37 protein-coding genes and 1 pseudogene (1 of these 38 running past the window's edge) are annotated in these 44,842 nt (G+C 71.0%); 21 read left to right on the forward strand and 17 right to left on the reverse strand.

The annotated features are described in order from the left end of the window. Positions 1 to 1,125, reverse strand: partial view of a prolyl oligopeptidase family serine peptidase gene (locus ACFV7Q_RS07700; RefSeq protein WP_385424885.1) — the 5' portion only. Its footprint begins 984 nt before the window's first position; 1,125 of the gene's 2,109 nt are visible here — the first part of the coding sequence; it begins with the start codon at positions 1,123 to 1,125; its stop codon lies beyond the left edge, outside the window. A gap of 99 nt (positions 1,126 to 1,224) precedes the next feature. Here ACFV7Q_RS07700 and ACFV7Q_RS07705 point away from each other — a divergent pair, with 99 nt between their 5' ends. Further along, positions 1,225 to 2,772 carry an MFS transporter gene (locus ACFV7Q_RS07705; protein WP_385424888.1) on the forward strand — a complete coding sequence of 516 codons (1,548 nt, stop codon included), beginning with the start codon at positions 1,225 to 1,227 and terminating at the stop codon, positions 2,770 to 2,772. A 92-nt stretch (positions 2,773 to 2,864) separates the two neighbouring features. Continuing rightward, positions 2,865 to 4,097: a hypothetical protein gene (locus tag ACFV7Q_RS07710; RefSeq protein ID WP_385424891.1), complete on the forward strand. Its 1,233-nt coding sequence runs from the start codon at positions 2,865 to 2,867 to the stop codon at positions 4,095 to 4,097. Between the two features lie 15 nt (positions 4,098 to 4,112). On the opposite strand, the gene ACFV7Q_RS07715 is transcribed toward ACFV7Q_RS07710, so the two are convergent. The 5 genes from ACFV7Q_RS07715 to ACFV7Q_RS07735 form a co-directional block, all read right to left on the reverse strand. Continuing rightward, positions 4,113 to 4,661 (reverse strand): hypothetical protein, encoded by a 549-nt coding sequence (locus ACFV7Q_RS07715; RefSeq protein WP_385424893.1) that lies wholly within the window; start codon positions 4,659 to 4,661, stop codon positions 4,113 to 4,115. Between the two features lie 24 nt (positions 4,662 to 4,685). Further along, on the reverse strand, positions 4,686 to 6,089 hold the full coding sequence (locus tag ACFV7Q_RS07720) for a cytochrome P450 (RefSeq protein ID WP_385424895.1): 1,404 nt from the start codon (positions 6,087 to 6,089) through the stop codon (positions 4,686 to 4,688). 135 nt (positions 6,090 to 6,224) lie between these two features. Beyond that, complete coding sequence (locus ACFV7Q_RS07725; RefSeq protein ID WP_385424898.1) at positions 6,225 to 6,806, reverse strand: excalibur calcium-binding domain-containing protein; 582 nt, start codon at positions 6,804 to 6,806, stop codon at positions 6,225 to 6,227. A gap of 140 nt (positions 6,807 to 6,946) precedes the next feature. Continuing rightward, complete coding sequence (locus ACFV7Q_RS07730; RefSeq protein WP_385424900.1) at positions 6,947 to 7,450, reverse strand: NUDIX domain-containing protein; 504 nt, start codon at positions 7,448 to 7,450, stop codon at positions 6,947 to 6,949. Next, positions 7,447 to 7,647: a ferredoxin gene (locus ACFV7Q_RS07735; protein WP_385424903.1), complete on the reverse strand. Its 201-nt coding sequence runs from the start codon at positions 7,645 to 7,647 to the stop codon at positions 7,447 to 7,449. The genes ACFV7Q_RS07730 and ACFV7Q_RS07735 overlap by 4 nt, the downstream gene beginning before the upstream one ends. A gap of 242 nt (positions 7,648 to 7,889) precedes the next feature. Between ACFV7Q_RS07735 and ACFV7Q_RS07740 the strand changes: the two genes are divergently transcribed. Together ACFV7Q_RS07740 and ACFV7Q_RS07745 are read left to right on the forward strand one after the other, a co-directional pair. After that, positions 7,890 to 8,648 carry a hypothetical protein gene (locus tag ACFV7Q_RS07740; protein WP_385424906.1) on the forward strand — a complete coding sequence of 253 codons (759 nt, stop codon included), beginning with the start codon at positions 7,890 to 7,892 and terminating at the stop codon, positions 8,646 to 8,648. A gap of 32 nt (positions 8,649 to 8,680) precedes the next feature. After that, positions 8,681 to 9,217 carry a hypothetical protein gene (locus ACFV7Q_RS07745; protein ID WP_385424908.1) on the forward strand — a complete coding sequence of 179 codons (537 nt, stop codon included), beginning with the start codon at positions 8,681 to 8,683 and terminating at the stop codon, positions 9,215 to 9,217. A gap of 8 nt (positions 9,218 to 9,225) precedes the next feature. On the opposite strand, the pseudogene ACFV7Q_RS07750 reads toward ACFV7Q_RS07745, so the two are convergent. The 3 genes and pseudogenes from ACFV7Q_RS07750 to ACFV7Q_RS07760 form a co-directional block, all read right to left on the reverse strand. Then, positions 9,226 to 9,512: pseudogene (locus ACFV7Q_RS07750) on the reverse strand (aminotransferase class III-fold pyridoxal phosphate-dependent enzyme); the annotation flags it as partial. 43 nt (positions 9,513 to 9,555) lie between these two features. Next, positions 9,556 to 9,729, reverse strand: coding sequence for a hypothetical protein (locus ACFV7Q_RS07755; RefSeq protein ID WP_385424911.1), 174 nt, complete (start codon positions 9,727 to 9,729; stop codon positions 9,556 to 9,558). 73 nt (positions 9,730 to 9,802) lie between these two features. Next, positions 9,803 to 10,456, reverse strand: a complete 654-nt coding sequence (locus tag ACFV7Q_RS07760; protein WP_385424914.1) for a TetR/AcrR family transcriptional regulator — start codon at positions 10,454 to 10,456, stop codon at positions 9,803 to 9,805. 307 nt (positions 10,457 to 10,763) lie between these two features. On the opposite strand from ACFV7Q_RS07760, the gene ACFV7Q_RS07765 reads away from it, so the two are divergent. Next, the gene (locus ACFV7Q_RS07765; protein WP_385424917.1) at positions 10,764 to 11,438 is read left to right on the forward strand and encodes a GlxA family transcriptional regulator; all 675 of its coding nucleotides are present in this window, start codon (positions 10,764 to 10,766) and stop codon (positions 11,436 to 11,438) included. Between the two features lie 74 nt (positions 11,439 to 11,512). Here the strand turns inward: ACFV7Q_RS07765 and ACFV7Q_RS07770 are convergent, their stop codons facing one another. After that, on the reverse strand, positions 11,513 to 12,613 hold the full coding sequence (locus ACFV7Q_RS07770; RefSeq protein WP_385424920.1) for a M20 family metallopeptidase: 1,101 nt from the start codon (positions 12,611 to 12,613) through the stop codon (positions 11,513 to 11,515). Positions 12,614 to 13,103: 490 nt separating this feature from the next. Between ACFV7Q_RS07770 and ACFV7Q_RS07775 the strand changes: the two genes are divergently transcribed. The 5 genes from ACFV7Q_RS07775 to ACFV7Q_RS07795 all read left to right on the forward strand — a co-directional run bounded on the left by ACFV7Q_RS07775 (position 13,104) and on the right by ACFV7Q_RS07795 (position 19,676). After that, positions 13,104 to 15,284 carry a YcaO-like family protein gene (locus tag ACFV7Q_RS07775; RefSeq protein ID WP_385424922.1) on the forward strand — a complete coding sequence of 727 codons (2,181 nt, stop codon included), beginning with the start codon at positions 13,104 to 13,106 and terminating at the stop codon, positions 15,282 to 15,284. Positions 15,285 to 15,293: 9 nt separating this feature from the next. After that, the gene (locus ACFV7Q_RS07780) at positions 15,294 to 16,559 is read left to right on the forward strand and encodes an MDR family MFS transporter (protein ID WP_385424923.1); all 1,266 of its coding nucleotides are present in this window, start codon (positions 15,294 to 15,296) and stop codon (positions 16,557 to 16,559) included. Continuing rightward, positions 16,552 to 17,058 carry a GNAT family N-acetyltransferase gene (locus tag ACFV7Q_RS07785; protein WP_385424925.1) on the forward strand — a complete coding sequence of 169 codons (507 nt, stop codon included), beginning with the start codon at positions 16,552 to 16,554 and terminating at the stop codon, positions 17,056 to 17,058. Before ACFV7Q_RS07780 ends, ACFV7Q_RS07785 begins: the two co-directional genes overlap by 8 nt. Before the next feature lie 218 nt (positions 17,059 to 17,276). Continuing rightward, complete coding sequence (locus ACFV7Q_RS07790) at positions 17,277 to 17,870, forward strand: response regulator transcription factor (protein ID WP_385424928.1); 594 nt, start codon at positions 17,277 to 17,279, stop codon at positions 17,868 to 17,870. Between the two features lie 111 nt (positions 17,871 to 17,981). Next, the gene (locus tag ACFV7Q_RS07795; RefSeq protein WP_385424930.1) at positions 17,982 to 19,676 is read left to right on the forward strand and encodes a DUF885 domain-containing protein; all 1,695 of its coding nucleotides are present in this window, start codon (positions 17,982 to 17,984) and stop codon (positions 19,674 to 19,676) included. A 445-nt stretch (positions 19,677 to 20,121) separates the two neighbouring features. Here ACFV7Q_RS07795 and ACFV7Q_RS07800 read toward each other — a convergent pair whose 3' ends face one another. The 7 genes from ACFV7Q_RS07800 to ACFV7Q_RS07830 all read right to left on the reverse strand — a co-directional run bounded on the left by ACFV7Q_RS07800 (position 20,122) and on the right by ACFV7Q_RS07830 (position 28,247). Continuing rightward, positions 20,122 to 21,852 carry an ADP-ribosylglycohydrolase family protein gene (locus tag ACFV7Q_RS07800; protein WP_385424933.1) on the reverse strand — a complete coding sequence of 577 codons (1,731 nt, stop codon included), beginning with the start codon at positions 21,850 to 21,852 and terminating at the stop codon, positions 20,122 to 20,124. Then, positions 21,849 to 22,568: a DarT ssDNA thymidine ADP-ribosyltransferase family protein gene (locus ACFV7Q_RS07805; RefSeq protein ID WP_385424936.1), complete on the reverse strand. Its 720-nt coding sequence runs from the start codon at positions 22,566 to 22,568 to the stop codon at positions 21,849 to 21,851. Before ACFV7Q_RS07805 ends, ACFV7Q_RS07800 begins: the two co-directional genes overlap by 4 nt. Next, a complete protein-coding gene (locus ACFV7Q_RS07810) occupies positions 22,565 to 23,950 on the reverse strand; it encodes a 3'-5' exonuclease (RefSeq protein ID WP_385424939.1) in 1,386 nt (461 codons plus the stop codon). Before ACFV7Q_RS07810 ends, ACFV7Q_RS07805 begins: the two co-directional genes overlap by 4 nt. Before the next feature lie 127 nt (positions 23,951 to 24,077). Next, on the reverse strand, positions 24,078 to 25,607 hold the full coding sequence (locus tag ACFV7Q_RS07815) for a helix-turn-helix domain-containing protein (protein ID WP_385424942.1): 1,530 nt from the start codon (positions 25,605 to 25,607) through the stop codon (positions 24,078 to 24,080). 435 nt (positions 25,608 to 26,042) lie between these two features. Continuing rightward, positions 26,043 to 26,900 carry an alpha/beta fold hydrolase gene (locus ACFV7Q_RS07820; RefSeq protein WP_385424945.1) on the reverse strand — a complete coding sequence of 286 codons (858 nt, stop codon included), beginning with the start codon at positions 26,898 to 26,900 and terminating at the stop codon, positions 26,043 to 26,045. 108 nt (positions 26,901 to 27,008) lie between these two features. Continuing rightward, positions 27,009 to 27,494 (reverse strand): DUF6193 family natural product biosynthesis protein, encoded by a 486-nt coding sequence (locus ACFV7Q_RS07825; protein ID WP_385424948.1) that lies wholly within the window; start codon positions 27,492 to 27,494, stop codon positions 27,009 to 27,011. Positions 27,495 to 27,704: 210 nt separating this feature from the next. Further along, positions 27,705 to 28,247, reverse strand: coding sequence for an ArsR/SmtB family transcription factor (locus ACFV7Q_RS07830; RefSeq protein ID WP_385424951.1), 543 nt, complete (start codon positions 28,245 to 28,247; stop codon positions 27,705 to 27,707). A 56-nt stretch (positions 28,248 to 28,303) separates the two neighbouring features. Here ACFV7Q_RS07830 and ACFV7Q_RS07835 point away from each other — a divergent pair, with 56 nt between their 5' ends. From ACFV7Q_RS07835 to ACFV7Q_RS07885, 11 genes are all read left to right on the forward strand, one after another. After that, positions 28,304 to 29,209: a S41 family peptidase gene (locus ACFV7Q_RS07835; RefSeq protein ID WP_385424953.1), complete on the forward strand. Its 906-nt coding sequence runs from the start codon at positions 28,304 to 28,306 to the stop codon at positions 29,207 to 29,209. Between the two features lie 382 nt (positions 29,210 to 29,591). Continuing rightward, on the forward strand, positions 29,592 to 32,306 hold the full coding sequence (gene acnA, locus ACFV7Q_RS07840) for an aconitate hydratase AcnA (RefSeq protein ID WP_385424956.1): 2,715 nt from the start codon (positions 29,592 to 29,594) through the stop codon (positions 32,304 to 32,306). Positions 32,307 to 32,611: 305 nt separating this feature from the next. Next, complete coding sequence (ngcE, locus tag ACFV7Q_RS07845) at positions 32,612 to 34,036, forward strand: N-acetylglucosamine/diacetylchitobiose ABC transporter substrate-binding protein (RefSeq protein WP_385424958.1); 1,425 nt, start codon at positions 32,612 to 32,614, stop codon at positions 34,034 to 34,036. A gap of 29 nt (positions 34,037 to 34,065) precedes the next feature. Beyond that, positions 34,066 to 35,010: a carbohydrate ABC transporter permease gene (locus ACFV7Q_RS07850; protein WP_385424960.1), complete on the forward strand. Its 945-nt coding sequence runs from the start codon at positions 34,066 to 34,068 to the stop codon at positions 35,008 to 35,010. A 13-nt stretch (positions 35,011 to 35,023) separates the two neighbouring features. Next, a complete protein-coding gene (locus ACFV7Q_RS07855; RefSeq protein ID WP_385424962.1) occupies positions 35,024 to 35,947 on the forward strand; it encodes a carbohydrate ABC transporter permease in 924 nt (307 codons plus the stop codon). A 218-nt stretch (positions 35,948 to 36,165) separates the two neighbouring features. Further along, complete coding sequence (locus tag ACFV7Q_RS07860; protein ID WP_385424964.1) at positions 36,166 to 37,368, forward strand: ROK family protein; 1,203 nt, start codon at positions 36,166 to 36,168, stop codon at positions 37,366 to 37,368. 117 nt (positions 37,369 to 37,485) lie between these two features. Then, entirely contained in the window at positions 37,486 to 38,607 is a 1,122-nt protein-coding gene (locus ACFV7Q_RS07865) for a substrate-binding domain-containing protein (RefSeq protein ID WP_385424967.1), read from the forward strand. Positions 38,608 to 38,882: 275 nt separating this feature from the next. Beyond that, positions 38,883 to 39,671, forward strand: a complete 789-nt coding sequence (locus ACFV7Q_RS07870; protein WP_385424969.1) for an ATP-binding cassette domain-containing protein — start codon at positions 38,883 to 38,885, stop codon at positions 39,669 to 39,671. Then, the gene (locus tag ACFV7Q_RS07875; RefSeq protein WP_385424972.1) at positions 39,668 to 40,960 is read left to right on the forward strand and encodes a sugar ABC transporter permease; all 1,293 of its coding nucleotides are present in this window, start codon (positions 39,668 to 39,670) and stop codon (positions 40,958 to 40,960) included. Before ACFV7Q_RS07870 ends, ACFV7Q_RS07875 begins: the two co-directional genes overlap by 4 nt. A gap of 253 nt (positions 40,961 to 41,213) precedes the next feature. Continuing rightward, complete coding sequence (gene dxs, locus ACFV7Q_RS07880; protein WP_385424975.1) at positions 41,214 to 43,130, forward strand: 1-deoxy-D-xylulose-5-phosphate synthase; 1,917 nt, start codon at positions 41,214 to 41,216, stop codon at positions 43,128 to 43,130. A gap of 160 nt (positions 43,131 to 43,290) precedes the next feature. Continuing rightward, positions 43,291 to 44,790, forward strand: coding sequence for an amino acid permease (locus ACFV7Q_RS07885; protein WP_385424977.1), 1,500 nt, complete (start codon positions 43,291 to 43,293; stop codon positions 44,788 to 44,790). Positions 44,791 to 44,842 lie beyond the last annotated feature (52 nt).

Here is a 44,842-nt window from a genome sequence, read left to right on the forward strand (position 1 = left end):
CGCCTCGACCAGCAGCCGGCCCTGGTGGACGCCGGCGAAGCCGCGGACCTGGACGCCGTCGCCGGTGAGCGGGCGGCCGTCGACGGCCAGGGCCCGGGCGGCCCCGCCCGGCAGGTCGGCGGCCGTGAGCAGGCGCCCGCCGGGGAGCCGGGCCGGGGTGCCCGGCAGCGGGTCGACCCACAGGGGGTGGGTGGTGCGGGACAGCTCCCGGGTGCGACCGGTGGCGGGATCGGCGCCGAGCAGCAGCACGCACTGCTGGAGCCGGTCCTGGACGGTCAGCAGGATCTCCTCGGACGACTCCCACGCGGCGTCGGAGACGTACGGGAAGCGCTCGGTGTCCCAGTCGAGGCGGACCCGTCGGCCGCCCGGCCCCAGGACCCACAGCTGGACGTCCGCGTTGGGGCCGCCCGCCTCGGGGTACGCGAAGTCCTCGGGCGCCAGTTCGGGGTGCGCGGGGTCGGCGAAGTGGCGCCGCTGGAGGGCGGTCTCGTCGACGCGGGCGGCCAGCAGGGTGACGCCGTCGGGGGACCACCAGTGGCCCCGGGAGCGACCGAGCTCCTCGGCGGCGGCGAACTCGGCCACGCCCCAGCGGGCCCCGTCGTCGGGGCTGGTGCGCCCACCCGGAGCGGTGTGGAGGGCGTCGTCGGCGACGTAGGCGATGCGGGAGCCGTCGGCGTTGGGGCGGGGGTCGAAGGCGGGGCCGGCGGCGGGCACCTCGACGGGCACCTGCACCGATGCGGGGACGGGCCGGCCGTCGGCGGGCGGCTCGGCGCCGGGGTCGTACGTCACGGTGAACAGGCGTCCGTACAGGGCGAAGGCCGCGCTGCGCCCGTCACCGGAGAGCGCGTACGAGCCGATTCCGGCGGCGGTGAGCCGGGTCCGCTCGCGCAGCCGCCGCTCGGCGACGGGGAGCGGGCCGGGTGCGGGGGCGAGTTCCCGCGGGTCGGCGAGCTGTGACTCGGTGCCGGTGGCGGTGTCCAGGACCCAGAGGGCGTCGCGGTCGTCGGCGGGGCCGGAGGAGCGGAGGAACCAGAGCAGCCGACCGTCGTCGCCGAAGGAGAACGCGCGCGGGGCGCCGTACGTGAAGCGGGCCGTACGGGCGGAGAGCCTGAGGAAGTCGTCCATGGAGCGCAGTGTGCCATGTGAAATGGCACACTAGTACACGTCATGCAGCCTAGGCCATTCGAGTGGTGTGGCCCCTGGGGCAGGTCTAGCGTCGGGAGGGTGGACCCGAACGCATCGCCGGCCGACGAGGGAACCGGCGCCACGGCCCGCGGGAACGGCAACGGGCTCGCACTCTTCGTCATCGCCTCCTGCCAGCTCATGGTCGTCCTCGACATCACCATCGTGAACATCGCCCTGCCGCACATCCAGACGTCGCTCGGCTTCTCCACCGAGGGCCTGTCGTGGGTCGTGAGCGCCTACACCCTCGCCTTCGGCGGGCTCCTGCTCCTCGGTGGCCGCGCGGGCGACATCCTCGGCCGCAAACGGGTCTTCACCTCCGGCGTCCTCCTCTTCGGCCTGGCCTCCCTGCTCGGCGGACTCGCCCAGAGCGAAGGCCAGTTGCTGGGCGCCCGCGCACTCCAGGGCGTCGGCGGCGCCATCGCCTCCCCGACCGCCCTGGCCCTGATCACCACGACCTTCCACGAAGGCCCCGCCCGCAACCGGGCGTTCGGCGTCTTCTCCGGGGTCTCCGCGGCCGGCGGCGCGATCGGCGTCCTGCTCGGCGGCATCCTCGTCGAATGGCTCGACTGGCGCTGGGTGCTGTTCGTCAACGTACCGATCGCCGTGGTCGTCGCCACCCTCGCCACCAAGGTCCTGCACGAGTCAGCGCGCCACCCCGGGCACTTCGACCTCGCCGGCGCCCTGCTGTCCACCGCCGGCATGGTCAGCCTCGTCTACGGGTTCATCCGTGCGGCCCAGGACGGCTGGCGCGACCCGGTCACCCTGGCCTCCTTCGGCGTGGCCGTCGTCCTGCTGACCCTGTTCGTCATCAACGAGCGCCGCTCGGTCCGGCCGATCACCCCGCTGCACATGCTCGCCGACCGCAACCGGGCCGGCACCTACGGGATCATGCTCTTCCTCGCCTGCGCGATCTTCGGCATGTTCTTCTTCCTGACCCTGTTCGTACAGAACGTGCTGGGCTTCAGCCCGCTCCAGGCCGGGCTCGCCTTCCTACCGGTCAGCGTGGTCGTCGCCATCGCCGCGGGCGCCACCTCGCGCCTCCTGCCCACGTTCGGGCCCAAGCCCTTCATGGTGGCCGGCGCCCTGTCCTGCGCGGTCGGCCTGGGCTGGCTGACGCAGACCGACGTCCACTCCACCTACCTCGGCAGCATCCTCGGCCCGATGCTCTTCTTCGGCCTCGGCATGGGCCTGCAGTTCGTGTCCCTGACCCTGATGGCCCTGTCCGACGTCGCCGACCGCGAGTCCGGCGCGGCGTCCGGCCTGCTCAACACCACCCAGCAGGTCGGCGGCTCGCTGGGCCTGTCCGTCCTGGTCACCGTCTTCGGCACGGCCAGCCGCAACGAGGCCCCCGCCCAGCTCGCCGACTTCACGGCCACCGCCACCCCGGCACAACAGATCGCGTTCCGGCGCACCGGCCGGCTCCCGGACCCGTGGAGCGACGTGGTCCTCACGGCGGGCATCAGCGCCGCCTTCGTCGTCGCGGCCGTGTTCACCCTGGTGGGCGCGGCCATCGCGCTGTTCGCCATCCAGGTCCGGCCGTCCGACCTCGAACGCCTCAAGGGCCACCACACCCCGACGGCCGCCTGAGGGCCGAGGGCCGCCCGAGGGCCGCGGGTCACCGCGCCGCTGAGCACTTCCGCATGCGGCTCCGCGCGCCGTTCGCCACACTGGGCGTTGAAGTGAACGCTGCCCCCGCACCGGCGGAACCCGACCGGCGAGCGCGCCGTGACCGGACGCGCCTCGGCCTGCTGCCGCCGCTCGCCGCATGGCTGGTCTCGAACCTCGTCACCTGGCTCGTCGCGGGGGCATCCGTCGCCGGCGACGGCTCAGCGGTGTCCTACTGGTCCACGGGGAGCCGCCGCCGCTGGGACTCCGAGCACTACCTGTCCATCGCCAGGACCGGCTACGAGATGTTCTGGTGCCGGGAACGCCACCCGGACTTCCCCGACGTGGTGTGCGGCAACGTCGCATGGTTCCCCGGGTACCCCATGGCGGTCCGGGCGCTCACCGCCACCGGCCTCCCCTACGAGGTCTCCGCCGTGGTCGTCACCGAAGCGGCGCTGTTCGGCGCGTTCGCAGTGCTGTGGTGGCTGCTCGGCGCCCGGACCACGCCGTCCACCGGCCTCACCCTCGCCATCGCCGCGGTGTTCCCCGGCGGCATCTACCTCCACGCGATGTTCCCGATCGCACTCGGAACGCTGGCGCTGCTCGTCAGCATCGCCGGGGTGGCGCGCGGCTCCTGGGCCATGGCCGCCGCCGGAGGATTCGTGGCGGCGGCCTGTCACTTCGTCGGCACCGCCGCCGTCGGCATGCTGTTGCTGAGCGCGCTCTTCGCCTGGCACGGGGACCGCCGGCCGGTGAGGTTCGCGAAAGCCGGGCTGTCGGCGGCCGTCGCGGCCTGTGGCGTGCTCTGGGCCAAATGGCTGATGTGGCAGGCGACGGGCCACTGGGACGCGTACGAGACGATCCAGGCGATCAGCTACGGGCAGGGCAGCCTGCGCCAGCCCTTCGCCGAGATGGCCAAGGCCTACGACTTCCCCTTCCGGAGCTGGCAGTTGTCCGAGGGGCAGATGACGTGGCTGGTGGAGCAGGGCCTCGCGGCGCACCGCCCGCAGTTCTGGCTGAACGCGGCCTTCGTCCTGCTCGTCGTCGCCGCGGCCGCGCTGCGGCTCGTCCGGGACCGCCGGCTCGACGTCGCCGAATGGGCCGCCCTCACCCTGACGGTGGCGATCTACATGTTGCCGTTCTTCGCCGGCGCGGAGATGTCCTGGTACCGCAACCACGCGCAGATGTTCGTCGGGCTCGTCCTCGTCAAGAACCTTCCCCGGTGGGTCCAGGCGCTGCTGCTGCTGTGCTGCCTGGTCCAGTACGCCCTCCTGGGCGCGATGTTCTTCACCGGGGCGCTGGTGTAGCCGGCTGTCGAACGCTCAGCCGGCGAGGCCCGCGCGCAGGCGGGCCGCGTCCTCGCGGGTGTTCATGGCGAGGGCCAGCCAGGAGCCGTCGGCGAAGGCCAGGTCCACACGGGCCGGGCGGCGCCGCAGCCGGGGGACGCGGCGCAGGGTGCAGGCGGCGGCGTACTCCTCCCGGGCGGCATCGCCGCGGCCCCAGGGCGACCGGACGGTGACCTTGCCCGGTTCCGCGGTGAACGCCCCCGGCGGGTCCGCGGTCTCGGCCTGCCGGTGCGTCCAGTGGAACCCGTGCAGCGCCAGCGCCAGACGGCCGGCCTCGCTGTCCCAGTCGCCGCGCCGGCCGGGGCCGTGGAGCAGGCGCCCCAGCAGGCGGAGGGCCCGTTCGAAGGGGTCGAGCAGGGCGGACAACGCCCCCGGCAGGTCGTCCGGCGCGGCGATCAGGAACCGGAACAGGAAGAACTCCGTGCTCCACGCCCTCAGGCGCCGCTCGGCCGGGGATCCGGGCAGCATCGCGCGGGGCGGTCTGCGCGCATAGGGGGACAGCTTCCCCATGATCTCGGTGCTCACCGGCCCATGATCGCCCGACCGCGGCTAGCCGCCCAAACTCCTGATCCGGCAGCGCATCGGCCCCTCGGCGCGCAGGGTGATCCCCGCGCTGACCGGGACGTCCGTGTCCACGGCCTCGAACTCGTACGCCCGCAGCAGCATCGCCAGCGCGATCACCGACTCCAGCATCGAGAAGTGCTGCCCGATGCAGGCGCGGGGACCGCCGCCGAACGGGAACCAGGCGTACCGCGGCCGCTGGGCCTCCGCCTCCGGGGTGAAGCGGTCCGGGTCGAAGCACTCCGCGTCCGGCCAGTACCGCGGGTGGCGGTGCGTCACCCACGGGGCCACGATCACGTCCGCGCCCGCCGGGATGGCGTGCCCCGCGACCTCGGTGGCGGCGACGGAGCTGCGGCCGATGACCGGGGCGGCCGGGTAGAGCCGCATCGCCTCCTTCAGCACCTGCGTGAGGTAGGGGAGCCGCTCCAGGTCGGCGGCCCCGGGCGTACGGTCCCCGAGGACGCGGACGACCTCCTCGCGGGCCCGGGCCTGGTGCTCGGGGTGCAGGCCCAGCAGGTGCAGGGAGAAGGCGAGGGACGTCGCGGTCGTTTCGTGCCCGGCCAGCAGGAAGATCAGCACCTGGTCGCGCAGCTCGGCGGCGTCGAACTCGCCGTCCTGCGTGCTGCCGGCGGCGGACAGCAGGCTCAGCAGGTCCTCAGCCGGGCCGGCGTCAGCGGTGCCGGCCCCGCGCCGCTCGGCGATGATCCGGTCGCACACGGCGTACAGCTCGTCCATTGCTGCGGCGGCCCGCCGGTTTCCGGGCGTGGGCCAGCTGCGCGGAACGTTGGCGGGGGAGTAGCCGCGGCGGAGCACGTACTCGGTGATGACCGGAAAACACCGGTCGACGACGTCGACGGTGGCGTCCACGTCGGTGCCGAACAGGATGCGGGCGACGGCGCGCAGGGCGAGCTGCATCATCCCGTCCGAGACGTCGACGACCCCGCCGGGGGCCTGCTCCCACGCGGTGAGCGTGGCCTGCGTCTCGTCGGCGACGGCGCCGGCGTACCCGTCCACGCGCCGCTTGGTGAACAGCGGCTGCACGAGCCGCCGCTGGCGCAGGTAGTCCTCGTCCTGGCTGGTCAGCATGCCGTTGCCGAAGGAGTCGCGGATCTCCTGGTAGAAGGTGTTGTCCTTGCGGAAGTTGGCCGACTGCGCGGCCAGGACCTGCTGGGCGCCCTCGGCGGAGAACACGCAGTACAGCTCGGCCCGCAGACCGGGCGGGCCGGCGGTGACCCGTACGACGTCGCCGTGCTGCGCCCGGGCGCGCAGGTAGGTGCCGAGCGAGTCCGCCTTCAGGTCGAACAGCGAACCCAGCAGCGGGTTTCCCGCGAGCGAGGGTACTTCCGCACCGGCCGTCCCGTCCGCCCGTGCCCGTGATTCCACTGCTGCCATGGCTGAGTCCCCTCGACACCGCGCACCGGCGCATCGACGCACCGACAGGCCGATTCTGCACGTTCCCGTCCGTGGCGGCGAGGGCCGCCGGGCCGACCGTCGGAAACCGGCCACCGACTGGCCGGTACCGGGCTCCTACTTGTCACAGGCGACGCCGTCGTTGTCGCGGTCGAGGGTGCGGCTGTAGCCCGGCTGGCCACGGCGGATCGGGGCGGCACCCGCGGCCTTCGCCTCGGCGCAGCTCTTGTACACGACGGAACCGCCGCCGGAGGTGACGGGCGTCGAGGCCGCCGGCTTCGGGGCGGAAGCGGTGGGGGTGGCCGGGGCCTTCGACGGCCGCAGTGTCGCGCCCGCCTGTGCGGGGCAGGGCGTGCCGGGCGCCACCAGGGACAGCTCGACGGCGGTGGCCGGGGTGACCGGGCTCTGCGCGGCCGGTGTCTGGAAGCACACGGACCACTGGGCGTGGTCGGCGGCGAGCTTCACGTCGACGTACGCGCTCCGCGCCTCGATCGGGGCGGTGACCAGCTTCTTCACGGCCGTCTCGGCATCGGCCGACTTCTGCCCGACCAGCGCCGGCATGACCGGCCCGGTCGCACTCGGCGCGGGCGCGGCCGGGGCTGCCGCGGATGGCGCGTCCGCGCCCTTGCGCTTCCCGGCCGGCGCGGGATCCTGGCAGCCGCTCACCAGTGCGGCGACCGCCCCCACGGCCGCTGCCACGGCAAACCCCCGACGCTGGAACATGACCGGCCCCCCAAGATCGACGCAGTGCGCAACCGCCGCAGAGTACGCGCACCCGCCGCCGCAGCGGGACGCCTTTTCAGGCCAGCCGCCGCCGGCCCCGTCCGCCGGGCCGGTCCTCAGTCCTCCCAGTCCCAAGTGTCGAAATAGGTGGCGGTTCCGGTGCGGCGGGCTTCCATGGCGGCTTCGAGCCGCGCGAAGTCCTGCGGCGGCATCAGGGCCCGCCACTGATCGAGCGGCAGCGCCCGTACGTCGTCGTGTTCGGCCGGGTCGAGGGTGATCGCCCGGACCTGCTCGGAGGTGAGCCGGCCGCCGTCGAAGACGAAGCCGATCGTGCTGTGCGGCCACTTCCTGCCGGGCAGGCCGAAGACCGTGGTCAGCAGCCGCGGGGGGCCGTCGTGGACGATGCCGGTCTCCTCCCGGCACTCGCGCAACGCGGTCTCCCAGGGCCGCTCGCCCTCCTCCATGCAGCCGCCGGGCCACTGCCACGGGTGGCTGCGCGAGTACACCGCCCGCAGCTGCACCGGCCGTTCCCGCTCGTCGGTGAAGAACAGGCAGGCGAAGGCGGTCGCCTTGGGCAGGGTCTCGGCGAACTCCTCGGGCGGCAGCCAGACGGAGGTCACGCGCCGGGAAGGGTGATCGCCTGCACGGGACACGCCCGGGCGGCCTCCTTCAGCATCGGGTCGCCGCCGCCGTCCTCCTGCCCGGGAATCACCATCCCGAACCCGTCGTCGTCGCTGGTGAAAACGGCGGGCGCGCGCAGAGCGCACTGGCTGCTGCCGATGCAGACGTCGGTGTCGATCCTGACCCTGTCGGACATGGATCCGGCCCTCCTGGAATCCCGGTGCACGCGGTCGCATGCGCGCTGCTCATGATCGCCGCCGGGGGCGGTCCGGACCGGCGCGTCGCCCCGACTATCACCCCTTCGGACGAGCGGGGGACGCCCGCCCGGCGCCACAATCCGCGGGCGCCCGCTGGTGTCGGGACCTACGATCGGCCGCGGGGGTGGTGCGAGCGATGTGGTCGTGGCGCAGGAGAAGGCACCGGGCAGCTGCCGAGGCGGTGCCCGACACGGCACGGCCGGGGCGGCAGGAGCCGGAAACCGACCCGTGGCAGGACTGGCTGGACCGCTCGCCCGAGGCGGTCGCGGTCCGGCAGTGGTGGCGGGACGCGGCCGAGCAGATCGCAGGGCTGGGCGAACAGGAATACTGCGAGCGGCTGGGCGAGCTCCTCTCCCGGCTCGCGCCGCGCGACTTCGCGGCGCTCGGCCTCGGCTGCACCCGCCGGGTCGACCGCGCCTGCCGGGAGCCGCAGACCTGCTCGAAAGACCACGTACCGCCGCCCGAGGGCGGGCGGCCGCTGCTGCGCCACGGCCCGGTGGCCGGCGCCTGCAGCAGCTTCACGGACTGCTACAGCCGGTTCGCGGTACGGGCCACGTTCACCGCCGACGACCGTCACCGGGCGGTGAACGTCGAAGGCCGGTGGTCCCGGGTGATGCTGTGGGTGGACGGGGTCCGGGTGGAGGCGCCGGGCTTCCTCGAAGCCTCCGGCTACTGGGTGGACGGCCGCTTCTTCGTCGCGGAGATGGCCGCCCCGGACGACCACCCGTTGCAGGGGCACTACGCCATGGGCACGATCGCCGTCCTCTCGCTGGTGATCCACGACGTCGCCACCGCCTCCACCCACATCGTGGACCCGGAGCCGCACGAGAACTGGTCCGACCCGGTGGCCGAGCTCCGCGACGGCGAGTGGCGCTTCTACCCCACGCGCGAGGCCCGCGACGCCGACCGCCCCGACCGGACCTCCACCGCCCTGCCGTGATCCGATCGACCCGTCGTGGAGGGAGAGAGACCATGATCACCAAGGAACGCGCCGTCGAGCTCGTCGAGTCCTTCCTGGCCGAAGAGCTGCCGAGGTGGCGTTGGGCGGGCTCTCCCCCCACGCCGGAGCTCTACCACGTGGAGGAACGCCCCGTCGGCTGGCTCGTCTTCTGGCGCTCGGCGGAACAGGCCCGCCGCCCCGTCATGACCGGCAGCTTCGTCGGCGGCCACTACCTGGTGGACCGGTACGACGGGAGCATCCACCACGTCCCCGCCGTCTGGTGGGACGACGAGGACTGGGAGGACCAGTACCTCCTGCAGGTCAAGGGCACCAGGCGACCCGATCCGCTCGCCGCTGCAGTTCGCGCGCTCGTGCGCTCCGCCGGCGCCGTGGCCGCGATGGGCCACCTGCGCAAGCACGCCCCGCGGCTGGGCCTGCAGGGAGCGAGGGCCTACGTCGCGGCCGTCCGGGACGGTGCCGAACCGCCGGAAGAACTGGCGGGCCTCACCCGCGAGGAGAAGCCGTCGTCCCCTCCGCCCGTCGAAACGGTGGCCGGCCCGGTCCGGTAGACGTCCGGCTGGAGCGGATCCGGTGTGATCTCCGCCAGCCGGGCGGCCAGTCGGACCACGGGCTCGTGCGTGAGCCCGCCGAACACGACATGGCTCATCCGTCCCCACCGGGTGCGTACCGCTTCGTCGAGTACCGGGTGGTCGTGTCCGTGGACCGCGGACCACCACGAGGACATGCCTCGATCAACTCGACCGCCTCGCCGACCGGTTCGGCGAGGCGCAGCCGGACGTCGGCGGCGGAGTCGACGGCCAGGGGATCGACCCGGCCCGGCACGGGGCCGTGGGGATGCCGCACGTGCTGTTCGTCCGAGGCGAGGAGGCGACGGGTGTCGAGGGTGTCAGATACGGGGCACCGGGTCCGTTCCCACCCGTACGGCGCCCGGGGCCGCAAGGTGGTCGAGGGGGACGGTCAGTGCGCGCAGGAACACCTGGCGCAGCATCTCCGAGGTGTCGTAGTCGGTGGCGCAAGCGGGCGCCTCGGTGTGGTCGTCGACCGTGGGGTCGGGGGTCATCTCACCTGTCTTTCCGTGCGGGGGAACGCGGCTGCGGACGTCGGTACCGGCTCCGTCCCGAGTGCGGGCGTGGTCACGGGCCCGCCGGACCCAGGTGGGCGTCCAGGGCCGCCGTGACGAGCCGGTCGAGCGGGTCGCGACCCGGTGCACCGTCCGGCTCCGGGGCGCCGAGGGTGAGTTGCAGGCTGCCCCACGCCCACAGTTGGGCGATGCCGTGCAGGTTCGACCACAGGGCCGCGGCCGTCACGGCCGCCTGCGCGGGCGCGTCCGACCCGGCGGGCCGCCGTGCGGGGTCCTGTTCCGTCCTGCACCGGGCGACCAGGGCGACGATGCCCTCGAACAGCGGGATCGTCGACTCCCGCAGTCGTCGCTCGCCGGAGGCGTGCTGATCGCTGTCGAGGAGGTCGTGCCGGAACATCAGCTCGAACATGCCCCGGCGCTCCAGCGCGTACCCGACGTACACCTGCGCGACGGCCTGCAACTGGGCCCGCGGCGATGCCGTGCCGGCGATCGCGGCCCCGACCCGGGCGGCGAGGTCCTCGAAGCCGCGCCGGGCGATCGCGGACAGCAGGGCGTGGTGCGTGGGGAAATACCTGCGGGGCGCCCCGTGCGACACGCCCGCCCTGCGGGCGATCTCGCGCAGCCCCAAGGACGCGGAGCCCTCCGTCAGTACGAGATCCACGCCGACGTCGACCAGTCGTTCCCGCAGGGAGCCCTCAGTGTCCATGGACACTGTCTACCAGACGTTCGTAGACAGTGTCTGTGTCTACTGCTGCTTGGCGGGGTGCCGTGCCGTCGGCCCCGAACGGGGCGCCGTGGCCGGGCACGATCACGTCCGCAGCGGCAGCCCAGCACCCGAAGCCGGGAGGCCCGCAGCCCCTCGCGGTCCCCGCGAGCCGTGTGATGTCCTCCCGGCTGTGCCCCGGGGATGCGGACCAACCGCGGGGACGGGTGGTGGTGGCTGAGCACCACGTCGGTGATGTCGTCGGGTCCGAGGCCCGCACGGGCAGGAAGCGCCCGGCTTCGACCCCGCCGTGTGCAGTGACCAGCCGGGGGCCGGCCCCACCGACGCCGGCGTGCCGCTGACCCTCGCGCACGGCCCCGGCCGGCCGGCCGCCGCCGAGCTCGTGATCGTCCTGCCGGGTACCGGCTTCCACGCGCCGCTCGGCCCCGAAGTCCTCGCCGCCCTGGCGGCCGCCCACGAACGCGGCTCGCTGATCGCCGCCCCCTGCGTGGGCACGTTCACGCTCGCCGCCACCGGCCTGCTCGACGGCCGACGGGCCACCACCCACTGGCGCTCCGCCGGGCTGTTGGCCCGCAGCCGTCCGGACGTCACCGTCGAACCCGATGCCCCGTACGTCGACGAGGGGCGGATCGCGACAGGGGCGGGAGCCGCCGGCGCCGGCCTGTGCCTGCACCTCATCAGGCGCGAGCACGGAGCCGCCGTGGTCAACCACATCGCCCGGGACGTGGTGCTGCCCTCGCACCGCGACGGCGAACAGGTCCAGTACCTGGCCGTCCCCGTCCCCGAGGAGGGGCGGGACGAGCGCCCCGCCGACGTGCTCGCCCGGGCCCGCGAGCACCTCCACGAGCCGCTTCCGGTCGCGGAACCGGCCCGGCGCGCCGTGATGAGCAAACGCTCCTTCGCGGCCCGTTCGGCGACGCCACCGGCACCACCCCGCACGCCTGGCTGCGGGAGCTGCGGCTGAGCAGCGCGGAGGACCGCCGCTCCTTCACCCGCACGACCCGTCCGGCCGGACGGGCCCGCGCCGGGACGCGGTTCTCAGGTGCTCTGGAGGGCGGCGACCAAGTCGGCCAGCAGGTAGGCGCGTTCGGCCATGGCGTCGACGACCACGTACTCGTGGTCGGCGTGGGCGCCGCCGCCGACCGCCCCGAGGCCGTCGAGGGTGGGCACGCCCAGGGCGGCGGTGAAGTTGCCGTCGCTACCGCCACCGACCGCGCATCCTTCCAGGCCGGGCAGCAACTTCTGGGCCAGGGCGAAGAGTTCGGCTGAGGCCGACTCCGGCATCGGGGGCCGGCCGATGGATCCCTCCACCGTGATCTCCGCCCCGTCGAGGTGCGGGGTCAGGGCGGCGAAGGCCGACTCGACGCGCTCCTTCTCGTCGTCCGACTCCACCCGCACGTCGACGGTGACGGTCGCCTCCGCGGGGACCACGTTGTCCAGGGTGCCCGCGGAGGCAACGGTCGGGGTGACCGTCGTACCGATGCCGGGCCGGGCGAGGGCCGCGATGTCCAGCACCTGGTGCGCCGCCTCGACCAGGGCGTTGACCCCGGCGGCGGGTTCGAGGCCGGCGTGCGAGGCCCGGCCCGTGATGGAGACGTGGAAGGAACCGCAGCCCTTGCGACCCGTCTTGAGACCGCCGCCGTCCGCGGCACCCTCGACCACGAGCACCGCCCCGCAGGCGAGGGCCCGTTCCTCGATGAGGGCCCGCGAGGAGCGCGAGCCGACCTCTTCGTCGGCCGTCACCAGGATCTCCACGCCCGACCGGTCGTCCAGGGCAGCCAGTCCGTGCACGGCCTGCACCAGGCCGCCGAGCATGTCGAAGACCCCGGGGCCGGTCGCGTGCCCGTCCTCGACGGTGAACGGGCGCCGCTCCAGGGTGCCGAGCGGGAACACCGTGTCGTGGTGGCCGAGGACCAGGACCTTGGGCTCGCCGCCGCCCGACCAGTGGACGTGCGGCCCGGCCTCGCTCTCGATGAGGACGGCATGCCCGCCGAGGCGGCTCTCGATGACGCCGGCGACGGCCTTGGCCGAAGCCGTCAAGGCGTCGGGATCGCGTGACGGGGACTCGGTTTCGACGAGCGTCCTGAGGTCCCCGAGCATCGCGTCCACATTCACACGGCCTGTCTTCTGCGTCGTCATGCGCAAAGCCTAATCCGCGCGCCCGCTGAGCCGGTCGAGCGCCGCAGCGGGCGTACGACCGCCCGGCGGCAAGGTCGGCCCGCGGGGCCGCCGACCGCGATTGCCCACGCCGGCCGCCCGCGGCGGAACTGCGCGCCAGTCCCGGCAGGTTGCACCTGACGTATTGCCGCACCGGGCCTCCCGTGCACCGTGCAGTATCCATGAAGATTCGTGAGGAATGCACCTGGGCAGCGCCGGTGAATATCCGTAACGTTTTTCCCGTCACTGACACCGAAACGGGAGGTATTCCAATGATCTCGACCGTCAAGGCCAACGTCGTCACCGCCGTCGTGCACAACCGTGCCGTCGTCCACAACCGTGCGGTCGTCCACAACCGCGCCGTCGTGCACAACCGCTCGGTCGCCAAGTGACGGTGACCTTCTGAGGTCATTCGACCACGGTCCCGGGTTCCCCCCGGGACCGTGGCCCTTTGCATAAGGAGTCAGTTTCCATGGGGGCTGATATGCCGGCGGACGAAACCGCTTTGGAAGTCGTGGGCGTGGAGGTGTACGACCTAGAACAGGATCTGTGCTTCCTCGCCACCCCGAACGGTGGGCAGTTCTACATTTCCGCCCCTCCATCCGATTTCCGCGCGTGGCTGGCGCTCTGCGACGGAACCAGGACCCGCAGCGAACTGCTCGCGGGAATGCCCTCCGAATACGCCGAGGTCCTCGACGTCCTGCGGCACGACGGCTGCCTGCGCCCGGCCACTTCCACCCTCGACGTTGAGCGGGCGGCGCGCCTGGCACGCACCACGGTCCTCATCACCGGCGCGCCCGAACTCACCGCCCCGCTCGCCCACGCGCTGGGCACCACCGGATACGCACACGTCGGGCCGGCCCCGGAGGACCTGAACGCCGTCGACGTCCGCGACACCGTGCTCGTCGCCGCCTTCTCCCACCCCGCCCACCTCGAACTGAGCCGCATCGACGAACTGTGCGCCCGGCTCGGCCTGCGCTGGCTGCCGCTGCGTCACGAACGAGGCCGGGCAGTCCTCGGCCCCGCCATCACCCCCGGCACCACGGCGGACTTCGCAGACGTCCTGGACCGCCGGCTCGCCGCGGCGCACGACCCGCGGATCGTCGAGGCCGTGCGGACCGCGCCGCAGCCCGACGGCCACCGGCTCCGCGACGGCGACGTCCGCTGGACCCTGGCACAGCTCGGCACGTACCTGGAGCGCTGGGTCACGGGCGAGGCCGCCGTCGACGAGGTCGAGCTCGATCCGCGCCGGCTCGACCGGATCCGGCGCACCGTCCTGCCGGTTCCCACGCGGCCGCGGCCCGTGGTGCGCGGCGACGCCGAGGCGGACCTGCTCGTCGACGACCAGGTCGGCGTGGTGACCGGCGTCCAGGAGCTGGCCCCCTTGCCGGGCATGCCGGCGCGGCTGCGGGTGTGCGCGGTGGACGTCGCCGACATGCGGCGCGTCGCGGACTGGCCCAACGACCGCCAGGCGTTCGGCACGTCCTGGTCCGACTTCGACGCCGCCCGCCGCAGCGCCGTCGGCGAGGCCGTCGAACGCTACTGCGGCAGCCGGCTGCCCGAGGACCGGCTCCGATACGGCAGCCACGCCCAGCTGCGCAGGGACGGCGTGCCCGCGCTCGACCCGCGCCGGCTGCACCTGTACTCGCAGCGGCAGTACCGCAGCGCGGGATTCCCCTTCGCACCCCTGACCGTGGACGCGGAGTGCGCCTGGGTCGAGGGCCGCTCCTGGACGACCGGCGAGCCGGTGTGGGTGCCCGCCTTCCTGGTCGCCCACGGGGAGCACGACCCCGTCGCCTACTCCGACCCGCTGGTGGCGGGCGTGGCCTGCGGCGTGAGCGAGGAACACGCCGTCACCTCGGGACTCGAAGAGGTGATCGAGCGCGACACCACCATGCTGTGGTGGGCCAACGCCGCCCGCCTTCCCCGGCTGCCGGTGACCGACCGGATCCGCGAGCTGGTCGCGGACAGCCAGGACGCCTACGGCATCACCCTGATCCCCCTGGACAACGAGTTCGACGTCCCGGTGCTCGCCGCGGTCGTGCGCGACCGTGCCACCGGGTGGCTGACCATCGGCTTCGCCACCCGCCCCGACCCGCAGGAGGCGGCGGAGAAGGCCCTCGCCGAAGGATTCACGCTGCACCACACCTGCCACTTCCTCGACGACGACAAGGCGCTGGAGGACGGCCGGGCGGAGCTGCCGCACCTGGGCAACCTCAAGCCGTACCGCGCCGACTGGCGCTACCTCGACTCCTACCGGCCGGACTTCAGCGACGTCCGCGACCTGCTGTGCCAGCAGCAGGTCCACCTCGACCCGCGGGCGGGACAGCGGGTCGCACCCTGGGTCCAGGACCTCCCCGCCCGCCCCTGGGACGGACTGCCCGCGCTCCCGCAGCGGAGCCTCGACGCCTACCGCGAACGGGTCGAGGCCCGTGGCTTCGAGGTCATCAGCGTCGACCTGACGACCTGCGACGCCGAAGCGGCGGGGTTCAACGCCGCCCACACGATCGTGCCCGGCCTCGTGTCCAACTTCCCCGCCGGCACACCCATGTGGGGCGACGGCAGGATCAGCCGTGCGGGGGTCCGGCTCGGCTGGCGGTCGCAGCCGCTGCCCGAAGAGGAGTTCAACGTCTTCCCCCTACCCCACGCGTGAGGGATTCCGATGGCTGTCATCGACACACTCGGCCTGCCGAACACCGAAGGCCGCAGGCCCCTGATCGTCGCGCAGGTCGTCGACGCCCTGGGCACCGGGCTCTTCCTCCCGTTCGCCGTCGTGTACTTCCACGCCGCCAAGGGCATCCCCCTGACCACGGTCGGACTGATGCTGTCCGCCGGCGCGCTGCTCTCACTGCCCGCGGGACCCCTCGGGGGCCGGCTGATCGACAGGATCGGGCCGCGGAGCGTGCTGGTCGCGAGCAACCTGGTCCGCGTCCTGACCTTCACCGCCTACGTGTTCACCGACACGCCCTGGCAGCTGGTCGTCCTGGTCACGGCCACCCTGTGGGGCGACAGCCTGTTCCGGCCCGCGGTCTTCGCGCTGGTGGCGCAGGTGGCCGACGACGGGCACCGGGCGCGCTGGTACGCGATGGACCGATCCCTGCGCAACGCAGGGATCGGCGCCGGCGGACTGGTGGGCAGCACACTCGTCGGTTGGGGCGGCACCTCGGGCTACACCGCCGTGGTCGTGCTGAACGCCGTGTCGTTCCTCGTCGCGGCCGGGCTGGTCGCGACCTGGCGCCGGACCGCCGTCCTGCGTCCCGTCGGCGACGGCTCGGCCCCGGTCGCGAAGGACGCTCCGGAGCAGCCGCGCGGCGGGTACCGGGAGGTACTCGCCGACCGGGCGTTCCTCGGTGTCCTGGCCACCGTCTGGGTGTTCGCGCTGTGCGACCTCGCGCTGACCCTGCTGCTGAGCGCCTACGTGATCGAGGCGCGCGGGCTGCCGGCGTGGCAGCCGGGGATGCTGTTCGCGATCAACACCGTCATGGTGGTGCTGGGGCAGACCGCACTGGCCAAGGCGGTCGAGCGGCACCGGCGGCCCGGAGTGCTCCAGGTGGCGGCCGTCCTGTGGATGGTGTCCTTCGTCCTGTTCGCGGCCGTGCCCGGCGACCACGTCGGCCTGGCCTTCGGCGGGCTCGTCCTGGGCATGGTCGTCTTCACGGTCGCGGAGCTGCTCCAGGCCCCGACCAGCAGTGCACTGATCGTGGGGATGGCCGCCGGGCACCTTCGCGGCCGGTACCTGGGGCTGGAGGAGCTGATGTGGAGCCTGGCCCGGGTGCTGGCACCGACGGTGTTCACCTGGCTGCTGGCGCGGGGAGCCGGCCTGCCGTGGCTCGCGCTCGGCCTCTGCTGCCTCGCGGCGCTCGTGGTGCTGCACGCACTCCGCCGGGTGCTGCCCGCCCACGTCCAGCGGGATACCGTCCATGCCTGAACGCGGGGCCGAAGTCCGCAGCCCGGAGGAGTTCCGCGACGTCTACCACCGGGTCTACCGCGAGCCGCCCTACCACGAGGACGCGGCGGCCGCGGACGACTTCGCCCGACAGCTGGCCGGCCACGCGGCACTCCCCGGCTTCTCCGTGACCACCGTCCTCCACGGCGGTGCGCTCGGAGGATTCGCCTACGGGGTGCACCGCGGGGAAGGGTGGTGGCATCCGCGCGCGGCCACCCCGGCGCCCGAGTGGCTGCGCCGACCGCTGTTCTACGTCTACGAGCTGGCGGTCGTCGCGGAGTTGCGCGGCCGCGGGCACGGCCGCGCGCTGCTGGACCTGCTGCTGGCCGACCGCACCGAGCCGTTCGCCGTACTCGCCGCGTCGAGCGGGGCGTCGGCGCGCGAGGCGTACCGGCGGTGGGGCTGGACGAAGGTCGGCGCGCTCACGGGCCCACCGCACGGTGTGGACCTCCTCGCACTCCCCCTGACACCGCTGCGTTGACCGGGGCGCCGTCGCCCGCGCCGGAGCCCCTCCCGCGGCACCGCCCGCCGCCGGGCGCGAGCTGACAGAGGCAGCGGTCAGTTCGACGTCCGGCGCACCTGCGCGTGGAAGGGTGTCCGGTATGCCCATGACTCCCGGGTCGCGCCGGTTCAGCGGCCCTACGGGCACGCTGTTGCTGCACCGTCTCAATGCACAGGGGGAATCGAATGAGTGTCGATGTGCTGGTTTACGATGACCTCGCCCTGTCCCGGCACGCGCTCACGGCATTACTGGAGCAGCCCCCCGACATCACGGTCGTGGGAGCGGCGGACAGCATCTATGCCGCACTTGAGTTCGCCGAACTGAATCGACCCGATGTCGTGCTCGTCAGTTTCGACGGCCGGGACGAGGAAACGGTCGACATCGCAGAGAAGATGGCCATCCTGCCGGGGGTCCGCACGTTGTTGGTCGCCACCGCGTGCGTCCGGCCGGTCGTCCGCAGGGTCTTCACCGGGGAAATCGACGGAATGGTGCGGCGCAGCGTCCCGCCCGAGCGCCTCTTCGAGGCCGTCCACCTGGTGCACCGGGGTGAGCGGGCCTTCGACGCCGAGCTGGCGGTCGCAGCCGTGTCCAACGAGGACTTCCCGCTGACCCCCCGGCAGTCGTCCGTACTCGAACTCCTCGCCGGCGGCGACACGGTGGAGGAGATCGCCGCACGGCTCGCCCTCTCCGAGGGGACGGTGCGCAATTACATCTCGACCATCGTGGTGAAAACGGGTGCACGCAATCGCATCGATGCGCTGCGCATCGCCCGGAACCGCGAATGGATCTGATCCCCCGCGCAGAACGCACGGCGGCGGGTGCACCGTGTTCCGTTGCGGCGCAGGCATCGACTTCCCCTGTCCGGCTCACATCGCAGAAGAATCGTTACGAGGACGGCTCACATGTCCCCTTCCCATAATCCCCCGGGTGGCCGGCTGCCCCGCCAGCTGGCCGACGCCCACGTCGACGCCCTCATCGAACTCGACCCGATCACCGGGACCTTCCTCGGCGTCGCCGGGAGTTCCGACCGGCTCCCCGACTTCTCGCCGGAGGGCCGGGAGGCGGTGGCCGGGCTGGCCCGTACGACCCTGGGGCAGCTCGCCGCGGCGGAGGCCGCCCCCGGCGCCGACGACATCACCGAACGCCGCTGCGCCCGGCTGCTGCGCGAGCGGCTCACCGCCGAACTCGCCGTGGACGAGGCGGGCGAGGGCCTGCGCGCGGTCGCCAACCTCGGCTCGCCGCTGCACCAGGTACGCGACGCCTTCACCCTCACCCCCGTGGACACGGACGAGGACTGGGCGGCGATCGCGCGCCGGCTGCGCGCCCTGCCGGATGCCCTGGCGGGCTACCGGGCCTCCCTGAACGAAGGCCTCACCCGCAAGCTGCCCGCAGCACCGCGTCAGGTCGCGGCCGTCGTCGGTCAGTTGACCGAATGGATCGGAACGGACCGGAGCTGGTTCGCGGAGTTCACCGACCCCGGGCCCGAGCCGCTGCGGGGCGAGCTCACCGCGGCCGCCACGGTCGCCACCGGCGCCGTGGCGGAACTGCGCGACTGGCTCCGCGACAGCTACGCCCCGGCCGTCGAGGGCGCCCCGGACGTCGTCGGCCGGGAACGCTACGTCCGTCTCGCCCGCCACCACAACGGCGCTGACCTCGACCTGGACGAGGCCTACGCCTACGGATGGGCGGAGTTCCACCGACTTCTCGCCGAGATGCGCACCGAGGCCGAAAGGGTCCTGCCGGGCGCCGGCACCCCGTGGGAGGCACTGGCCTGGTGCGACCGGCACGGCGAAGCCGTCGAGGGCGTGGAAGAGACCCGGCAGTGGCTCCAGTCGCTGATGGACGAAACCATCGACACGCTGGACGGCACCCACTTCGAACTCGCCGAGCGGGTACGCCGGGTCGAGTCGCACATCGCCCCGCGGGGCAGCGCCGCCGCCCCCTACTACACCGAGCCGTCGCTGGACTTCTCCCGGCCGGGACGCACCTGGCTGCCCACGATGGGGCAGACCCGCTTCCCCGTCTACGACCTGGTCACCACCTGGTACCACGAGGGCGTACCCGGTCACCACCTCCAGCTGGCCCAGTGGGCGCACGTGGCCGACAGCCTCTCCCGCTACCAGACCACCGTGGCCTGCGTCGGCGCCAACGCCGAGGGCTGGGCGCTGTACGCCGAGCGCCTGATGGACGAGCTGGGCTTCCTGACCGACCCCCAGCGGCGACTGGGCTACCTGGACGCGCAGATGATGCGGGCCGTCCGCGTCGTCATCGACATCGGCATGCACCTGGAGCTGGAGATCCCGAAGGACTCCCCGTTCCACCCGGGCGAGCGCTGGACGCCGGGGCTGGCCCAGGAGTTCCTCGCCCGGCACACCAGCCGCCCGGCCGACTACGTCGAGAGCGAGATCACCCGCTACCTGGGCATGGCCGGCCAGGCCATCGGCTACAAGCTCGGCGAGCGGGTCTGGCTCGCGGGCCGGGAAGCGGCCCGGGCCCGGCACGGCGCGGACTTCGACCTCAAGGCCTGGCACATGGCCGCACTGTCCCAGGGCTCCCTCGGCCTGGACGACCTGCTGGGCGAACTCTCGGCCCTCTGAGCGAAGACGCAGGCGCCGCCGCACCCCACCCCGACCCGCGATCTCCGCAGTCGGAACGGGGCACGGCGGCGCCCTCGCGCCAGATGTCGCGGACCTGCTCTACATGGCCTCTGACCGGCGAAGATGGAGCCCAACAAAGATCGTCTCGCACGTTCCTTGCACAAGCCGCGCTGAGCGCGCTCAAGCTGCAGCTCCGAGCGCATCCTGTCCTCGTGGGTCTCGGCATCGGTCTCTGGTCTGCTGGGCGCCGTCCGGGTCGCGTCGGCGAGGCCGGCCGGCGCTCGCCCTGACCGTGAGTCTCTGAGTGGAACCTCCCCTGTGCTGCTTGTGTGCCGGGCCTCTGGGTGGCTGCTCCTGACACTCGACCGGCCCGGTGTACGAGGCCTTCATCACGGACGGCGAGGACCCGTTCCCCTGGAGACGGCACACCGGCCACGAGGTCCTGCTATGCGACGGGACGCCCATCCACCGGCCAGACCAGGACCTCGTGTCCGTCCGGGTCGATCACCCGCAGAGACCCCGGGATGTCGCGGGGGCCCCGTGGGGTGATCGGCACGTTGTGCTTCTCCACCATGGCCGTGATGCGCGCCGGGTCCGAGGTCTGCACGGTGAACTGCAACGGTCCTGCCGTCGGAGTGTCCAAGGGGCCCGACATCTCCAACAAGGCCAGCCAGGGCGTCACATAGAGCACGGGACCCCTGTCTTGCACGGGAAGCCCGAGCACCTCGCCGTAGAACTTCCGGGTCTCCGCGAGGTTGCGCACATGGATGGCCATACGGGTCACCGCGGCGGCGGTTGCGGCCGGCGGCTCCTGCCGTACGGGGGCCGGAGACCCTCCCCGCTTCACCGCACGATCCACGTACAGCGACTGGCCGTCGTCCAGGGTCAGTGCGAAGCGCGTGACGTCCTGGCTCTTGCTGTCCAGGCTGTACTGCCGCACCCGTGTCACAGCGCGGCCGTCGACGAACCGCTCCGTGCTCCCGTCCTCCGCGAGGGAGCTGAGCCACTGGGCCTGTTGCACCTCAGGGCGGTCCTTCTCGGTCGCGTCCGCGGCAGGGAGCGGTTCGACCAGCGCGGCGGCAGTGCGTGAGAGGCAGGCATCGTCCTGGATCTCCCGCATGAGCGGCGCGATCCAGTCCGTGCCGTGCAGGGCGCCGAGCAGCGCGGCGGTCATCGAGGCGAGCGTGTCGGTGTCGGCACGGTCCAGGAAGGCAGCCCTGAGTAGCCCCATGGTCGGACGTACGGAGGAACGCGCCGCCAGGTAGCAGGCGGCGGCCGCCGAGACGGTTCCCGCGCCGTTGCGCTGCTTGTCGAAGCAGCCGAGTGCCGCAAGGGTCTGAGCGTCGTCGGCAAGGGCAGCCCGCTCCAAGGATGATCGCGCCGTTGCGAGCAGCTCGTCCATCTCCCGAGCGGTGTCGGCCCATGCTGTGTCGAACGAACCACCAGTGGCATCCGTGAAAGCGGCTGACCAGCCCTCAGGGAGGGCCCCGCGCGCGAGGACGGGGTCGCGCCACTGTGGCATGCCGGCCACGGCGAGCACGACGTCCCCATACTCACCGGCGTCCTGCTGGCGGAGCGTGTGTCGGATGGCCAGGGCATAGACCGCCGCGCCGAGCAGCGCGCGCGGATGACCGTGGGTCAGCACTCCGTCGGCGACCACACGTGACATCAGCCGCTCGGGAGAGGAGTCGGTCAGCGTGTGGACGGCGTGGGGCGCGATCCTCATGGCCACACCGTTGGCGCCGGCGTTGAAGTAGGCGCTGACGTTCTTGCGTTGACCTTCCCACGGGCGGGCACCGGCCTGCCAGCTGCGGCACGCGCTGAGCACGGCCCGACCGCCACCGCGCTGGTAGAGCGGCCATGCCGGGAGCTCGACGTCGGTAAGCCAGGTCTGCCAGTCGTCTCCGCGTAGGCAGGCGCGAGCCGTGGCCAGCAGCAGCTGGGTGTCGTCGCTGTACTCGCCCGCTGCGACCGGGTCCCGGTAGCGGGTGTACTGGCTGCCGGCCCAGCGCAGCCACGGGCGGAAGGCGAGAGCCGGGGCTGTGGTCCGCGAGGCATGGCCTCCGACGATGCCGCTGCGCTGCTCCTGCGGCCAGCCCAAGGCATCACCGACGGCCGCCCCGAACAGCAGGCCGCGGGTACGGTTCAACAGGTCTGCCGGCTTCTGTCCGGTCACCGGGCCATCCCATCACTCTGCGGCGGCACCCAGACGGCCTCGGTGAGGGGAGGCCCGTTGCGCACGCGGCTGCTCAGTCGGTTCTTATCAAACAGCACCGGCTCCACGAGCCAGGTCAAAGGCGGTACTTCTGCTTTGAGGACGCGGAGCCGCGCCAGCTCGTTGGTCACCGCCTCGTGGCTGGGCATAACGACGGCCAGTACGTGCTTGAGCTCAATCGGGCCTGGTACCAGCACCTCCGCCTGCAAGTTGGTGGCGGCCCCCTGGAGGTGGCCCGCTCCACGCGGCCAGTTGTCGCTCGTCGTGGCGAAGAGTTCCAGCAGCGCTTCGGGGCCAGGGCGCAGCCGCGCGCCGTTCTGCTTCGCCGCGTTGCAAGGCGCGAAGAGCGTGCCTTCGCGCAGGGCCAGCTCCACGTCCAGGAACAGGCAGATCCAGTCCGGGTAGTTCTGGTGGTCGGGCTTCTGCCGAGCCTGTGCCAGGTAGTAGCCGTTGGGGAACTGGAAGGTGCAGCAGACCTTGTCGGGCTGTTGGTCGAACCGCTCACGATCGGTGGGGGTGAACTGCTCGGGTGCCGTTTCCGCGAGGTCCTTGCTGCTGCGGATCGCCCCGTCGCGCAGAATGTGCGGGAAGCTACGGGCAGGCGTGAAGTGAGCGAGCCGGGTGGCTCTGCTCCGTCGCAGCGCTTCGGCCAGGGTGAGGCCGCTGGTACGGGTCACGGCTGCACCTCCGCGCAGAGGCCGTCGCCTCCGGGTAGCAGGTGCGTTTTCGTTCCGCTGTAGGTGATGACAAGGTCCGACTTGGCGCGAGTGATGCCGACGTAGAGGAGCTTCGATTCCCGCTCGTCAGCATCGTCCACGCCCAGGGCCTTGACCACCTCGGGGAGGGGCACGGTGTCCCCGGAGCAGAAGGGCATCAGGACCGTGTCGAACTCGAGGCCCTTCGCTGAGTGGTACGTGGTGCAGTACACCCCCGGCGCGTAGTCCCAGCGAAACTTCTGGTCCTTCTCGATCCGCCGGACCGTCAGGCCCGCGCACGCCTCGTCCACATCGGCCCAGGTGCGGCCGAGTACGGCGACCGTCCCCACCTGGCCCAGCTGCTGGGCGGTCGACCGGATCACCGATACCTCCTGTGCGCGGTCGACGCACGCGACAAGTGTGGGCAGCGAACCCTTGGAGCGGGGCGCGACCGGTGGTACGAGCTCGTCGGTGCGGCCGAAGAAGGGCAACTCGCTCAGGGCGATGGCGAACTCGGCGATGGCGGTCGAATTGCGATAGTTGTCCTTGAACGTTTCGACGCGGGCCACCTTAAGGCCGCAGGCCCGCCAGGACATCCCCTGCCCGTAGATCTGCTGGGCGTAGTCGCCGAAGAAGGTTACGGAGCCCTCGGGGTCGACGACCTCCGCGAGCGACCGGATCTCCTCCGGGGAGAGGTCCTGGCCTTCGTCGATGATCACGTGCCGGTACATTCGCGGCCCGTCGTCCGCGGCCTGGTGGTCGCGCACGGAGGCGGCCATGTCGTGCCAGTCGTACGAGTGACCCGCTGCCGCCCGCTGCAGCCGGTACTCCTGCGCGATCTCCCAGACGATCTTGCGCAGCGAGACGCCGAGGGGCGTCCGGCGGCCCAGCCGGTCAACGGCCTCGTACGCCTCCCAGGTGCGCAGGCCCATGCCGGAGATCCAGGCGATCTCGTCTTCGAACCATCCGGGATCCCTCTCGAAGAACTTGTGCGGCCTGTAATTCGAAGCCACAGCCTTGAGCGCGGACCGGATCAGCCGCCGACGAACGGACGACGAGGCAATCGCCCGGCCCTTCATCGCACCGTGGTGGTGCAAGAAGCCGCGGGCGAACCGGCCGTAGGTGCGGATGTCGAGCCGGTCGGTTTCGCTGGAGAAGTGTTTGAGGTAGGAGACGAGAGCGTTGTTGTAGGTTACGAGCAAAGTTCTGCCGGATCCCGACACGCCTGGATCCGACAAGTACAGCGCCCGTAGCATGGCCATCACGGTCTTGCCGGTTCCCGCCGTGCCGAGAACCACGTGATGGCCGGCCGCGGGCAGGTACGCCACGTCCGACTGCCGTCCCACCGGCTCCGGAAGCCCCATCCCCCACCCCTTCAATTCGAGACACCGTCAGTGTCTCTGTGAAGGATGCCTGTTCTGCCCGGATGATCTAGATGCTTTTACGCCAAGGACCCCGCCCGAGTCGGGCGGGGTCCGGAATCCGCGACCCTTAGATGTCGCGGAAGGTCTCGATCTGGGCGCCGACCGAGTTGAGGCGCTCGGCGAGGTCCTCGTAACCGCGGTTGATGACGTACACGTTGCGCAGGACGGAGGTGCCCTCCGCCGCCATCATCGCCAGCAGGACGACCACCGCCGGGCGCAGGGCCGGCGGGCACATCATCTCCGCGGCGCGCCAGCGGGTGGGGCCCTCGACCAGGACGCGGTGGGGGTCCAGCAGCTGGAGGCGACCGCCGAGGCGGTTGAGGTCCGTCAGGTAGATCGCCCGGTTGTCGTACACCCAGTCGTGGATCAGGGTCTTGCCCTGGGCGGTGGCCGCGATGGCCGCGAAGAACGGGACGTTGTCGATGTTCAGCCCGGGGAACGGCATCGGGTGGATCTTGTCGATGGGAGCTTCGAGCTTCGACGGGCGGACCGTCAGGTCGACCAGGCGCGTACGGCCGTTGTCGGCGGTGTACTCGGGCGAGCGGTCGTGGTCCAGGCCCATCTCCTCCAGGACCGCGAGCTCGATCTCCATGAACTCGATCGGGACCCGGCGGATCGTCAGCTCCGACTCGGTGACGACGGCGGCGGCGACCAGGCTCATCGCCTCGACCGGGTCCTCCGAGGGGGAGTAGTCGACGTCGACGTCGATGTTCGGGACGCCGTGGACCGTCAGGGTCGTGGTGCCGACGCCCTCGACGCGGACGCCCAGCGCCTCCAGGAAGAAGCACAGGTCCTGGACCATGTAGTTGGAGGAGGCGTTGCGGATGACCGTGACGCCGTCGTGCCGGGCGGCGGCCAGCAGCGCGTTCTCGGTGACCGTGTCCCCGCGCTCGGTCAGCACGATCGGGCGGCCGGGGCTGACGCCCGGCTCGACCTTGGCGTGGTAGATGCCCTCGGTGGCGGTGATGTCCAGGCCGAAGCGGCGCAGGGCGATCATGTGCGGCTCGATGGTGCGGGTACCGAGGTCGCAGCCGCCGGCGTAGGGCAGGCGGAACTGGTCCATCCGGTGGAGCAGGGGGCCCAGGAACATGATGATGCTCCGGGTCCGGACGGCCGCCTCCGCGTCGATGGCGTCCATGTCGAGCTCGGCCGGCGGGACGAGTTCCAGGTCCACGCCGTCGTTGATCCAGCGGGTGCGGACGCCGATGGAGTTCAAGACCTCCAGGAGGCGGTAGACCTCCTCGATCCGGGCGACCCGGCGCAGGACCGTGCGGCCCTTGTTCAGCAGGGAGGCGCACAGCAGGGCCACGCACGCGTTCTTGCTCGTCTTGACGTCGATGGCGCCGGACAGCCGGCGGCCTCCGACCACGCGCAGGTGCATGGGTCCGGAGTAACCCAGGGAGACGATCTCGCTGTCGAGCGCCTCGCCGATGCGGGCGATCATTTCAAGGCTGATGTTCTGGTTGCCGCGCTCGATGCGGTTCACGGCGCTCTGGCTGGTGCCCAGGGCGTCCGCGAGCTGACTCTGTGTCCAGCCCCGGTGCTGCCGGGCGTCACGGATGAGCTTGCCGATGCGTACGAGGTAATCGTCTGCCATGGGTGCACCGTATCTCAGATATGAGATGAGTCATGCGTCGGGTGGTGCGTGGGAGTGTCACCGACCGTCAATTCACCCGGATCGCAGGGCCGATCGGGTGGCGTCGCACACGGCTCGCGAACCGGGTCGGGTGCGGGCGAGCTCGGCCTTTCGTTGCAGATACGGGCAAATGGGTGAAGTGTGCTCGCCCCCCCCGGGTCGGTCACGGGCTCGTCCGTCGCGGCCCCGGCGCACGGCCTCGGCCGTCCTCCGGTGCGGGAACCGGCTCCGGCGGTCGCGGCGGTGTGCGGGGACGGAGCGGCGGGGCGCCGAACCGCCCTCCGTGCGGGGGGAGATGGCGACGGGGGCGGCGGCGTACCCCCGTGGGGCGCCCTGGCACGGTGCCTCCGGTCGCCTCCGGTCGACGCCGGTCGACGCCGTGCCCGACGCGTGGGCTCAGCCGGCTGCCAGGAACCCCGCCACGGCCGAGGTGAAGGCGGCGGGGTCGTCGCGCCAGGGGAAGTGGCCGGCCCCGGGCCGGACGGTGAGCCGGGCGTCCTTGAAGAGGCCGGCGTACTCCGTCATGACCGGGAGCGGGCCCTGCAGGTCGAGCCCGCCGGCGAGGACGAGTACCGGCGGCTCGAAGAGGCCCAGCGAGGCCCGCAGTGCGACCGGGTCGTACGCGCCCTCGCCGCCGAAGGCGGCTGCCGCCTCCTGGTTCTTCCGGCTCTCGCCGTCGGCGGCGAACGTCCGGGTCGCCTCGTCCCAGCAGCCGTGGAAGAAGGGTTCGACCGCCGGCCAGTCGTCGGCTCCGGCCCCGCCCGCGACGACGCGCTCCAGCGCTGCGAAGGCGGTCGGGAACCAGGGCTCGTCCCGGCGCAGTCGCGCGGCGGTCAGCCGCTGCTCGCTGCTGACGGTGATGCCGGTGGCGGCGACGCTGGGCGTGATCAGGGCGAGCTTGCCGGTGTGTTGCGGGTACCGGGCCGCGTAGAGCACGGCCAGGTTCGCGCCGGCGCTGTGCGCGAGCAGGTCCATCCGGTCCGGGCCGAGGTGGCGGCGCAGCGCCTCCACGTCCTCGACCTGCCGGTCGCAGCGGTAGGTCGCAGGGTCCTCGGGCACGGCCGAGGTGCCCGTACCCCGCGGGTCGAGGAGGATCAGGCGGCGGTGTGCGGCCAGGCCGCCGAGGTCACCGAGGTAGGCGGAGTCCAGCATCGGCCCGCCGGGCAGGCAGACCAGGTCCGGGCCGGCCGGGTCCGGTCCGGTGAGGACGTGGTAGCCGAGCCGGGTGCCGTCGTACGAGAGGAAGGTGGGCATGGGGGCGACGCTCGCAGCCCCGCCCCGCCCGGGCAACCGGGTTTCCGCCCGTCAGGCTGCCCGTTCGGCTGCGCGTCGGTCCCGCCCTTCCGGATGCTCGGTCCCGCCTCAGCACTGCCGCGCGCGGTCGCCGGGGCCGGCGACCGCCGGCCCGAAGCCGGCCGGCAGGTCCGCGACGGCGAGGGCGGCGGCTCGGTGCGCGCTGTCCACGATGCCGGTCACGGTACCCGTGGCGCGCGAGCGGATCTGGAACAGCCCGCCGGACAGGGGGGTGAGGGAGGTGAGCGCCAGGACGAACGGGTGCTGCGTGCAGCTGCTGAAACTCAGCGTGAAGTGGCTGGTCACGGGGTAGAGCCGGCGCAGCAGCGGCTCGGCGCGGACGGCCTCCAGGAGCGGCGCGATCCCCGGGTACCGACCACCCGGTCCGCGCAGCGCCGCGCAGTCGGAGTACCACTTCCACGCCAGCGTCACCGCCTCCCACCGCGCCCCGACGGCGGCGGCCGCCCCCCGGTGCCGGGCCCCGGCCACGTCGGGGAGGGCGGGCCGTGGCGGGAGGGGGCCGTGTCCCCCGGGGGTGGCGTCGGTCGCGTGCACCGGATTTCTTCCAGGAGGCCCCCGTCTTCGGGCGGGGGAGGAACGGATCCCACGGCCGGGCGCAGGACCCGCCCCGGCCGGGCGCAGCGTACGCCGGCAGGGCCGGCAGGGCCGGCAGGGCCGGCAGGGCCGGCAGGGCGCGTCGGAGTGCGGCGTGTGTCACTGTCCTTTCGAGTGAGTCAGGTGTGCTGTCTCGTGAGGTTGGGGCCGCTAAGCGGAACTGGTGGTGCTGGTCGGCAGGGCCTGCTGATAGAGCGCCGCCAACACACCGTGCAGGGGCTGGTCCTCTGCATCTTCCTCGGCCTCGTCGACGAGTTTGGCGAGGGCCTCGCCGAGTTCTCGTGCCTTCGCGGGGCTGAGACGCAGGTGGCGCAGTGTCAGGTGGGTCTCGGCGGGAGAGCGGTCGAGCTCCTGGGCGAACGCGGCGAGCATCGCGGCGGTGCCTGCCGCTTGGGGTTCGGCGACGACCATGTGGCGGGCCGTGCGCTGGTAGTACTGCTCGGTGCCGCCGCGGACCTGGCGGGTCTCGGCGATGTGGACCAGCCCGGCTTCGCGGAGCACTTTGAGGTGGTGGGCCACGTTGCCCTTCTTCGCGTCGAGCTGCGCCGCAAGCTGGCTGGTGGTAGCAGGCCGGTGGCCCAGGGCGAAGAGCAACCGCTGACGCAACGGGTGGGCGAGTGCCGCGAACTGCTCAGGCGCACCGATCCCCAGGACGTCCTCAGGGGGTGGCAGATAGGGAGGCTGATCACGCATACCAAAGTGTCTAAACTCTTTGACGCTTTTGCAATGGTGGTGCTCTACTCCCTGCCATGACGACTTCGACGAAGTTTCCGCCGGCCCCTGTCATCGACGAGACCGCCCGGCTGCTGACCGAAAACTACGTTTTCCCCGAGATAGCCGAGCAGCTCGCCGGCCTGCTGCAACGACGCCTCACCGAAGGCGCCTACGACGTCGACGATGTCGAGGAGCTCGCCCGGCTGGTCACCGCGGACCTGCAGTCCCTCAACGGCGACCGACACCTGAGACTGAAGCACCACGCCGACCCGGTCTCCCCGAAGAAGGGGGCGGCCACCCTGGACGCCATGCGCCGGGACTTCGACACCTCGCTGGGCGGTGCTCCCCGGGTGGAGTTGCTCGACGGAGGGGTCGCCGTGGTGGAGCTGGCACCGATGCTGTTTCCGCTGGAGTGGGCCGCCGAACCGCTGAGCGCCGCGCTCACCCTGGCCTCCCGCGCCCAGGCGCTGATCGTGGACCTTCGCGCCAACCGGGGCGGCGACCCGGACACGGTCGCCTTCGTCTGCAGCTACCTGCTCGACGAGCGCACCCACCTCAACACCATGCACTGGCGCAGCGGCGAGCGCAGCGAGCAGTCCTGGAGCCTGCCGCACGTTCCCGGCGCGCGCTTCGGCGGCAGCAAACCGCTGTATGTGCTGTCCAGCGACAGCACCTTCTCCGCCGCTGAAGAGCTGGCGTACGACCTCCAGCAGCTCGGCCGCGCCCTAGTGGTCGGCGAGCCCACCCGCGGCGGCGCACATCCATGCCAGGGCTGGACCGTGCACCCACACCTGGAAGCCACCGTCCCCGTCGGCCGCGCCATCAACCCCGTCTCCAGCACGAACTGGGAGGGCACCGGCGTGCAGCCGGACATCCCCTGCGCTGCTGCTGACTCCCTCGACCGCGCTCACGCGCTGGCCCTCGCCCAACTGACAGGCTGACCCGGTCCAGCTCATCGACGGCCCTGCGCGCAGCGCCTCCTCCTACCCACGTCGGCGGCTGACTTCGGCGGCGGAGGCCCCCGGTCTCCGGCGCCCCCGCGTGCTCACCCCCGCACGACTAGGTTCACTGTCATAGAAGCCGAACGGGCTGGGTTCGCTGTCAAACGCCTGGATTGGACGACAAGGGACAGTCACGCCGCGCATGACCAGGGCGCGGCGATGCACTAGAGTTATCTCGACATCGAGATATCTGCCGAAGGCGTACCGCAGCCGCCCCCGCTGGTAAGGACTACCTAACTTAGCCTTACCTTAGCGGATTGGCCACAGGGCGTGGCGGCAGGATTGCGGTTACACGCGCGAATCATGCATGAAGGAGACTGTCGTGTCGGCGAACAGCTTCGACGCCCGCAGCACGCTGCAGGTGGGCGACGAGTCGTACGAGATCTTCCGGTTGGACAAGGTCGAGGGCTCCGCCCGCCTCCCGTACAGCCTGAAGGTGCTGCTGGAGAACCTGCTCCGCACCGAGGACGGCGCGAACATCACCGCCGACCACATCCGGGCCCTCGGCGGCTGGGACTCGCAGGCCCAGCCGAGCCAGGAGATCCAGTTCACGCCGGCGCGCGTGATCATGCAGGACTTCACCGGCGTCCCCTGTGTCGTGGACCTCGCCACCATGCGTGAGGCCGTGAAGGAGCTCGGCGGCGACCCGTCCAAGATCAACCCGCTGGCCCCGGCCGAGCTGGTCATCGACCACTCCGTCATCGCCGACAAGTTCGGCACGCCGGACGCGTTCACCCAGAACGTCGAGCTGGAGTACGGCCGCAACAAGGAGCGCTACCAGTTCCTGCGCTGGGGCCAGACCGCCTTCGACGAGTTCAAGGTCGTCCCCCCGGGCACCGGCATCGTCCACCAGGTGAACATCGAGCACCTGGCCCGCACGGTCATGGTCCGGGGCGGCCAGGCCTACCCCGACACCCTCGTCGGCACCGACTCGCACACCACCATGGTCAACGGCCTCGGCGTCCTCGGCTGGGGCGTCGGCGGCATCGAGGCCGAGGCCGCCATGCTCGGCCAGCCGGTCTCCATGCTGATCCCGCGCGTCGTCGGCTTCAAGCTGACCGGCGAGCTGCCGACCGGCACCACCGCCACCGACCTGGTGCTGACGATCACCGAGATGCTGCGCAAGCACGGCGTCGTCGGCAAGTTCGTCGAGTTCTACGGTGAGGGCGTCGCCGCCACCTCCCTCGCGAACCGCGCCACCATCGGCAACATGTCGCCGGAGTTCGGCTCCACCGCCGCGATCTTCCCGATCGACGGCGAGACCCTGAAGTACCTCAAGCTCACCGGCCGCTCCGAGCAGCAGGTCGCGCTGGTCGAGGCGTACGCCAAGGAGCAGGGCCTCTGGCTGGACCCGGCCGCCGAGCCGGACTTCTCCGAGAAGCTGGAGCTCGACCTGTCCACGGTCGTCCCCTCCATCGCCGGCCCGAAGCGCCCGCAGGACCGCATCGTCCTGGCCCAGGCCGCCGAGCAGTTCGCCCAGGACGTCCGCAACTACGTCGACGAGGTCGACGAGGCGGGCAAGGAGTCCTTCCCGGCCTCCGACGCCCCGGCCATCTCGGCCGGCGCCCCGTCGAAGCCGACCCTGGTCACCCTGGCCGACGGCTCCTCCTTCGAGATCGACCACGGCGCCGTCACCGTCGCCGCGATCACCTCCTGCACCAACACCTCGAACCCCTACGTCATGGTCGCCGCGGCGCTCGTGGCCAAGAAGGCGGTCGAGAAGGGCCTGGCCCGCAAGCCGTGGGTCAAGACCACCCTGGCCCCGGGCTCGAAGGTCGTCACCGACTACTTCGACAAGGCCGGCCTGACGCCGTACCTCGACAAGATGGGCTTCAACCTCGTCGGGTACGGCTGCACCACCTGCATCGGCAACTCCGGTCCGCTGGACGAGGAGATCTCGAAGGCGATCAACGAGCACGACCTCGCGGTCACCTCGGTCCTCTCGGGCAACCGCAACTTCGAGGGCCGCATCAACCCCGACGTCAAGATGAACTACCTGGCCTCCCCGCCGCTGGTCGTCGCGTACGCCATCGCGGGCTCCATGAAGGTGGACATCACCAAGGACGCCATCGGCACCGACACCGAGGGCAACCCGGTCTTCCTCAAGGACATCTGGCCGACCGAGGCCGAGGTCAACGACGTCGTGGCGAACGCCATCGGCGAGGACATGTTCTCCAAGTCCTACCAGGACGTCTTCGCGGGCGACGCCCAGTGGCAGGCGCTGCCGATCCCGACCGGCAACACCTTCGAGTGGGACCCGCAGTCCACCTACGTCCGCAAGCCCCCGTACTTCGAGGGCATGACCATGGAGACCACCCCGGTCTCCGACATCGCCGGCGCCCGCGTGCTGGCGAAGCTGGGCGACTCGGTCACCACCGACCACATCTCCCCGGCCGGTGCGATCAAGGCCGACACCCCGGCCGGCAAGTACCTCACCGAGCACGGCGTCGAGCGCCGCGACTTCAACTCGTACGGTTCCCGCCGCGGCAACCACGAGGTCATGATCCGCGGTACGTTCGCCAACATCCGCCTGCGCAACCAGATCGCGCCGGGCACCGAGGGCGGCTTCACCCGCGACTTCACCGTCGAGGGCGGCCCGGTCTCCTTCATCTACGACGCCTCCCAGAACTACCAGGCCGCCGGCATCCCGCTGGTGATCCTGGCGGGCAAGGAGTACGGCTCCGGCTCCTCCCGCGACTGGGCCGCCAAGGGCACCGCGCTGCTCGGCGTCAAGGCCGTCATCGCCGAGTCCTACGAGCGCATCCACCGCTCGAACCTGATCGGCATGGGCGTCCTGCCGCTGCAGTTCCCGGAGGGCGCCTCGGCCTCCTCCCTGGGCCTGACCGGCGAGGAGACCTTCGCCATCACCGGCGTGGAGGAGCTGAACGACGGCACCACCCCGCGCACGGTGAAGGTCACCACCGACTCCGGCGTGGAGTTCGACGCGGTCGTCCGCATCGACACCCCCGGTGAGGCGGACTACTACCGCAACGGCGGCATCATGCAGTACGTGCTCCGCAACCTGATCCGCGGCTGACCGCAGCCGTAGATCCGGGCTCCACCGAAGGGCCGTATCCCCGTCACGGGGGTACGGCCCTTCGGCCGTCCGGGGGCAGGGCCAGGTTTCGGCGAGGTCTCAACTCGGAAAAGCTGGCAGACATGGCTGCGCATGATCTTGCTCACACGAACGGGAGTGGACTATACCTGTGCGCGTCCGGCTCGCCGCTACCGTGCGGCTCCGGACGGGGGGATGGGCGGGGAGCTGCGGCGGCGTCCGCGCGTACCACAACCGCCTTGATTCCCGGCCTCCTTCACACTTCGGACGAAGGCGAGGACAAGAGCATGGGATCCACTGGCGAGGGCGTGGGCCGCCGAGATCTGATCAAGCGCTCGGCCGCACTCGGACTGGTCTCGGCACCGGCGATGGGCTTCCTGTCCGGCTGCGCCTCCGGCGGCGACGCCTCCGCGAACGGCCCCGTCAAAGGGCCCGTCACCAAGGAGAACCCTTTCGGCGTAGCCAAGGGCGGCAAACTCGACGTCGTCATCTTCAAGGGCGGCTTCGGTGACGACTACGCGAAGTCCTGGGAGGCCGCCTTCGACAAGAAGTGGGGCACCACCAGTTCCCACCTGGGCACCCAGGAGATCGCCGCCAAGCTCCAACCCCGCTTCAACGGCGGCAACCCGCCCGACGTCGTCGACGACGCCGGCGCCCAGCAGATCAAGATCGACGTACTGGCCAAGGGCGGCCAGCTCACCGACCTCACCCAACTCCTCGACGCACCCTCCCTCGACGACCCGAACCGCAGGATCCGCGACGTCCTGATCCCCGGCACCATCGAACAGGGCACCCAGGGCGGCAAGTTCGTCGCCCTCTACTACGTCTACACGGTCTTCGGGTTCTGGTACTCCGGCAAGCTGTTCAAGGAGAAGGGCTGGACCGAGCCGAAGACCTGGGACCAGTTCCTGGACGTCTGCACCAAGGCCAGGGACGCAGGCATCGGCGGCCTCGCCCACCAGGGCAAGTACCCGTACTACATCAACGTCGTCATCATGGACCTGATCGCCAAGAAGGGCGGACTGGAGGCCATGAAGGCCATCGACAACCTGGAGCCGGGCGCCTTCGCGGGCAACCCGGCCGCCCTGGCCGCCGTCGAGGCGGTCTACGAGGTCGTCGAGAAGGGCCTGCTCATGGCGGGCACCAACGGGCTCACCCACACCGAGTCCCAGACCGCCTGGAACCAGTACAGGGCGGCCTTCATCCCCTCCGGCTCCTGGCTGGAGAACGAGCAGCTCAAGCAGACCCCCGCGGACTTCGACATGAAGTTCCTGCCCGTGCCGGTCCTCGCCGACAGCAAGCTCCCGTTCGAGGCCATCCGGGCCGGCGCGGGCGAGCCCTTCATCGTCCCCGAAAAGGCCGCCAACAAGGCCGGGGGCCTGGAGTTCCTGCGCTCGATGCTGTCACGCGAATGGTCCACCCTCTTCGCCCAGCAGGCCAACTCCCTCACCGTCGTCAAGGACGGCGTCGACCCGGGGGTCACGCTGCGGCCGGGCACCCGGTCGGCCGTGGCGGCCGTCAAGGCGGCCGGACCGAACACCTTCAACTACATGTACCCCGACTGGTACAGCGAAATGGACACCGAGATCCAGAACGCGTCCAATGAGCTGATGGCCAAGCGGATCCAGCCAAAGGAATGGATCAAGCGGGCCCAGGCTGCGGTAGACAAGGCCGCCAAGGACCCGAACGCGAAGAACAACCGCCGCAGCTGACGCCACCGACGGATGGACGGACGGACACCATGAGCCACGTAGCCAAGGGGAGGGGGCGGGCCGGTTTCCTCACCGGCTTCCTCTTCCTGCCGCTCGCGCTGTACCTGACCTTCGTCATCTGGCCGTACGTCCAGACCTTCGGCTACTCCTTCACCGACTGGTCGGGCCAGTCGCCCACCTTCGGCTTCGTTGGCTGGGACAACTACACGACCCTGCTGAAGGACCAGGTCTTCCTCGGCGCCCTCTGGCACAACCTGTTGCTCCTGGTGTTCGTCCCGGCCCTCACCATCCTGCTGGCCCTCTTCTTCGCCTTCATGGTGAACGCGGGAGGGCGCAGCGGGGCCGGGGGAGTGCGGGGCGTGCGCGGCTCGTCCGTGTACAAGATCGTCTACTTCTTCCCGCAGGTGCTCTCCCTCGCCATCCTCGCCGTCCTCTTCGGCGCGGTGTACCGCAGCGACGGGGGCGGCCTGCTCAACGGCTTGCTGACCGGGCTGGGCCTGGTCGACCCGGCCCACCCCGTCGAATGGCTCAACGAGCCGGACCTGGTGCTGTGGTGCCTGCTGTCCGTGGTGGTCTGGCACGGGGTCGGGTTCTACCTCGTCCTCTTCTCGGCGGCCATGCAGTCCGTACCCAGGGACATCTACGAGGCCGCCCTGCTCGACGGCGCGGGGCGCGCCCAGACCTTCCTCAAGGTCACGCTGCCCCTGCTGTGGGACTCCGTGCAGACCTCCGCCGTCTACCTCGGCATCGCCGCCATGGACATGTTCGTGCTGGTCTCGACGATGACTTCCGGACAGTTCGGCGGCGGACCCGACCACCACAGCGAGGTCATGGCCACGGTGCTGATGCGCAACTTCCTGTACTTCGGCAAGAGCGGCTACGCCTGCGCCATGGGCGTGGTGATGCTCCTGCTGACCCTGATCCTCTCCGTCGTCACGCTGCGCGCGACCCGCCGCGAGCGCATCGAGTTCTGAGCGGGAGACCACGATGACCACTGTGATCAAGGCGCCCGGAGAGCGCTCGGACGAGCGGGCCGGCGGAGCCGGCCCGGCGCAGGGATCCGGCGGCGGCTCCGACGGCACGGCGCTGAACGTCTTCTCGCACGGGTTCCTGGCCGTCTGGGCGGTACTGATCGTCCTGCCGCTGGTCTGGCTGGCGCTCGGCTCGTTCAAGACCGACTCCGAGATCGGCGGGTCGGCCCTGAGCTGGCCCTCCAACTGGCACCTCGACGCGTTCTCCCGGGCCTGGGACAAGGGCATCGGCGACTACTTCGCCCACACCCTGATCGTGATGGCGTTCTCGGTGCCGCTGACCATGCTGCTCGGCTCCATGGCCGCGTACGTCCTGGCCCGCTACCCCTTCCCGGGCAACCGGGTGATCTACTACTTCTTCGTCAGCGGGGCCATGTTCCCCGTCTTCCTGGCGCTCGTCCCGCTCTTCTTCATGGTCAAGCGCCTCGACATGCTCAACACCTACCAGGGCCTGATCCTGGTCTACGTCGCCTACTCGATGCCGTTCACGGTCTTCTTCATGCACTCCTTCTTCCGCACGCTGCCGACGGCCGTGCACGAGGCGGCGGTGATCGACGGGGCCTCCGACGCCCGGATCTTCTTCCAGGTGATGCTGCCGATGGCCAAACCGGGCCTGATCAGCGTCGGCATCTTCAACGTCCTGGGGCAGTGGAACCAGTACATCCTGCCGTCCGTGCTGATGCAGCCGCAGACCGGGTCCGATCCCGAGCGCTACATGCTCACCCAGGGCCTGATCCAGCTCCAGTACCAGATGGGGTACGAGACCGACCTGCCGGTGCTCTTCGCCGGTGTGACCATCGCCATGGTCCCGATGTTGGTGGTGTACCTGTCCTTCCAGCGCCAGATCCAGGCCGGCCTGACCTCCGCGACCCTGAAGTAGCGCGCGCCCGTCACAGCACGATCTAGAAGGATGTCTCTCATACTTATGACCGATAAGGGCAGATTCGTGCTGTGTCCGCCTCTTGACGTGTGGATGCCCAAGAGCTCGACTTAGGGTTCACAAGTTGGAGAGACGCCGGCGTCTCGGAGACTCCAGTCCGCGATCGCCGGCCGGGGGGCGACGGCCGGCCGTCGCTTATGGGCAGGAGTGGATGAGTCGTGCAGACTCCCGGATCGCAGTCTTCACTGCACCGTGCGAATCTCGAGCGGGTCGTGCGGGCGGTGCGGCTCGCGGGTTCGCTGACCCAGGCGGAGATCGCCCGGTCCACCGGACTGTCGGCGGCCACGGTCTCCAACATCGTCCGCGAACTCAAGGACGGTGGGACGGTCGAGGTCCAGGACACCTCGTCCGGCGGCCGTCGGGCGCGCAGCGTCTCCCTCAGCGGCGACGCGGGCATCGTGATCGGAGTGGACTTCGGCCACACCCACCTGCGGGTGGCGGTGGGCAACCTGGCCCACCAGGTGCTCGCCGAGGAGTCGGCCCCGATGGACGTGGACGCCTCCTGGGCCGACGGCTTCGACCGGGCGGAAGTGCTGGTCGGGCAGCTGATCGCGGGCATCGGCGTGGGCCTGGAGAAGGTCATCGGCGTGGGCCTGGGCGTCCCCGGCCCGATCGACGTGGAGTCCGGGACCCTCGGCTCCACCGCGATCCTGCCGGGCTGGGCCGGGATCAACCCGCGCCAGGAGCTGTCGCAGCGCCTCGGGGTGCCCGTGTACGTCGACAACGACGCCAACCTCGGCGCCCTCGGCGAGCTGGTGTGGGGGAGCGGCCGCGGGGTCAAGGACCTGGCGTACATCAAGGTGGCGAGCGGTGTCGGCGCCGGCCTGGTGATAAACGGGCAGATCTACCGTGGCCCCGGCGGCACGGCCGGGGAGATCGGGCACATCACGCTGGACGAGTCCGGGCCGGTCTGCCGCTGCGGCAACCGCGGCTGCCTGGAGACCTTCGCCGCGGCCCGCTACGTCCTGCCGCTGCTCCAGGGCACGCACGGGCCGGAACTCACCATGGAGCGGGTCGTGGAGCTGGCCCGTGAGGGCGACCCCGGATGCCGCAGGGTCATCGCCGACGTGGGCCGCCATGTGGGTAGTGGTGTCGCGAACCTCTGCAACGTCCTGAACCCGAGCCGGGTGGTGCTCGGCGGTTCGCTGGCCGAGGCCGGGGAGCTGGTCCTGGCCCCCATACGCGAGTCCGTGGGGCGGTACGCGATCCCCAGCGCTGCACGCCAACTCTCCGTCCTGACCGGCTCGTTGGGCAGCCGTGCGGAGGTGCTGGGGGCGCTCGCGCTGGTGCTCAGCGAAATGGGCGATTCAACCCTTCTGGCCGATTCGCAGTCGCCGAAGCTCTTGCCTTCAGTTAGATAACGGATGGCACCGTTGTCATCTCGTTAAGGATTCACTCCTTGACGACAAACTTGCGGCCGAGGTTGACTCCTCCCACCTCGGCCGCACCGTCGCGGCCTCGTCAGGGAGGTTCAGGAAATGAACACGCGTATGCGTAGAGCCGCCGTAGTCGTCGCCACCGGCGCCATGGCCGTGTCCCTCGCCGCCTGTGGCAGCGCCAAGGAGGCCGGTGAGAAGCCGAAGGAGTCCGGCACCTCCGCCGCCGCCGCTGGCGGTGCGATCAAGGTCGGTCTGCTCCTGCCCGAGAACCAGACCGCGCGCTACGAGAAGTTCGACAAGCCGCTCATCGAGAAGAAGGTCGCCGAGCTCACCGGTGGCAAGGGCACGGTGGTCTACGCCAACGCCAAGCAGGACGCGACCACGCAGAACTCCCAGGTCGACACGATGATCACCAACAAGGTGAACGTCCTGATCGTCGACGCGGTCGACTCCAAGGCCATCGCCGGCTCGATCAAGAAGGCCAAGGAGGCCGGCATCCCGGTCGTCTCCTACGACCGCCTCGCCGAGGGCCCGATCGACGCCTACACCTCCTTCGACAACGAAGAGGTCGGCAAGGTCCAGGGCAAGGCCCTGCTGGAGGCCCTGGGCGACAAGGCCAAGGACGGCGACATCGTGATGATGAACGGGTCGGTCACCGACCCGAACGCCGCCCTCTTCAAGAAGGGCGCCCACTCCGTCCTCGACGGCAAGGTGAACATCGGCAAGGAGTACGACACCAAGGAGTGGAAGCCGGAGAACGCCAACACCAACATGGCGGGCGCGATCTCCGCGCTCGGCAAGGACAAGATCATCGGCGTCTACTCCGCCAATGACGGCATGGCGGGCGGCATCATCACCGCCCTCAAGGCGGCCGGCATCAACCCCCTGCCCCCCGTCACCGGCCAGGACGCGGAGCTCGCGGGTGTCCAGCGCATCGTCGCCGGTGAGCAGTTCATGAGCGTCTACAAGCCCTACGCCCCCGAGGCCGAGGCCGCCGCCAAGATGGCCGTCGCCCTCGCCAAGGGCGAGAAGCTCGACGGCGTGACCACCTCCACGGTCGACAGCCCCACCACCAAGGGCATCCCCTCGGTCCTGGTCCCGGTCGTCTCGCTCACCAAGAACAACATCAAGGACACTGTCATCAAGGACGGTGTCTACACGGCCGACGAGATCTGCACCGAGAAGTACGCGGCCGCCTGCACCGCCCTCGGCCTGAAGTAGACCGCACCGGCCTCCACGAAGGCCACACGTAGGCCACGCCGGCCCCACGGGCCGGCCGCGGCCCCGCACGGACCTCCCGGCCGTGCGAGGCCCCAGCGTCCTGCAGGCCCGGGGGCCCGCCACCGCGGCCTCCGGTCCACCAGGACCCCCGCGCCTGCCCGGCGCCCCGCCCACTCATCCCCGCCACCAGCGGGACGCCGGGCAGAAACGATTCCCCACCCACCCCGCTCCTGCACTTACTGCACGACATCCCCGCCGGTCAGGCGGCGAAGGAGATGGTTCATGTGTCCGCTGCGCCCGTGCTGGCGTTGCGAGGGGTCTCGAAGCGGTTCGGCGCCGTCCAGGCGCTCACCGACGTAGACCTCGAGATCCACTCCGGCGAGGTGGTCGCCCTCGTCGGCGACAACGGCGCCGGCAAGTCCACGCTCGTCAAGACGATCGCCGGCGTGCACCCCATTGATGACGGCGTCATCGAGTGGGAGGGCAAGCCGGTCACGATCACCAAGCCCCACGACGCCCAGAACCTGGGCATCGCGACGGTCTACCAGGACCTCGCGCTGTGCGACAACATCGACGTCGTCGGCAACCTCTTCCTGGGCCGCGAGCTCAAGCGCCGCGGTGTCCTGGACGAGGTGGAGATGGAGCGCCGCGCCCGCGAGCTCCTGACCACCCTGTCCATCCGGATCCCCAGCGTCCGTATCCCCATCGCCTCGCTCTCCGGCGGGCAGCGCCAGACGGTGGCGATCGCCCGTTCGATGCTCGGCGAGCCCCAGCTCGTCATCCTCGACGAGCCGACCGCCGCCCTCGGCGTCGAGCAGACCGCGCAGGTCCTGGACCTGGTCGAGCGGCTGCGCGAGCGCGGTCACGCGGTCATCCTCATCAGCCACAACATGGCCGACGTGAAGGCCGTCGCCGACCGGGTGGCCGTCCTGCGGCTGGGCCGCAACAACGGTGTCTTCAAGGTCGCCGACACTTCGCAGGAAGAGATCATCTCCGCCATCACGGGCGCTACGGACAACGCCGTGACCCGCCGGGCGGCCCGCACCGGGGAGGCTCGCAAGTGAGCACCGAACACCACACCCATGCGGAAGAGGTGGCCCAGTTGGCCAACCCCGCCGCCCCGGCCGACGCCATCCCCGCGGTGGACCCTCGCCTGCTCGTCCGCGAGCAGGGCCTGACCGGCTACCTCAGCGAGTTCCGGCGCAAGATGAAGGCCGGTGACCTGGGGTCCCTCCCGGTCGTGATCGGCCTGATCGTGATCTGGGGAATCTTCCAGGGGCTGAACGAGAACTTCCTCTCCCCGGAGAACCTCACCAACATCGCGATCACCATGGTCGCCACGGGCATGATGGCCGTCGGCATCATCTTCGTGCTGCTGCTCGGCGAGATCGACCTCTCGGTCGGCTCGGTCAGCGGTGTCTCGGGCGCCCTCTTCGCCGTCCTGGCGGTCACCAACGGGGTCAACGAGTGGGTGGCGATCCTGGCTGCGGTCGGCGGCGGTGCCCTGATCGGCGCAATCCACGGCTTCTTCTTCGCCAAGGTCGGCGCGCCGGCCTTCGCCGTCACCCTGTCGGGCCTGCTGTTCTGGTCCGGTGCGATGCTCCAGATCCTCGGCAGCACCGGCACGATCAACATCGACTCCGACGGTGTCGTGGGCCAGCTGACCACGTACTACTTCACGGACGTGGCCGCCGCCTACGGCCTCGCCGCGGTCGCCACGGCCGGGTACTTCCTGGCCGCCTTCACCGACAACAAGCGTCGGGCGGCCGCGGGCGTCCCGTCGCGCCCGCTGAGCGAGCTGCTGCTGCGCACCGGCCTGCTCGCGGTGTTCACCTTCGGCCCCGCCGTGGTGTTCAACCAGTACAAGGGCCTCCCGCTCGCGGTGGTGCTCTTCGTGCTGGTCCTGGTCGGAACGGACTTCGTCCTGCGCCGCACCACCTTCGGCAGGAACGTCTTCGCCCTCGGCGGCAGCGTCGAGGCCTCCCGCCGTGCGGGCATCAACGTCACCGGCATCCGCATCGCGGTGTTCTCCATCGCGGGCACCTTCGCGGCCGTCGGCGGGCTCTTCTGGGCCTCCAAGATCGCGGCGGCGAACCAGAGCGCCGGCGCCGGCGACCTGCTGATGAACGTCATCGCCGCGGCGGTCATCGGCGGCACCAGCCTCTTCGGCGGCCGGGGCCGGACCTGGAACGCCCTCCTCGGTGTCATGGTCATCACCTCGATCCAGTACGGTCTGGCTCTCGAGGGAATCGCCACTCCCGTCCAGTACATGATCACCGGTGCGGTGCTGCTGGCCACCGTGGTGATCGACTCGGTCACCCGCAAGACCCAGAAGACGGCCGGACGCGTCTGACAGCACGCCCGGCGCGGTAAGACCGGTCACAGTGCCCGGTGCCACTCCTCGTGGCACCGGGCACCTGTGCGTACATCAGTTCGTCGACGACGGCGGGCACATGTGCGGATATGCACCCGAATGTGATGTGTGACATCGGGTGGATACGCACAGGAATGACAAAGCTGTGACCCGCTTGCGGCAGCCCGATGACCGGGGTCGCCGACGGAACATTAGACTCGACAGACCAGCAAGCAACTGCAAGGAGGCACGGGTGCTGCTGACCCGCATCAAGGGACCGCGCGATCTGGACCGGCTCAGCCAGGAGGAGCTGGTTCAGCTCTCCGCCGAGATCAGGTCCTTCCTCGTCGACGCCGTCTCCAAGACCGGCGGGCACCTCGGCCCCAACCTCGGTGTGGTCGAGCTGACGATCGCCCTGCACCGGGTCTTCGAGTCGCCGAAGGACCGGATCCTCTTCGACACCGGCCACCAGGCCTACGTCCACAAGCTGCTCACCGGCCGCCAGGACTTCGGTGGCCTGCGCACCAAGGGCGGCCTGTCCGGCTACCCCTCGCGCGCCGAGTCCGAGCACGACGTGATCGAGAACTCCCACGCCTCCACGGTCCTGGGCTGGGCCGACGGCCTCGCCAAGGCCAACGAGGTGCTCGGCCGGACCGACCACCACGTCGCCGCCGTCATCGGTGACGGCGCCCTGACCGGCGGCATGGCCTGGGAGGCGCTGAACAACATCGCCGCCGCCAAGGACCGCCCGCTGGTCATCGTCGTCAACGACAACGAGCGCTCCTACGGCCCCACCATCGGCGGCCTCGCCAACCACCTGGCCACCCTGCGCACCACGGACGGCTACGAGCGCTTCCTGGCCCGCGGCAAGGAGATCCTGGAGCGCACGCCCGTCGTCGGCAAGCCGCTCTTCGAGACCCTGCACGGTGCGAAGAAGGGCCTGAAGGACTTCATCGCGCCGCAGGGCATGTTCGAGGACCTGGGCCTGAAGTACATCGGCCCCATCGACGGCCACGACATCGAGGCCCTGGAGTCCGCCCTCCAGCGCGCCAAGCGCTTCAGCGGCCCGGTCATCGTCCACTGCCTCACCCAGAAGGGGCGCGGCTACACCCCGGCGCTGGAGCACGAGGCGGACCGTTTCCACGCGGTCGGCGTCATCCACCCCGACACCGGCCTGCCGGTGAAGACCGCCGCCGCCAGCTGGACCTCCGTCTTCGCCGACGAGATGGTCAAGATCGGCCACGAGCGCCCCGACGTCGTCGGCATCACCGCCGCCATGCTCCACCCCGTCGGCCTCAACAAGTTCGCCGAGGCCTTCCCGGAGCGCATCTACGACGTCGGCATCGCCGAGCAGCACGGCGCGACCTCCGCAGCGGGCCTCGCCACGGGCGGCGTCCACCCGGTCTTCGCGGTGTACGCCACCTTCCTCAACCGCGCCTTCGACCAGGTCCTGATGGACGTGGCCCTGCACAAGTGCGGCGTCACCTTCGTCCTGGACCGGGCCGGCGTCACCGGCGACGACGGCGCCTCCCACAACGGCATGTGGGACATGTCGATCCTTCAGGTCGTCCCCGGCCTGCGGCTCGCCGCGCCCCGCGACGCCGAGCAACTGCGCAGCCAGCTGCGCGAGGCCGTCGAGGTGAAGGACGCCCCGACCGTGGTGCGCTTCTCCAAGGGCGTCGTGGGCCCGGCCGTCCCGGCCGTCGGCCGGATCGGCGGCATGGACGTGCTGCGCGCCCCGGCCCCCGAGGTCACCCGGCCGGACGTACTGCTCGTTTCGGTCGGCGCGCTCGCCCCGATGTGCCTGGAGGTCGCCGACCTCCTCGACAAGCAGGGCATCAGCACCACCGTCGTCGACCCGCGCTGGGTCAAGCCGGTGGACGAGGCGCTCGCCCCGCTGGCCGAGCGGCACCGCGTCGTCGTCACCGTCGAGGACAACGGCCGCGCCGGCGGTGTGGGCTCCGCGGTCGCGCAGGCGCTGCGCGACGCGGGCGTCGACGTGCCGCTGCGCGACTTCGGCATCCCGCAGCGCTTCCTCGACCACGCCCTGCGCAAGGAGATCCTGGCCGAGATCGGGCTGACCGCCCCGAACATCGCGCGGCAGGTCACCGGGCTCGTCGCCAAGCTGGACGGGCGCCTCGACACCGAGCCGGCCGCCGCCGTCGACTAGCGGAACCCGTCCGGCGGCCCGGGGCGGGCCCGTCCGGATATCGCTCTGCGCACGGTGCCTAGATCGATGCGCGGTTGCACGTCACGGGCCGGGAGATCACTCTTGAAGAGTGGGCCTCCCGGCCCGTTCGTGTGCGTCGACACCTTTCGGAGGTGCGTCGGTGAGTACGGATATCAACAGCCCCTTCCGCACCAAGACGGTGGAGCAGTCCATTCGCGACACGGAGGAGCCGGAACACGCCCTCAAGAAGTCGCTCTCGGCCTGGGACCTGACCATCTTCGGTGTCGGTGTCATCATCGGCACCGGCATCTTCGTCCTGACGGGCATCGCGGCCCGCAACAACGCCGGTCCCGCCACCTCCCTCGCCTTCGTGGCGGCGGGTGTCGTCTGCGCCCTCGCGGCCCTGTGCTACGCCGAGTTCGCGTCCACCGTTCCGGTGGCGGGCTCGGCGTACACGTTCTCCTACGCCTCGATCGGCGAGCTACCCGCCTGGATCATCGGCTGGGACCTCGTGCTCGAATTCGCGCTCGGCACCGCGGTGGTGGCGGTCGGCTGGTCCGGGTACGTCCGGCACCTGATGAACACCAACCTCGGCTGGGACATGCCCGTCGCGCTCTCCGGACCCGATGCGGGAGGCAGCTTCGACCTGTTGGCGTTCCTGCTGGTCCTGGCGCTGACCGCGATCCTGGTCATCGGAACGAAGCTGTCGGCCCGGATCACCGCGATCGTCGTCGCCATCAAGGTCACCGTGGTGCTGCTGGTCATCGTCGCGGGCCTGTTCTTCATCAAGGCCGACAACTACGCGCCGTTCATCCCCCCGGCCGAGCCGCAGCCCGAAGGGGTCAGCGGTTGGAAGGCACCGCTGGTCCAGCTGATGTTCGGCTACGAGCCGACCAACTTCGGCGTCATGGGCATCTTCACGGCCGCCTCGCTCGTCTTCTTCGCGTTCATCGGCTTCGACGTCGTGGCCACCGCGGCCGAGGAGACCAAGAACCCGCAGCGGGACATGCCGCGCGGCATCCTGGGCTCGCTGTTCATCTGCACCATCCTCTACGTCGCCGTCACCCTGGTGGTCACGGGCATGCAGAAGTACACGCAGATGTCGCCGAGCGCCCCGCTCGCCGAGGCCTTCAAGTCCGTGAACCAGCCGTTCTTCGCCGGTGCCATCAGCCTCGGGGCATCCGTCGGCCTGATCACCGTCTGCATGATCCTGCTGCTCGGTCAGACCCGTGTGTTCTTCGCGATGAGCCGTGACGGCCTGCTGCCGCGCGTCTTCTCCGTCACCCACCCGAAGTACCGCACCCCTTACCGTGCGACGATCCTGCTCGGTGTGGTCATCGCCGTCGTCGCGGGTTTCACCAGCCTGGAGAACCTCGCCGAACTGGTGAACATCGGCACCCTGTTCGCCTTCGTGGTGGTGGCGCTCGGCGTCATCATCCTCCGCAAGACCCGCCCCGACCTGCACCGGGCCTTCCGCACCCCGTGGGTGCCGTTCGTCCCGATCCTGTCGATCGCGGCCTCGCTCTGGCTGATGCTCAACCTGCCGGCCGAGACCTGGGCCCGGTTCGCCATCTGGATGGTCATCGGCATCATCGTGTACTTCGCGTACAGCCGCGCCAACAGCCGCCTGGGCCGGCTCGGCCCGGAAGCCAAGTACTGACGACCGACGCACCGCAGCACGCGTCGGGCCCGTGCGGGAGGGAGCTCCCTCC

The organism is Streptomyces sp. NPDC059851 (genome assembly GCF_042732005.1).
Lineage (GTDB): Bacteria > Actinomycetota > Actinomycetes > Streptomycetales > Streptomycetaceae > Streptomyces.

Bases quoted from the DNA above. Each gene is read 5' to 3' on its own strand.
- ACFV7Q_RS07720 (WP_385424895.1), bottom strand. From the start codon at position 6,089: ATGGCAGCAGTGGAATCACGGGCACGGGCGGACGGGACGGCCGGTGCG.
- ACFV7Q_RS07735 (WP_385424903.1), bottom strand. From the start codon at position 7,647: ATGTCCGACAGGGTCAGGATCGACACCGACGTCTGCATCGGCAGCAGC.
- ACFV7Q_RS07745 (WP_385424908.1), top strand. From the start codon at position 8,681: ATGATCACCAAGGAACGCGCCGTCGAGCTCGTCGAGTCCTTCCTGGCC.
- ACFV7Q_RS07755 (WP_385424911.1), bottom strand. From the start codon at position 9,729: ATGACCCCCGACCCCACGGTCGACGACCACACCGAGGCGCCCGCTTGC.
- ACFV7Q_RS07760 (WP_385424914.1), bottom strand. From the start codon at position 10,456: ATGGACACTGAGGGCTCCCTGCGGGAACGACTGGTCGACGTCGGCGTG.
- ACFV7Q_RS07770 (WP_385424920.1), bottom strand. From the start codon at position 12,613: ATGACGACGCAGAAGACAGGCCGTGTGAATGTGGACGCGATGCTCGGG.
- ACFV7Q_RS07775 (WP_385424922.1), top strand. From the start codon at position 13,104: ATGGGGGCTGATATGCCGGCGGACGAAACCGCTTTGGAAGTCGTGGGC.
- ACFV7Q_RS07780 (WP_385424923.1), top strand. From the start codon at position 15,294: ATGGCTGTCATCGACACACTCGGCCTGCCGAACACCGAAGGCCGCAGG.
- ACFV7Q_RS07785 (WP_385424925.1), top strand. From the start codon at position 16,552: ATGCCTGAACGCGGGGCCGAAGTCCGCAGCCCGGAGGAGTTCCGCGAC.
- ACFV7Q_RS07795 (WP_385424930.1), top strand. From the start codon at position 17,982: ATGTCCCCTTCCCATAATCCCCCGGGTGGCCGGCTGCCCCGCCAGCTG.
- ACFV7Q_RS07810 (WP_385424939.1), bottom strand. From the start codon at position 23,950: ATGGGGCTTCCGGAGCCGGTGGGACGGCAGTCGGACGTGGCGTACCTG.
- ACFV7Q_RS07815 (WP_385424942.1), bottom strand. From the start codon at position 25,607: ATGGCAGACGATTACCTCGTACGCATCGGCAAGCTCATCCGTGACGCC.
- ACFV7Q_RS07820 (WP_385424945.1), bottom strand. From the start codon at position 26,900: ATGCCCACCTTCCTCTCGTACGACGGCACCCGGCTCGGCTACCACGTC.
- ACFV7Q_RS07830 (WP_385424951.1), bottom strand. From the start codon at position 28,247: ATGCGTGATCAGCCTCCCTATCTGCCACCCCCTGAGGACGTCCTGGGG.
- ACFV7Q_RS07835 (WP_385424953.1), top strand. From the start codon at position 28,304: ATGACGACTTCGACGAAGTTTCCGCCGGCCCCTGTCATCGACGAGACC.
- ngcE (WP_385424958.1), top strand. From the start codon at position 32,612: ATGGGATCCACTGGCGAGGGCGTGGGCCGCCGAGATCTGATCAAGCGC.
- ACFV7Q_RS07850 (WP_385424960.1), top strand. From the start codon at position 34,066: ATGAGCCACGTAGCCAAGGGGAGGGGGCGGGCCGGTTTCCTCACCGGC.
- ACFV7Q_RS07855 (WP_385424962.1), top strand. From the start codon at position 35,024: ATGACCACTGTGATCAAGGCGCCCGGAGAGCGCTCGGACGAGCGGGCC.
- ACFV7Q_RS07865 (WP_385424967.1), top strand. From the start codon at position 37,486: ATGAACACGCGTATGCGTAGAGCCGCCGTAGTCGTCGCCACCGGCGCC.
- ACFV7Q_RS07870 (WP_385424969.1), top strand. From the start codon at position 38,883: ATGGTTCATGTGTCCGCTGCGCCCGTGCTGGCGTTGCGAGGGGTCTCG.